The sequence below is a fragment of the Actinomycetota bacterium genome, from assembly GCA_030774015.1.
Classification (GTDB): Bacteria; Actinomycetota; UBA4738; order UBA4738; family JACQTL01; genus JALYLZ01.
This window is the reverse complement of sequence record JALYLZ010000052.1, coordinates 1-57671: the sequence shown is the minus strand read 5'-3', so window position 1 is coordinate 57671 and position 57671 is coordinate 1. Positions and strand designations below refer to the sequence as shown.

Genomic DNA, 57671 nt, shown 5'->3' with positions numbered 1-57671 from the left:
ACGGGAGCAGTTCGGCCGGCCGGTCATCGAGAACCAGGCCCTCCAGTTCATGCTGGCCGACATGGCAACGGGCATCGAGGCCTCGCGGCGGCTGTACCGGGAGGCGGCCCGGGTCCGCGACGCCGGCGGCGAGTACTCGGTGGGAGCGTCCATGGCCAAGCTCATGGCTTCGGACAACGCGATGCGGGTCACCACCGACGCGGTGCAGCTGCACGGCGGGTACGGCTACATGCAGGAATACCCGGTGGAGCGGTACATGCGAGAGGCCAAGGCCCTCCAGATCGTGGAGGGGACGAACCAGGTCCAGCGCATGATCATCGGCCGCCGGATCGCGCGAGGAGCCTGACCTCTCCCGGGCACACGCCGGCAGGCCCGAGCCGGCCGGGGATAATCGATCACATGCCTGCCCGACCCCTCCGCCACGTGACGTCGATCTTCGGCGTGCTCCGCGACCGCGAGCTGCGGGCGTTCTGGATGTCCGACTGGGTCTCCGACGCGGGGTCGTTCGTCACGTTCATCGCGCTGGCGGTCTACGTGAACAAGCTCACCGGCAGCCCGGCAGCGGTGGGCGTGGCCCTGGGGCTCCGGTCGGTTCCCTGGTTCACCATCGGCCCTCTGGCGGGCCTACTGGCCGACCGGCTGGACCGCCGTGCGGTGATGGTGGTGAGCAACCTGGCGCGGGCGGGGCTGGTGGCGGTGCTGCCGTTCACCACCACGCTGTGGCAGATCTACGTGATCGCGCTGGCCAGCGCGGCGTTCGGCCCGCTGTTCCGCTCGGCCCGGTCGGCGCTGCTGCCCCTGATCGCGCCGGAGGAGCGCCTGGTGCCCACGCTGGCCGTGGTGGAGACGACCCACCAGCTGCTGCACACGGTGGGGCCGGCGTTCGGCGGCCTGGTGGTCCTGCTGGTGGGAGCCCGAGCGGCCTTCTTCGTGGACTCGGCCTCGTTCGTGGTGGCGACGCTGTTCCTGCTGGGGCTCCGGCCTCGGGGGCGGCCCGCTCCCACCAGCGAACGGCCCTCCGCGCTCCGTGAGCTCCGTGACGGCGTCCGGGGGCTGGTGGCGGTGCCGGCGGTGCGCGCATACACGCTGCTGAACGCGGCCCTGTCGCTGGGGTGGGGCGGGATCGTGGCGCTGCTCGTCGTGTACGTACGGGACGACCTGGGCCGGCCGGGAGGGGAGTACGGGATCGTCCTGGCCTTCGCCGGACTGGGAACGGTGGTGTCGAGCCTGGTGATCGCGGCACGGGACCCGCGCCACAGCCGGGTGCCGTGGGCCGTGGCCTCCGTCCTGGGGCTCGGCGCGTTCCTCGCCATCCTGGGGACCCCCGGCCTGCTGGCCCTGCTCCCCATCGCGCTGGTGGCGGGGCTGGCCGACGCGGGGGTCGGCATCCCACTGTCGGCCACGCTCGCCGAGAGCCTGCCGGACGCCCTGCGGGGCCGCGCCTACAGCGTCGCGGCGGCGACCACCGAGCTCGCCTCCGCCGTGGGAAGCATCGGGCTGGCCTGGCTGGGCGACCCGTCCCGGCTCGGGGTCGTCCACGCGATGGCGTTGTCGTCGGGCGTGGGGTGCGCTCTTGCCGTGGCCGTGCTTGCGGCCGGAGGTGCGGCGGCCATCCGCCATAACGAGCACGCCCGCCTGGCCTCTCGCCGGTAGAGGGGCGGGCGCCGCTCGGGCGCGCCGCCCCGGGTCCTACGCCCGGATGGGGCGGCCCTGCCACCTACGCGCGGATGGGGCGGCCCTCGAAGGGGATGGACAGGACCACGGTGGTCCGGGTCTGCACGCCGGCCTTCTCCCGGAGCCGGCGCAGGAGGTCCTCGAGGTCGGCGGTGGTCCGGGTCCGGACCTTCAGGATGTAGTTCTCGTCGCCGGCCACGCTGAGGCAATCCTCGATCTCCGGCAGCTCTTCCACGCGCACGGGGAGGTCGTCCGGCTGCCTCGGGTCGAGGGGCATCACCGAGACCAGCGCCGTCACGTACAGCCCGACGGCCTCGGGGTCCACGATGGCCCGGTAGCCGCGGATGACGCCCGACTCCTCGAGCTTCCGGACGCGCTGGTGGACGGAGGAGGGTGACAGCCCCACCCGGCGGGCCACGTCGGCGTACGTGGCTCGGGCATCCTCCTGGAGGGCGGCCAGGATCTCGAGATCTCGGTGGTCGAGCACGCCACCATCATAGGTGCCCGCTCGGTCCGCTCGGTCCGCTCGGTCCGCTCGGTCCACCCGTGCCGTCCCCCGTCCGGTCTCGATGTCGGTCCTCCGGGGATGCGGGTGCGTCCGGGCGGCGGAGGAAATTCCACCCGATCTCGTCATTGCCGTGAGCCCGGCGCGGACGGTACAAAGGCGCCGCACGGCCCACCCTCTCCCGGGTCTGCGAAGGAGGAGGGATCACGGACCGGCACGGTGCCCTCACGATCGCGTGGGGCGAGCTCGCGCGTGGCCAGCGGCGGACGGGGCTTCCGGACGTCGCCGGCCTCGCCGACGCGCGGCGCGCCTTCGTTCGGGGAGTCCCGTTCCCGCTGCTCGGGACGTCGAGCTTTCCCGTTCCCAAGGCCAGCGGACACGGACTGCGGTGGCTGACGCTCCTGGATCCGGTGGAGGAGGCCGAGTACAGCGCCCTGGGAGCCCGCCTGGCCGCACGGATCGAGCGGTCCATGCATCCGGCGGTGAGGGCGAACCGGGCATCGGTGGATCAGGCCGCTGGGGGCCGGCTGCGCCTGGAGCCGTTCGGGACGGCACGGGTCCGGTGGCGCCGCCACGTGGAACGGTTGCGTTCGCAGTGGCCGGCAACCGTGGTCCTGGCGGACGTCCGCGACTTCTACGCAAGCGTGCGTCCCGGGGTCGTGATGGAGGCGCTGCGCCGAGCCGGGTGCGACGGGGAGGCCGTGGCGGCAGTGGGCCGCCTGCTGCACCGGTGGGAATCGGCCGGGAGACCGGGGCTACCGATCGGGCCGCTGCCCTCGGCGGTGCTGGCCAACGTGGTGCTGGCCCGGTTGGACGGTGAGATCGCCTCGGCGGGCTGGGGGCACGTGCGATGGGTGGACGACCTGGTCGTCACGGCGCGCGAGCGCTCGGCCGGGGAGGAGATCCTGGAGCGGCTCGGGGCTTGCCTGGCCGGCCTCGGCCTCCGGCTGGCCGAGGAGAAGTGCCGGATCGTGGACCGCGACGACCCATCGATGGGTGGCGCGGTGGCGGGCTCATGCGCCGGTCCGACTCGTGCTCGCCACCCGACCGCCACGGGAGCCCGGGGAGACGAGGCCCCCGACCGGGACCTCCTCCTCCTGGAGCGATCACCCGGGGGCCTGGACCAGCCCGTCCCCTCCGATGCGGAGGCGGACGCCGCCCGCCGTGAGGCGCCGCACGCCGGCAACGAGCGGGCTCTGGGCATCCTGGGGGCACTTCGACGACTGGCTCGCCTCCGGTTGGGCGCGCCGGAGGGCGCTCTCATCGGGTCGCTGGCAGACGACCCGGTTCAGCACGAGCTGATCCGGGCCTGGGCGTGGCGGGCGGTGGCGCGAACAGCTCCTCGCGCGGTCATGGAACGGGCGGCCGGCCTGGCGGATGAGCCCAGCCCGTTCGTTCGTCGAGCCGTGGCCGTGGCCGTCGCGGTGGCGGGCGGCCGGGCCGCCCGAACGTTCCTCCGCCACCACGGCCGGTCGCCCGACGGGAAGGCCACCGCCGGCTGGGGGCTGGGACGATGATGAACCTGGGCCTCGCAGTGTTCCTCGCACTCCGGCTGATGGGCCGCGCCCTGCTTTCGGGCCGTGCCGCGAGAACGGCTGCCTATAATCGGCGACTCCATGCGAACCCTCTACCTCGTGACCCGTGTGGCGACCCTCACGCACCCCGCGGTGGGGGAGTGGCTCCTCGTGGACGAGCGGCACGTGGAACGGGTGGGCACCGGCGAACCTCCCGCGGCGGACCGAGTCGTGGACCTCCCGGGGACGACCATCCTTCCTGGGTTCATCGACTCCCACGTCCACCTCACCGGGACCGGCATCGACCAGAGCGGGCCGGCACTCGACGAGGCTCGCTCGGCGGAGGCTCTCGTGGCCACGGTGGCCCGAGAGGCCGCCACCGGGCGCGAGGGGGCCCTACTCTGCCACGGCTTCGACGAGACGACCTGGGATCGTCCCCACCTGCCCTCGATCGGCGACCTCGACCGGGCCAGCGACGATCCGCTGATCGTGGTCCGGGCCGACGGGCACATCAGCCTGGCCAACTCGGCGGCCCTGCGGCAGTCGGGCGTTCTCGGCATGCGGGGGGTCGAGACCGACGACGCCGGCGAGCCGACCGGGGTGGTCCGCCAGGAGGCGAACTGGGCGCTCCAGCGATGGTTCCACGAGAGCCTGTCCGATCGGGAGGTGCAGGAGTACCAGCTGCGGGCGGCCGCGCTGGCCGCCTCGCGCGGGATCACGTCCGTCCACGAGATGGCGATCCCGAACTCGCGGGGCCCTCGCGACTTCGAGGTCCTGATGACCCACCGCGACCGGCTCCCCGTGGACACCATCCCGTACGTGGCCTCCATGGACATCCCGTTCGTCATGGATTTCGCGCTTCCTCGCATCGGCGGCGACCTGTCCCTGGACGGCTCGTTGGGCGCGCGAACGGCGTACCTGTCGCGGCCCTATGTGAACGGAGAAGGGCGGGGCGTCGGGTACATCGAGACCGACGAGCTCGTGGAGTTCTTCCACAATGCCCACCTGGCCGGGCTCCAGGTTGGCGTCCACGCCATCGGGGACGCCGCCATCGAGCAGTCAGTTTCCTCCTGGGAGCGGGTCTACTCGACGCTGGACTCCAGGTCGCGGCGGCACTTCCGGGCCCGGCGCCACCGGATCGAACACTTCGAGCTCCCGACACCTGACCACGTCGAACGGGCTGCCGCGCTGGGGCTGACCATATCCGTCCAACCGGCATTCGACGCCACATGGGGGCAGGCCGGCGGGATGTACGAGCAGCGTCTGGGGGAGGAACGGGCCGCCGGGATGAACCCGTTCCGGACCCTGATGCTCCGCGGCCTGGTGCTCGGTGCCGGCTCGGATTCGCCGGTCACGGCCCTCGATCCGATGGAGGGGATCGCCGCCCTGGAGAGCCACCACGACCCCCTGGAACGGCTGAGCCGGGAGGAGGCGCTTCGCCTGTTCACCCAGGGAAGCGCGGCCCTGGCGCACCTCGACGACAAGAAGGGGCGCCTCGAGCCGGGGTTCCATGCCGATTTCGCCGCCTACGAGGAGGACCCGACGGCGGCGGCCTCGGTGCGGGGCCTGCGGCCCGTGCTCACCGTCTCGATGGGGCGCGAGGTCTACGCGCGCTGACGGCCGGTGGGTCGAACTCCCTTGGGACCCAAAGGCGGCGGAGAGTGGGGGAGCGGGACGATCGCCGCGAAACCCTTGAGCTAACGTCGAGGGTTTGATGCCCGGGGCCGGCAAGGCTCGACCCATCCGCACCCGACCCTCAACAGGGGATTGACACCCTGCGCCCGGCAGCCCTAGCATACGCACGCCGCCGGGCGACCGGAGGTACGAGGACCCAGAGGCTGAGTAGAGAACGCAGCGCCCCGGCGCTGCGGCACCAAAGGTCTCTGGGTCCTTTGTTTTCCTGCGTGTTTTCCGCGGACACGCCGGACCCGTCACTGACCCCAAACCCGCCCGACGACGAGCTGTCCCGGGGGCGCCGAGGACATCTTTCCTCCACCCCGGAACAAACCTCCTCGCCGAACGGTTTGAACACCAGCGATTCGGGCACGACGCCCGAGCGCCGGGAGTACAATCCCCCGACTCATTTGCCACCGGATTCGAGGAAACAGATGGAAGAGATCGAAGAGAACGTCGACGAATCGCTCGAGGATGACGACCTCGACGGGCTCGAGGACGAAGCAGAAGAAGAGGCCCCCGCCCCCGCTGCCGCCGCCGCTCGGGAACCGGACGAGGGGGAGGTCGAGTCCAGCCTCGAGGAGCTGCTGGCCAAGCGTGAGGGAACGCCCGCCGAAGAGGAAGAGGACGACGACTCCATCCTGGCTCTGGGGCGCGAGGAGCGCCTGGAGCCGTTGGCGGTCAAGGTGGTCCCGCCCTCGGACAAAGAGTTCGTATGCAGGAACTGTCATCTGGTGAAGCACCGAGCGCAACTCGCGGACAGGGACCGCATGTTCTGTCGCGACTGCGCCTGAGCCTGAGCCAGCCGGCAGGGGAGGCGAAGGAGCCCCGCCTCCCGCTCCCGATCTCCCTCGTCCTGTCGGCCCTGTCCGGGTACCTGCTGTCGCTGACCCTGCCTCCGGCGGACCTGGGGCCCCTCGCCTTCGTCGCGATGATCCCGTTCCTGTGGGTGCTCTCGCGCTCGACGCCCTGGCGCGGGCTCCTGGCTGGGTTCGCGTTCGGGTTCGTGTTCTTCGCGTCGACCCTGTACTGGATCCGCCTGTTCGGCTGGCTGGCGTGGGGGGCGCTGTCGCTGGCCTCGGCCGCCTACCCGGGCCTGTTCGGCCTGCTCGCGCCGCTGGTGGCCCGACGGCGCCGGCCCGTCCGCTTCGCCCTGGGCCTGGCCGCCCTGTGGACGGGGATCGAATACCTCCGGGGCCTGTGGCCGCTCGGGGGGTTCACCTGGGGCGGGGTGGGATACAGCCAGGCCAACAACGGGTTCCTGCTGCCTCTGGCCTCCTGGACGGGGGTGTGGGGAATCTCCTTCGCGGTGGTGCTGGTGAACGCGCTGGTGCTGCTGGCCATGGAACGGCTGGGAAGGCGGCGGGCCGCCGCGGCGGGACTGGTGGCGGTGTCCTTCGCCGTGGTGCTGCTGCCGGGGCTGATCCGGATCCCGGCCCCGGACGGCCGGCGGCTCGACGTGGCCATCGTCCAGGGGAACGACCACGAGCAGGCCCTGCCGGACCCGTTCCAGGAGGACCTCTCCATCGCGCGGAACCACGCCGCCCTGGAGCGGCGGCTCGCTCCGGATCCGCCCGACCTCGCGGTGTGGCCGGAGGATGCCGTGGACGTCGACCCGCAACTCGATCCCACGTTCGGCCGGATCGTGACGTGGGCGGTGCGCGCTGCCGGCACCCCGACCCTCGTCGGCGCCATCACCGGCTCCCCGAACGGCCGCCAGTACAACCAGGCCCTGCTGTACGACCGCCGGGGACACATCGCGGCGAAGTACACGAAGGTCCACCTGGTCCCGTTCGGGGAGTACGTGCCGTGGCGGAAGTACCTGGACTGGATCTCGGCGCTCCAGCAGATCCCCCGGGACCTCACGCCGGGCCGACGTGCCCACCTGCTCAGGTTCGACGGGCTCCGCTTCGCCGACCTGATCTGCTTCGAGAACACGTTCCCCTCCCTCGATCGGCGGCTGGTCGATCGAGGAGCGGAGTTCCTGGTGGTGTCCACGAACAACGCCTCCTACGAACGGTCGGCGGCGTCCCGCCAGCACCTGTTGATGAGTCGGTTCCGGGCCGTGGAGAACGGCCGGTGGGTGGTGCACGCGGCGATCTCGGGGATCAGCGCGTTCATCGACCCGCACGGCGGGGTCCACGACCCGACCGGGCTGTTCGAGCTGGCGCTGGAGCGCCACACCATCCGGGCCTCCACGGCCCGGACCATCTACACGCGGTTCGGGGACTACCTCCCGTGGGCGTCGCTCGGACTGGCCGGGCTGATGATGGTGGCGCGGCCGCGGCGCCGGAAGGTCGCGCGGACCATCGCGCCGTTGCCGGCATCCGCGCGGATCCTGGTCATCGTGCCCACGTACGACGAGCGCGAGACGATCGAGACGGTCATCGGCCTCACGCTGGCGGCGGACCACCGCGTCGAGATGCTGGTGGTGGACGACGGCTCACCGGACGGGACGGGGGAGGTCGTGCGCCGCATCGCGACACGGGAGCCCCGGGTCCACTTGATGGAGCGACCCCGCAAGGGAGGGCTGGCGGGGGCCTACGTGGCCGGGTTCCGCCGGGCCGTGGAGGAGAGGCGCGACCTCGTCGTGGAGATGGACGCCGACCTGTCGCACCGGCCGGAGGAGCTCCCCGCGCTGCTGGCCGCCGCCGAGCGCCGCGACCTGGTGATCGGGAGCCGGTACGTGCCGGGCGGCTCCGTCGCGAACTGGGGGCTCCTGCGGCGGGCCCTGTCCCGGGGAGGGAATCTGTACACGCGAGCCGTGCTCGGCCTCCCCGTGGCAGACGCCACGTCCGGCTTCCGCGTGTACCGGCGCGACCTTCTGGCTTTCCTGCTGCAGGAGGGGATCCACTCGGAGGGCTACGGCTTCCAGATCGAGCTGGCGTACCGGGCATGGCTAGCCGGGTTCGCCGTCGGCGAGGTCCCCATCACCTTCCGGGAGCGCGAGCACGGCCACTCCAAGATCTCCCGCCGTATCGTCTTCGAGGCCCTCGGGCTGGTGGCTCTGTGGGGCCTGCGCGACCGCCTCGGCCTGGCCTCGCGCCGGCGCAGGCCCGCCGCGGCTCCGGGCCCCGACCCTTCGGCGATGCCATCCGCGATGCCCTCCGGTACCGCCGCTGAGATGCGCTCCCGGGATGCGGTCGAATCGCAACCGGCCCCCGGGCCGAACACGGAGCCGCCGGATCGACCCGAAACGCTCGAGCCGGAAGAGCCGCCCGTCGCGCCCACCACGACGTCCTGAGAGCGCCGGCTCGGCACTTCTGTCCTTCCGCGTTGTGCCTACTCAATCGCCCATAATGAACATTATGGAAACTAGCCAATGAGAGTGGGGACGCCGCGCGGACGGGCGGCGCGGCCCCTCCCCTGGCGGGTCTACCTGCGGGTTTCCGTGCGAGTCGCCGCGAACCTCGCTCCCGTTTCACGCCGGTAAGGCGAACAGCTCCAGCTGCCTCGGGGTTGACGGCGTGACGTCGCCGGCCACGGTGGACCCGCCCACCCAGCTCTGGAGGACGGCCAGGGCCCATCGCTCCGCCTCGACCTCGGAGCGGCGGGTGCCCTCCCGGAACTGGCGGACGTGGCAGGCCTCGTGGGCGGCCAGGGCCACCAGGCGCTCCCGCCACGTGGAGACCGTGATCCAGGGGGCCGTCTTCCTGCCCCGGTACCGGTGGGTCATCGGGTAGCCCCGGTTCCGAAGGGTCGCCGGGATCCGCAGGCGGACCACGAACCGGACGCCCGGCCACCGCCGCATGCTCCGCAAGGGCTGCCCGTAAGCCCGTCCGGTGAAGGAGTCCTGGCGCCCGCGGGCCCGTTCCACCAGGACCACCACGCCCGTCGCGTCCACGCCCTCGAACCCGGCCACCACGAACTGACGCAGCTCGCCGTGATCGGCGCGAATCGAGGGGTCGATTCTCAGCTGCACGGCGGCATCCTACCCGAGCCCACCGACGGAAATCACACCCGTGTGATTCGTGCCGCGCTCTCCCCGGGCGGGCAGGCCCCTTGTGGCTGCTCCCCCGCCGGGGGAGGGATCCTCCTCAGTCCCCCACTCCCCCTTCCCCTCCCCCGCCGGCCCGCCGGAGCAGATCGTCCAAGGGAAGATCGGCCAGGGACGGGACCAGCAGGTCGGCGTGTGCCAGGTCCATGCCCTCGGTCACCGGGTTCGGCACCGCGACGCAGAACAGTCCGGCCCGTTTCGCCGCGCGGACGCCGTTCGGCGAGTCCTCCAGCGCCACCGCTTCCGAGGCGTTCAGGCCGAGGGCGCCGAGCGCCTCCAGGTACAGCCAGGGCGCCGGCTTGGCCCTGTCCCGGTCGCCATCGGCACAGAAGATCCCGGCCCAGCCGTCGACGAGCCCGACCTTCCTCAGGTTCCCCTCGATCCACTCGCGACTGTCACTCGACACGATGGCCACCGCGAGTCCCCGGCGGCGTGCCCCGTCCAGGTAGTCCACGATCCCGGGCCGCACCGTCTCGGCGGCGACCAGCTCGGTCTTCCGGCTGAGCCGGCGAGCCCGGATCGCGTCGCGGTCCACCGGCCGACCGGTCAGCTCCTCCAGGTGAGCGACTGCGTCGAATCCGCCCAGGGTGCCCACGGCAGCCGCCCAGTCCGCCAGCGGGAGCTCGTGGCCGTGCTCGCCGAACACTTCCTGCCACGAGCGATAGGCCGGACTCTCCGTGTCCAGGATCAGCCCGTCGAAATCGAACAGCAGCGCGCGGATCACCGGGGGCGGCTCGCTACCAGCGGAGCTTGAGGTTCCTCGCGGCCCTGGCCTCGTCGAGCCGGCGCACCGGCGTCGTCACCGGCGCCTCGTGCAGGACGTCCGGGTCGGACTCGGCCTCCCGAGCCGCCTGGAGCAGCGCCTCGGCGAAGGCGTCCAGGGTCTCCTTCGACTCCGTCTCGGTGGGTTCGACCATCATGGCCTCCTCCACCACCAGCGGGAAGTAAACGGTCGAGGGGTGGAACCCCAGGTCGATCACCCGCTTGGCCACGTCCATGGCCCGGACGCCGTGCTTGCGAAGCGGCTTGGCCGTGGACACGAACTCGTGCATGGGCCGCCCGGGGAACGCCAGCGGGAACGAACCCCGGACCTTCTGGGCCAGGTAGTTGGCGTTCAGGACCGCCCGCTCCGCCACCGCCTTCAGTCCGTCGCCGCCGTGGAGGAAGACGTACGCGTACGCCCGCACCAGGACCCCGAAGTTCCCGTGGAACCCGTGGATCTGCCCGATCGAATCCGGGCGGTCATGGTCCAGGAAGAAGCGCCCGCCATCCCCGTCCCGGCGTTCCACGGTCGGCGCCGGCAGGAACGGGGCGAGGCGCGACGTCACCGCCACCGGACCGGCGCCCGGCCCACCCCCACCGTGCGGCGTGGCGAAGGTCTTGTGGGTGTTCATGTGGACGATGTCGAAGCCCATGTCCCCCGGCCGGACTCGCCCCATGATGGCGTTGAGGTTCGCGCCGTCGTAGTAGAGAAGCGCCCCCACCTCGTGCATGGCCCGGGCGATGCCCCGGATCTCCTCCTCGAACAGGCCGAGCGTGTTCGGGTTGGTCAGCATGAACCCGGCCACGTCCTCGTCCACCAGCTTCTCCAGGGCCGACAGGTCCACCAGGCCCCGGGCGTCGGAGGGAACCTGCACCACCTGGTAGCCGGCCTGGGTCACGCTGGCCGGGTTGGTGCCGTGGGCCGAGTCCGGGATGACGATGCGCCGGCGCGGGTTCCCGTTCTTGGTGTGGAACGCCCGCATGATGAGCAGGCCGGTCAGCTCGCCGGAGGCGCCGGCCGGGGGCTGGAACGTGACCCGGGCCATGCCGGTGAGCTCGCACAGGGCCCGCTCCAGGCGCCACAGCAGCTCGAGGGCTCCCTGCACCGTGTCCTCCGGCTGGTGCGGATGCAGCCGCTGGAACCCCGGGATGCCGGCGGCGGTCTCGGCGACCTTGGGGTTGTACTTCATCGAGCACGAGCCGAGCGGATAGAACCCCGTGTCGACGCCGTAGTTCATCTGGGACAGGCGGGTGAAGTGCTGGACCAGGTCGCGCTCCGCGATCTCCGGAAGACCGGCCGCCGTGCCCCGGGCGAACTCCTCCCCCACGGGGGCTTCGGGGACGTCGAGGTCCGGGAAGCTCCAGGCCCGCCGCCCCGGACGGGACGCGTCGGCCAGGGTCCCCTGCCCGGGCGGACCGTCGCGGCGCACCGGTGCGCCGGTCACGTCAGCGCCTTCCGGAGGGCGTCGGCCAGGCCGTCGATCTCGTCGCGGGTCCGGCGTTCGGTGACGGCGACGAGCAGGGAATGGCCATCCGCGTCCTCCAGCGGGACGCCGGCCAGGTAACCCTCTTCCACCAGTGCCTCCACGACCCCGGCCGCCGGTCGTGGCAGCCGGACCGCGAACTCCTTGAAGAAGGGCTGCCCGGGGTGGAGGAGCTCGACGCCGTCGATCTCGGTGAGCCGCTCCGCCGCGTAGGCCGCCTTCGAGGCGCACAGCCGCCCCAGCTCCCGCAGTCCCTCCGGCCCCAGCCAGGCCAGGTACACCGTGGCCGCCACCGCCATGAGGGTCTGGTTCGTGCAGATGTTCGACGTCGCCTTCTCCCGGCGGATGTGCTGCTCGCGGGCCTGGAGGGTCAGGACGTAGCCGGTGGTGCCGTCCACGTCGACGGTCTCGCCGACGATCCGGCCGGGCATCCTGCGGACGTCCTGCATCCGCGCGGCGATCACCCCGAGATACGGCCCGCCGTAGTTCAAGTTGTTCCCCAGTACCTGGCCCTCGGCCACGGCCACGTCGGCCCCCAGCTCGCCCGGCGGCGCCAGCACCCCGAGCGACAGCGGATCGAAGACCTGGATGGCCCGGGCTCCGGCTTCGCGGGCCGCCGCGAAGAGCTCGCGGGCCGGCTCCAGGATGCCGTAGTGGTTCGGGTGCTGGACGACCACCGCGGCGACGTCGTCCCCGAGCTCCGGGCGCCCGCCCCGGCCGCTCTCCACGGGGAACACCTCGGGCGAATACCCCGCTCCCCTGCCGTAGGTCTCGAGGACCCGGACGTACCGGGGGTCGACGGCGCCCGAGACCAGCACGCGCGGCCGCCCGGTGGCGGACCGGGCCATGTGCACGGCCTCCACCAGCGACGTGGGCCCGTCGTACAACGAGGCGTTGGACACCTCGAGCGCCGTGAGCTCGCAGATCATCGACTGGTACTCGAACAGGGCCTGGAGCACGCCCTGCGACAGCTCCGGCTGGTACGGCGTGTAGGAGGTGTACAGCTCCGATCGCCCGGCCAGGGACCACACCACCGAGGGCACATAGTGGTCGTAGGCGCCCGCGCCCGCGAAGCACACCAGCTGGTCGGCGTGGAGGTTCCGCGAGGCGAGCTTCCGCAGGTCCGCCAGGATCTCCATCTCGGAGACGCCGTCGGGGATGTCCAGCGTGCCGTCGAGGCGCACCGAGGCCGGGATCTGGTCGAACAGGCCGTCCAGCGATTCCAGCCCGCAGGCTTCGAGCATCTCCCGGATGTCACCGTCGGTGTGCGGCGCGAACCTCATCGGGCGGAAGTCTACGAGATGGCGTCCGAAATCCGGACCGTGCCCTCCCCCGCGGAGCAACTGCTGCGGGGCCCACCGCCCGACGGGCCTTCAGCCGGCCAGGTCCTCCAGCCCGTACTTGCGCACCAGCGACAGGTAGTCCCGCTGGTAGAAGATCTTGCAGCTCACCTCGGGATAGAGCTCGTGGAGGCGGCGGATCTTCCGGTTCTTCTTCGTCACCAGCTTCTGGTTCAGCGTGGTGATCTCGATGTACAGGTCGTACTGCGGGAGGTAGAAGTCCGGGGTGAACCGCTGGATGACGTTGCCGTCCGCGTCCCAATCCAGGTCGAAGGAGGTCGGCTCGTACTCCCACTCGATCCGGTAGAAGTCCAGCAGCTTGGCGAACTGGCGCTCGCTGGCGTGGGCGAAGCTGACCGTGTCACTCTTCAGGCCGGCCCCGCGGCCGGCCTTCGATTTCGCGGCTACGCTCCCGCTTCCGTCGCGCGAGCGACCCGCCGGATCGGCTTTCTGCTTCGTGCCAGTGACCCTTCCAGGTCCGTCTGGACCTTGTCCACGGCGATCGCGAACACCCCCTGCCCCTTGGACAGGAGGTCGATCACCGCTTCCGGTGACTCCGGTGTGTATATACGGTGCCCGTCGGACATCAGGGTGACGCCGTGGAGAGGTTGCTTGGCCTCGCGGAGGTACTCGATGGCCTTGCGGATCTGCTGGAGGGCGACCCCGGCGTCGAGGAGGTTCTTCACCACCTTGAGCTGGAGGAGGTCCTGGAACGAGTACAGACGCTGCGTCCCGGACCCGCCCGCGTCGCGGATGGTCGGGCGGACCAGACCCGTACGCGCCCAGTAGTCCAGCTGCCGGTAGCTGATCCCGGCGATCCGGCAGACCTCGGGGACGCGATATCCCTGCTCTTCGACCATCACAGCTCCGTAATTACGCGGGCGTAGGGAGCGTAGTTGCCCCTACCTGCGATGTCAACGATGTCCGGCCGCTTGCCTTGCGGATGCGCCCGCTCCCCCCGCCCTACGCGAAGTCCTCCGGGTTCACGTTCTCCAGGAACTCCCGGAACTTCTCGACCTCCTGGTCCTCGTCGTCTCGGATGACGATGGAAGCCTCGGTCAGGACCTCCTCGTTGGCGAAGATGGGCACGTTGACCCGGACGGCCAGGGCGATGGCGTCGGAGGGCCGGGAGGAGACCTCGAAGGCCTTCCCGTTCAGGTGCATGTTGATCACCGCGTAGAACGTCCCGTCCTTCAGCTCGGTGATGACGATCCGTTCCACGGCGACGGCGAGCTCCTCGAGGACGTTCTTCAGGAGGTCGTGGGTCATGGGCCGGGCGGTGACGATGCCCTGGAGCGCGAACGCGATGGCGGTGGCCTCCATCGCACCGATCCAGATGGGGAGGAACCGCTCGCCCTCCCTCTCCTTCAGGAGCACGATGGGCTGGTTGGTGGGGAGCTCGACCCGGACGCCAACCAGGTTCATCTCGATATCCATCGCCGTCGTCCCAATCTAGTGAGTCACCCCAGGTCCGGCAACCGAAGGTGCCGCCCCCCGCGCCGGGCCGGCCACCTCATCCGCCGACGCCGGCCATCCGGGGCGGCTCCGCGTCGAGGTACGGCACCAGCAGGTCGGGGTCGGCCCCCAGGGCCGCCATGTCATCGACCGCCAGGATGTCGGAGAGGTTCCGGTAGCGTTCCTGGAAGTCCAGCCCGTAGCCGACCACGAAGCGGTCCGGACAGTCGAACCCCACGTAGCGGAGGTCGAGCCGAGGGATCCGGCGGGCCGACCGGTCGAGCAGCGTGCAGACCTCGATGGAGCGGGGTGCCCGCTCCCGGAGCGCGCTCAGCAGGTAGGAGAGCGTGAGGCCCGTGTCGATGATGTCCTCCACCACCACGACGTCCTCTCCCCCGACGTCCTGGTCCAGGTCCTTGACGATCCGGACCACCCCGGAGGACTCGGACGCCCCGCCGTACGAGGACACCGACATGAAGTCGACGCGGACCGGCAGCGGGACCTCGCGGAACAGGTCCGCCAGGAAGACGGCGCCGCCCTTCAGCACCGAGATGAAGACCGGCGAGCGGCCCTCGTAGTCCCGGGTGAGCTCACGGCCGAGCTCCTGGACCCGGCGGCGGATCACAGACCCCGGGAACAGGACCGTCGCCACCTCAGACATTCGCCGGATTCTACCCGGCGCTCGCACGCATACGGTCCGAGCACGGCCAGCCGAGGGCGGCGGCGGGCTCAGCCGAACAGCGATGCCACCGCGTGGACGGTGAAGTGGCCGATGGACGCCAGCCCCCGGCGCCACCACGGGTCGGCGCTGGGGAGGCCCGCACCGGGCTGGGGCGATCCCGCCACCACCAGCGGGACGGTCCCCATCACGGTGCCGCCGGCGGAGAAGGTGACCGTCCCGATCCGGCTGCCCACGGCCACCGGCCCGGACAGGCCGGACGTCAGGGCGACCTCGCGGACGATCCGGTCGACCTGTTCCGTGCGGACCAGGCGCCGCAGCCCCGCGCCGGCCGCCACGGGGATCCGCTCGGTCCCCAGGGGTACGGGGCGAAGGCTCTTTCCCTCCTTCACCAGGGTCTTCTCGGTGAAGGCATGGAACCCGTAGTCGAGGAGGGCCGCTCCGTCGTCGAAGGAGTCGTACGTGCTGGGCTCCCCCAGCACCACCACGAGGACGCCCCGGCCGTGCCGCCTGGCCGCCGCCATCAGGCAGTACCCGGCCGCCGACGTGTACCCGGTCTTGCCGCCGATCGCTCCGGGATACAGCCACAGCAGGACGTTGCGGTTCTGGATGTGCCGGGTGGGACCCGAGGACGAGGGCACGTCGTGGAACTTCGACTTCGCGACCTTCGCGAACAGCGGGATCCCGAAGTCCAGCCGGCTGATCGCCGCGAGGTCGCGGGCCGTGGTGTATCCGCGGTCGTCCAGGCCGTTCGGGGACAGGAAGTGGGTCCGGTGCAGCCCCAGCCGGGCCGCTTCGGTGGCCATGTCGGCGACGAACGCGTCGACGGATCCGGAGACGTGATCGGCCAGCGCCACGGCCGCGTCGTTCGCCGACTGGAGCAGCAGCGCGTACAGCAGCTGCGCGACGGAGAGGCGCTCCCCCAGCTTCAGGCCCAGCTCGGAGACGCCCAGGATCTGCGCGCCCTGCGCCGCGGCTTCCGGACCCACGGTGACCACGTCGCTCGGCTGGACCCGGCGCAGCACCAGCAGCGCCGTCATCAGCTTGGTCAGGCTGGCCACCGGGCGGCGGTCGTCCGGTTGGAAGGAGAGGAGGACCTCGCCGGTGTCGAGGTCCTCCAGGATCGCGGCCCGGGCCTGGATCGCCGGCGGCTCCAGCGACGGCGTCGGGGTGACCAGCTCGGTGGGAAACGGTGACGGGGACGAGCAGATGCTGGTTGCCGGGGCGGGAGCGGGGGCGGTCGAGGGCGGCGGGGCCGGGCTGGTGGACGTCCCGGAGGGTGTACCGCTCGGCGTCCCGGATGGAGAAGCGGAGGGTGGGGGCGGGGACGGCGGGGCGCAGAGGACCGGGACCGGGGTGGGCGGGGGCGGCGTGATGGCCAGGGCCATGGTGGCGATCCCGGCCGGCACTAGTGGGATTAGCACCGAAGCGACGGAGACGAGGAACCTTCTGCTTCCCCTTCGCACCGGATCGCTGGAGGTGACGGCGCCCGGGGGTGGCTACGGCGCCTGGATGTACTGGCGGAGGTTGCTGCGGAGGAAGGCCTGCTTGAGCTTCCGCGACAGCCGGGCCAGCTCGGCCAGGGAATCGGTGGCGGCCCGGCGGGCGTCCGGGTTCCGCTGCCGGAGCATCGGCAGGACGATGGCCTCGAACAGGCTGGCCTCCCGCTCGGCGAAGTGCCGGTACATGGTGAGGTGGCGAGGTTCGACCCCGTACTTGAACAGGTCCTTCACGATCGACAGCACGATGTAGTCGTCACCGTCGTAGTAGCGGTTCCCGTCCAGGCCGTGGGTGCACAGGATCCCGAACTTCTCCAGCTCCTGGATGCGCTCCCGGTCCACGCCGGTGGCCGCGCTCATCTCGTCCTCCGACATCTGGAGGCCGGTGGGCGGCTCCACCAGCTCCTCGTCGGCGGCCGCCTGGTCCACGGGCTCCACCGGCTCCGATCCGTCCTCCTGCCGGGCCAGCCGCTCCTTGATCACCTTCAGCGGGAGGTACTCGTCCCGCTGAAGCTTCAGGATCTGCCGGAGCCGGTCCACATCCCCGTCGTAGAACTTGCGGTACCCGGACGCGGTCCGCTCCGGCTCGATCAGGCCCTCCCCCTCCAGGAACCTGATCTTGGAGATCGTGATGTCGGGGAACTCCGTCTTCAGCGAGATCAGGACCTCACCGATCGACAGGTAGCTGCGCACGGCCATTGCCATCACTCCCCCGCGAAGAACACGAGCTTGAACTTCCCGATCTGCAACTCGTCGCCCGATGCGAGCTCGGTCTCGTCCACCCGCTCCCGGTTGACGTACGTCCCGTTCAGGCTGCCGAGGTCCCGGACGAAGAAGCGGTCGCCCCGGCGGCGGATCTCCGCGTGGCGGCGGGACACCGTCACGTCGTCCAGGAAGATGTCGCTCTCGGGATGCCTCCCGGCTGTGGTGACGTCCTTGTCGATGAGGAAGTTCGACCCGGCGTTGGGGCCACGCTTCACCACGAGGAGGGCCTGCTCCTTGGTGAGCTCATCCAGAGGGAGAACCACGTCCTCGCCGGTCTCCTCCTCCACCTCGATGGGGCTGAACGTGACCGTGGTCTCCTCCTGAAGTGCACGCCCGCACTGAGCGCAGAATCGCGCGTCGTCCGGGTTTCGATGTCCACAGTTCGTGCAGTACAACCTCATCCTCCTCCGGCATGGAGGCTTCCTCGAAGGTTGAGGCTTGCGAGGGAGGCGTAACTCTATACCGAGAGTGCAGGCTTGGTCAATGCTCCAGGCAGGATCGACCCTCAGCTCCAGTGGAAGCGCGCGCCACTGTCGAGTAGCGGGACAGCTGGAGCGAACGTGAGGTCGAGGGCTCTAGCCGCCCGCCTGGACCTCGTCGACGTAGGAGCGGTAGGCGGCGGCGTCCATGAGGGCGTCCAGCGCCGACGGATCGGCCGCCTCGATCGCGATCATCCAGCCGTCGCCGTAGGGGTCCTGGTTCACCAGCTCGGGCCGGTCCTCGAGCGCGCCGTTGGCTTCGATGACCGTGCCGGTCAGCGGGCTGTACACGTCGGAGACCGATTTCGTGGACTCCACCTCTCCGAACGGAGCCCCGCCCTGGACCTCCGTGCCCGGCTCGGGGATGTCGACGTACACCACGTCGCCCAGGGCGTCCTGGGCGTAGTCGGTGATGCCGACCCGGATGCGCCCGTCGCCCTCCGCCCGGGCCCATTCGTGCTCCTTCGTGTATCTCAGGTCCTCTGGAAACTCCACATCGACCTCCCGGGCTCAGCCCTTCAGCTCTTCCACCAGCGTCGCGTATTCCTGGGCCAGGGCCTCGGCTTCCTCCCTCGAGTCCGCCTCGGCCCACACCCGGACCACGGGTTCCTCGGGGTGGGGGGCCACGGCGACCCAGTCCCTCCCCCGGTACGTCTTCAGCCCGTCGATCGTCACGTCGTCGGGCCCGGCCCGCTCCAGCAGCCGGCGCATGACCGTTCCCTTGGCCTCCCAGGGGATGTCGACCTCCCGCCGGACCACGTGCGTCTGGGGGAGGCGGTCCACCACCGCCGAGAGGGACCACTGGGTCCGGGCCAGCAGCTCCAGCAGCTTGGCCAGGCTGAACACGCCGTCGTACGCGGCCAGGAAGTCGGGGAAGATATAGCCGCCCCCGTCGGCGCCGGCGAACATGACGTCGCGCTCCTCCGCCGCCGCCATCAGGGCGGACGCGGAGATCGGAGTCCACACGACTCCCCCGCCGCTCTCCCGCACGATGTCCTCGACGGCGCGGGACGTCACGACGGGGACCGCGATGCGGGGGAACGCCGTGGTCTGTGCCACCAGCCACACGAAGGCGAGCAGCGCCTCTCCCTGGGAAAGGAGACGGCCCGTCTCGTCGATCAGGCGGACCCGCTCGCCGGCGGAGTCGAACAGGGCTCCCAGGTCCGCGCCGCTGGAGGTGACCAGGCGCTGGAGCTGCTGGAGGTGGCCTTCGACCTGCTCCTCCGTGGGAATGGCGCGCTCCTCGTCCAGGACGGCGTTCGCCGCCAGGACCTCCGCGCCGAGCTCCCCCAGGACCGTCGGGCCGGTGAACGTGGTCGCTCCGAAGCCGTAGTCGACCACGAGCTTGGGGCGCCGGGAGCGCACCACCTTCATGTCCACCGAGTTCAGCATCTCCCGCAGGTAGTACTCGCGGCCCCGGGCGGGGAAGGCGAGCTCACCGATCTCGTGGTGGAACACCCGCCGGAGGTCGTCCCGGTAGAAGATCCGCTCGACCTTGCGTTCGACGGAAGCGTCCACGTTCACTCCACGTCCGTCGAAGAACTGGATCTGGACCGAAGCCGGGTCCCCTTCCGCCGTACGGACGGAGACCCCGGCGTTGGCGCGGGCCGACCGGGCGTAGAACCGCGCGACCGGGGTCGGGACGAGCTCGAGGTCGTGCACGTGGACGCCCGCCGCGTTCGCGCCGGCCACCATGACCCGCTTGATGATCCGCGCGGTCCGGGTGACGTCCCGGGACGCCACGATGACGCTTCGCTTGGGCAGCGAGCTGGCGAACGCCATCGCCAGCCGGACGGCCATCTCCGGGGTGATGTCGATGTTGACCAGGCCCGCGACGCCTCGGTCCCCGAACAGGCCCCGGCTGACCCTCGACTCCCAGATGACGCTCTGGGAGACCAGCACGCCGGGGTCCACCGTCTTGAAGGGGTAGACCTTCACTCGAGGGTTGAGGACGGCCCCCTCCCCGATCCGGCACTCGTCCGCCACCACGGCCCCCTCGTCCACCCTGGCCCCGTGGGCCACGTCGGTGTTCTTGCCGATCACGCATCCCCGGAGGGTGACCGACGGTCCGACGTAGGCGTTGTCGTGGACCACCGCGCGATGCAGAAACGCCCCCGCCTTCACCACCACGTTGGCGCCCAGCACCGTGTATTCGCGCAGCTCGGCGCCCGCTTCCACCCTGGAGTTCGGCCCGATGTAGACCGGACCGGCCACCTTCGCCCCAGGCTCGATCTCGGCGTCGGTCCCCAGCCACACTCCACCCTCCATGCCGAACGCCCTCAAGTCGAGGTCGATCTTGCCGTCCAGGATGTCTCGCTGAACGCTCATGTACGTCTCGAGGGTTCCCACGTCGGTCCACTCGCCGTCCGCGACGTGCCCGTACATGGGGAGGCCCTTCTCCAGCAGGAGGGGGAACAGGTCGTGGGCGAAGTCGAACTCCTCCCCCGACGGGATGTAGCCGAGCACCTCCGGTTCGATCACGTAGATGCCGGTGTTGATCTGGTCGCTGAAGACCTCACCCCAGCCCGGCTTCTCCAGGAACCGCTCGATGCGGCCCTCGTCGTCGGTGATCACGATGCCGAACTCGAGCGGGTTGGCCACCCGCTTCAGGGTGACGGTGACGGCGGCGCCCTTCTCCTTGTGGAACCGCACGGCCTCTTGCAGGTCGATGTCGGTGACGGCGTCGCCCGAGATCACCAGGAAGGTCTCCTCGGAGAGCTCGGACTCCGCGTTCTTCACGCTCCCGGCGGTGCCGAGGGGCTCCTCCTCGGTGGCGTAGGAGAGCGAGAGGTCGAGGTCGGAGCCGTCGCCGAAGAAGTTCCGGATGACGCTGGCTAGGAACTGCACCGTCACCACGACGTCCGTGAAACCATGGCGCCGGAGGAGCCGGAGGATGTGCTGCATCATCGGCTCGCCCAGGATGGGCAGCATGGGCTTGGGCTGGTTGCTGGTCAGGGGTCGCAGGCGGGTGCCCTGGCCCCCGGCCATGACCACGGCCTTCATCGGCGTTCATCATAGCGGGGGGCTGGTTCCGGCCCGCTGGCTGGCTCGCTCGCTGCTTGTTCTGTGGACGGCCCCCGAAGGGCATCCCGCAGGTCGAACGCGTACATCCCGGCCGCCACGTAGTACTCCACGATCCCCACGGAGTACGCGATCCAGCCCAGCGCGCGCGCCGCGTGGCCGAGGGCCAGCCCGAAGTTCCCCCACGCCACCAGCGGCACCCCGAACATCAGCGAGAACGTGGCCACCTTCCCCAGGAACCGCACGTCGATCCGGCCGCCCCGGGACAGCAGGAACAGCCCGGCCACCAGGATCAGGAAGTCGCGGACCAGGATCAGCAGGGCCGCCCACAGCGGGAAGGCGTCGCGGACCACCAGGGTGATCAGGGCCGCCGCGATGGCCAGGCGGTCCGCGATGGGGTCGAGGAGCTTGCCGAGCTCCGAGACCTGGCCGGTCCGGCGGGCGATGACCCCGTCCACCCAGTCCGTCGACACCACCCCGCCCAGCAGCAGCAACCCGGCCGTCTCGGTGCCGTGATGCAGCAACAGCGCCACGAACACCGGGATCAGCAGGATGCGCGCGAACGAGATGCCGTTCGGGATGGTCAGGACTCGACGGGAGGTCTCCGTCGCCACGGCGCGCACCGTATCACCGGCCGTGGTCCCCGGACGCGGTCCCCGGACGCGGTTCGATGGACCGGGAGCGGGCCCGGACGGCGCGTCGCGCCCGGGCCCGCCCTCACTCTGCGTGGTGCCGAGCGGTCAGGCCTTGCAGCTCGGCGGGGTCGTGGTGGTGTCGGGCTTGGTGCAGAGCGGCCCCAGCCCGGTGGTGGCGTCCGGCCGGCTGATGAAGGCGACCGGGCCGGCGTCGTGCGATCCGTTGAACGGTGTGGGCGGCCCCGTGAACCCGCACGGCGCGGCCTCCGCGGGGTCGTCGAACCAGATCCCGACGTGGAAGGTGTTGGTGGGCGCGAGGTTCGCGTCCGGATCGAACCCGAAGACCTCGTCCAACAGGATCGTCCGGACCTTGACCGTGGCCGCGTGCTTGCTGCTGATGTCGATGTCGGCCTGATACCAGGCCAGGCCGAAGTTCTTGAAGTTCGGGTCCGGGGTGCCGTCGGCGAGCTGCGGGCTGTTCTGGACGGTGAACAGGTCGAATCCCTGGTCCTCCTGGAAGCCCTTCAGGTGCAGCGTGAGGCGGGCGGTCTGCTTGCCGCGGATCACCGTCACCGTCGCGCTGGCCGTCTGCTTCTCCTCCTGCGCGCAACCCAGGAACTGCGGGTTGGCGAAGAGGTGGAAGGTGATCTTGTGCGGGGGCGTCCCCTGTGCCCCGGTCCTCCCCAGTGCGTTCGGGACGATCAGAAACGCAACCAGGCCCACGGCCAGCGCCAGTGGTACCACCAGGCGCAGCCCGCGCCAACGGGCAGTGTGCGACGAATCCATACGGCCCCTCCTTCCCTGGACGACGGATCGGCTCATCTATCCGAGCCGGCCCGACCGTAGGCCTACCGCCCCATGCAGTCAACCTGAGGTTTAGTGTTGATGGTCCGGATCGGGTGGCGGTCGCGGGTTTCGCGGCTTCACCGATTCGCTGTCTCGTGGGAGGTGAGCATGGCTGAGGCCGCCGCCAACGTGCGGTACATGGTCCACGACGTCGAGGAGTCGGTCGCCTTCTACACCACGCACTTCGGGTTCACGCTGCAATCGAGTGCCGCGCCCGCCTTCGCCGACGTGGTTCGGGGACCGCTGCGGCTGTTGCTGAGCGGAAGGACCAGCTCGGCGGGCCGTCCCATGCCCGACGGCCGGGAGCCCGAGCCGGGGGGATGGAACCGCATCCTGCTCGTCGTGGACGACCTGGCGGCGGAGGTGGAACGGCTCCGCGCGGCGGGGCTCCGGTTCCGAAACGACATCGTCAAAGGCCCGGGCGGATCTCAGATCCTGGTGGAGGATCCCTCCGGGAACGCCATCGAGCTGTTCCAGCCCCGCTGACGCGACGCCCATCCGCTTCTTCGAGGCGGCGTGAACGCGCCATGAGCCGGCGTGGAACCGTATCTGTCGGGCCGGGGAGATTTGAACTCCCGACCTCTTGACCCCCAGTCAAGCGCGCTAACCAAGCTGCGCCACGGCCCGGCACCCCTGATTGTATCGGCGACCGGCACGCATGCCCCCGACACGTCCGCCCCCGCCACACCGGCCCCCGGGCGGGCGGCGGCAAGGTCGAGGTCAGCGACCGCGCGTCTTCCGCTTGGCCCGGAACTTCAGCCGGATGGGGATCCCGTCCAGCTCGAAGACCCGGCGGAAGCGGTTCTCCAGGAACCGGCGGTAGCTCGGCTCGGGAGCCCGCGCGCCGAACAACACGAACGTGGGCGGGCTCGCCGAGGTCTGCGTCCCGTAGCGGAACCGGGGGGTGCCCCGGGGCGGCGGCCGCTCGCCCTGCGCTTCCTGGAGCACCCGGTTCACCTCCGCCGTCGGCACGCGGCGGGACCACCGTGCGTGCTGCTCCAGCAGCACCGCCGGCAGTCGCCGGACGCCCAGGCCGGAGAGCGCGGACGTGCGGACGAGTGGCGGGCGATGGAACGGTGCCAGCTCCTCCGCCAGGTCCTCGAGCAGCGCCGAACGTTCTCCCGATGGGACCAGGTCCCACTTGTTCGCGGCGACCACCAACCCTCGCCCCGACTCGCTGACCCGGGCTGCGACGTGCTTGTCGTCGCCGGTCAGCCCCTCCGAGGCGTCGAGCACCAGCAGGGCGACGTGCGACCGGTCGATGGCCTGGGCCGCCCGGACCAGGCCGTAGTACTCCACGCCCTGCATCCGGCCGGCCCTTCGGAGCCCGGCGGTGTCGACGAACCGCACTGCTCCGGACGGCCACGTCACCACGGCGTCGACGGCGTCGCGGGTGGTCCCCGCCTCCTCGTAGACGACTGACCGGTCCTCCTCCACCAGCCGGTTGAAGAGTGACGACTTGCCGACGTTCGGCCTCCCCACCAGGGCGAACCTCGGCTCAGTCTCGACTTCAGGTTGAGACTCGACGTTGGGGAGGAGGCTGAGCAGGGTGTCGAGGAGCTCACCGGAACCTCTCCCGTGCAGCGCCGACACCGCGATCGGCTCGCCCAGCCCCAGCCCGTGGAACGCGGCGGCGTCCGGTTCCTGGAGATCGGTGTCCACCTTGTTCACCACGGCCAGCACGGGGACCCGGGACCGTCGCAGCCGCCGAGCCAGGGCCGCGTCCTCTTCCTGGATCCCAGTCTGAGCGTCCGTCACCAGCAGGACCAGGTCGGCGGTCTCGGCGGCCCGAGCGGCCTGGGCCGAGGCCAGGGCTTCGACGCCGCCCGCCCGGCTGACGTGGCCGCCGGTGTCGACCACCAGGAAGGTCCGCCCGCGCCACTCCACCGGGATCTCCACCCGGTCGCGGGTCACACCCGGCTGCTCGTGGGCGATGACCTGCCGGCGGCCGAACAGGCGGTTCACGAGCGTGGACTTCCCCACGTTCTGGCGGCCCACGACGGCGACTCGAGGCAGGCTGCCCGGCCGGACGTCGCCGGCGGCGCTCGGGGGGGTCATGGCTCGCCCCCGAGGCGGCGCCGCACCAGGGCCATCGCCTCACGGAAGACCTCGTCGGGCTGGCGGTCGGTGGTGTCGATGTGCACGGCGTCGGGGGCCGGAACGAGCGGGTTCACCTTGGAATCGAGGGCGTCCCGGCGGGCCATCCCGGCCGCGATGCCGGCCTCGCCGCCCCGCTCGATGGTCCGGCGGCCGGCCCGTTCTGTTTCCGAGGCGTCGAGGAAGATCTTCACGGGGGCATCATGGAACACCACCGTGCCGATGTCCCGACCCTCCACCACAGCTCCAGGGGCTCCCAGGCGCCGCTGCTCGACCACCATGATCCGCCGGACCTCGGGGTGACGGGAGACCGAGGAAACCGTCTTATCCACATCGAGGTCCGTAAGCTCGTGCCCGGGGACCTGGCCGTCGATGCGCAGCTGGGGTGGCATGAGGCTCGAGTCGAGGTCGAACCTCATCGTCGCCGCGAGCGCCGCCAGGGCCCGGGCGTCGGTGGGATCGACTCCCCGGTCCAGGGCTCGGCGGGTGAGGGCACGGTACATCGAACCCGTGTTGAGATAGGGCAGTCGGAGGGCGGTGGCCAGTCGGCGGGCCAGCGTGCTCTTCCCGGCGCCGGCGGGACCGTCGATGGCGATGACCAGCCCCGCGGCGCAGGCGTCGCCCGTGGGGGTCGCTTCGCTCGCGGAGTTCGTCTGGTCGTCGGGCTCGGTCACGAGGCAATCTCCAGGTCCGCCCCCAGCCCCACGAGCGCCTCGACGAACCCCGGGAACGACACCTCTGCCCACTCCATGCCGGTGACGGTGCAGGGAGCGCGGGCGGCCAGTGCTCCCACCGCGAATGCCATGGCCAGGCGATGGTCCTGGCGGGCGTCCGTCGTCCCCCCCGCCAGGCCGCCTCCGGCTACCACAAGGGCGTCGCCCTGGACCTCGGCCTCCCCGCCCAGCTCCCGGATGCCCTCGGCGACGCCGTGGAGGCGGTCGCTCTCCTTCACCCGGAGCTCCGCCGCCCCTTCGAACCGGGACTCGCCCTCGGCGTGGACAGCCAGCAATGAGATCAACGGGACCTCGTCGATGACGCCCGCGAGTTCCGCGGCCTCGACCACCACGCCGCGCAGGCCGCCCTCCCCCGCAACGTCGATCTCCCCCACGGGCTCCCCGACCTCGGTCCCTGCGATGCGATCGTCCACATGAGCGCCCATCCGGCGAAGGACGTCCAGGAAGCCGGTCCGGGTGGGGTTGAGGCCCACGCCGTCCACGACGAACCGTCCTCCGGTGAGCACCGCGGCGCCCGCCAGGAACGCGGCCGCGCTGAGGTCCCCCGGCACCGTGCTGGCGAACGCCTCGTGCTGGAACGCCCGGACCGTGACCCCGCCGGCATCATCTCGGGTGACCGGTGCCCCCAGGAACTCCAGCGCCCGTTCGGTGTGGTCGCGGGTCTGGGCGGTCTCCAGCACGGTGGTCTCCCCCTCAGCGGCCAGCCCGGCCAGCAGGATCGCACCCTTGACCTGGGCGCTCGGGACGGGCAGAGCGTACCGGACCCCGGTCAGGCTTCCCCCGAGCACGGTCACCGGCGGCCGGCCCCTGGTCGTTAGCACCTGTGCACCCATCCGCCGAAGCGGCTCCGCCACGCGTTCCATGGGCCGTGCCGAGAGGCCGGCGTCCCCCGTCAGGACGGACCGAAATGGGCACGCCGCGGCGATTCCGGCCACCAAGCGCATCGAGGTACCGGAGTTCCCGCAGTCGATCTCGTCCTGAGGTTGCCTCAGGCCGACCCGCCCCTCGCCGTCGATGCCGACCGCGAGTCCAACGCTCGACTGGAGCGAACCCTCGACCTCCCCTGAACTGGACAAATGTTTCATGTGAATCCAACGCTGAAGCTCTACCTGAGACCTTTGGGAGAGGGTCAGCACCGCTTTCCCGGTCGATCGGACGTCCAGAGACGGGGGAAGGCCGCGCAGTGCGCTGCGGCCCGTGGCGGTCGCTGCGAGCAACAGCCATCGGTGGGCGATGGACTTGTCGCCCGGAACCCGAGTCGAGCCCGAAACCCTGCGACCGGGCCGGATGACCGCCCGCGCCGCCCTCATGCCAGCCGTACCGGCTCGAAGCCTTCGGAGGAGAGCGCTTCGGCCGCCTGCTCGGCCCGCTCCGCCGCGACGGTGAGGTGCGCCGTCCCCCGGCCGCCCTCGACCGAGTGCACGATCTGGAGGTCCTCGATGTTGACGTCGCCACGGGCCAGGGCTCCCGTCAGGGTGGCCAGTGCTCCGGGCCGGTCGGGGATGGCCACCTGGAGGACCGCCACCCCGGCCCAAACCTGGGGCTTCGCGCTGAGGGACTGTCTGGCCCGCCGTCCCTCGGACAGGACAGCTTCCACCGACTCGGCATCGTCGGCCTCCAACGCCGTGCGGACCTCGTCGACGGCTTCGACGAACCTGGTCAGGGCCGGGACCACGGCTTGCCGGTTGGCGCGGAGGATGTCGGTCCACAATCCGGGGCTCGAGGAGGCCAGCCGAGTGAGGTCGCGGAACCCGCCGGCCGACAGGTCGAGCAGGTCGGGATCGAGGGCGTGCTCCCGGGCCGCCAGCGCCATGAGGGCCGACGAGACCACCTGGGGGAGATGGCTCACCACCGCCACCAGGCGGTCGTGGCGGTCCGCGTCCATGATCATGGGTCGGGCACCGGTGGCCCGAATCCACTCGGACAGCCGGAGGACGTGCGAGCTGCGGGCGTCGCGAGGGGTCAGGATCCAGGTGGCGCCGTCGAAGATGGCCGCGGAAGCGTGCTCAGGGCCGGACCGTTCCGACCCCGCCATGGGGTGTCCGGCCACGAAGCGAGCCGCCATCTCCCCTCCGGCTCGAGCCTCAACGTCGACTACCACTTGAGACTTCACGCTCCCGGCGTCTGTGACCAGGGCTCGAGCGTTGGCGGAAAGACACTCGACCACGACCTGAGGGATCGAGGGAACCGGCGTGCACACGAAGACGATCGACGCGTCCCGTGCGCACGCTTCGGCACTCGACGCCGGCTGGAGGCCCGCCCGGGCCGCCGCCTTGTCCAGCACTGCGGCGTCCACGTCGTACCCCAGAACCGGGTGGCCCAGCCGAATGGCGGCCAGGGCGATCGAGGTGCCGATGAGGCCGGTCCCGACCACGCCGATCGGCCCTTCCAACGCCGGCGCTGTCCCGTGGCCTCCGAGGTCGGGCGAACCGTTTCCGGGAGGTTCAGCCGAGGTCATCGCGGAGCGACCGGGCGCCCTCCAGGTAGACGTGCGCGACGTCCTCGGGCGCTCGGTCCGTGTGGAAGTGCATGAGGACCCGGATACAGCCGGGGAGGGAGCCGTCGACGGCCAGCTCCCGGGCGCACAGCAGCGGGACGGAGCGCAACCCCATCCGCCGGGCCGCCTCCGCCGGGAACGTCGAGCGGACGTCGTCGGTCGCCGTGAAGACGATGCTGATGATGTCGGCGGCGCCGAGCCCGTTCCGCTCCAGCATCTCCGCGAGGAGTCGCTCGGTGGCCGACAGCACCGCCTCCCGGCCGTCCTGGTCGACCGTGATGGCCCCCCGCGCCGCGCGAACCGTCATCGCGTCGACTCCGGCCTCCACCTGGGGACCCTCTTCGGAACGGAACTCGTCCAGCTCATGGCGGTTCAGGCTACCGCGTCGTTCGCTTTCCCCACCGCCGCACCAGCCGCCGCCCGAGCTCAGATGCTGTCCGAGCTCAAAGCCCCGCGGCCCGAAACAGCTCCCCGACTTCCTCCGATTCGAGCTCCCGGACCTGGCCCGGCGGCAGCCGATCCAGCCGGATCGGGCCCACCCGCATCCGAACCAGCCGGCGGACCGGCAGGCCGACCGCGGCGAGCAGCCGGCGGACCTCGCGCTTGCGCCCCTCCCCCATCACCACGCGTACGGCGCCGCGACCCGCGGCCCGCCCGGGAATCCGCGCCGAGAGCGCTCGAGCCGGCCCGTCGTCCAGCTCCACCCCTCGCATCAAGCGGGCCACGTGGCGCTGCGTCGGCGACCCCTCCACCTCCGCCAGGTACTCCTTCTCCACCCCGTAGCGTGGGTGCATGAGGCGGTTGGCGAGCTCACCGTCGTTCGTCAGCAGCAGGAGGCCCTCGGTCTCGCGGTCGAGGCGCCCGACCGGGACCACGCCAGGCTGGTCGGAAGGAAGGAACGCCGAGAGGTCGGGCCGGCCTCGCGGATCACGGACCGTGCTGACGACGCCGGCCGGCTTGTGCAGGGCGTAGTACCGCAGGGCCGGGTCGAGCGGCACCCGTCCCCCGTCGACCTCCACCCGATCGGCCGTGGGATCGACGCGATCGCCGAGCGTGGCCACGCGCCCGTTCACCGTGACCCGGCCGTCGCGGATGAGCTCCTCCGAGGCCCGCCGGGAAGCGACGCCGGCCCGGGCCAGGGCCCGCTGGAGCCGCTCGACCCGAGAGCCCGACTCGCCACCATCTCCGGGGGCGTCAACTCCTGACTTCGCCGGTCGCCCAGACCCCCGCCCGCCCCCGGATTCCCGGTCCTCGATCGACACCGGATCCCTGCCGGAATCGCTCAGGAGGCCGCCTGGTCTTCGTCCCGATCGGCGTCGCCGGCGGCCGAGGCCGACAGCAGCGGGGCCAGCGACGGCAGCGCCGACAGCGAGGGCAGGCCCAGCCGTTCCAGGAACTCGGGCGTCGTGCCGTACAGGACCGGACGGCCCGGGCCGTCCTCACGCCCGACCTCGGCCAGCAAGCCCCGCTCCACGAGGGCCCGCAGCACCCCGTCGGTGTTGACGCCCCGGATGGCCGCGACCTGGTGACGGGTGACCGGCTGCTTGTACGCGACGATGGCCAGGGTCTCGAGCGACGCCTTGGTCAGACGGGCGTGCCGGCCCGACAGCACGAACTGCTCGACGTGGGGAGCGGTGTCGGGATGGGTGGCCATCTGCCATCCTCCGGCCACCCGCCGCACCACCAGGCCCGCCCCGCGATCCTCGTAGGACCGGGCCAGCTCCTCCAGCGCTTGCTCCACGACCCGGCGGTCCTCCTCCACGGCCTGAGACAGCGTCCCGGCCGGCAGCGGTTCGTCGGCCACGAACAGCAACGCCTCCAGCGCCCTCGCCATCTCGGTTCGGTCAGTCACCGGCTTCTCCCCTCCTGCCTCGAAACCTTTGCGCTGCAACGCTCTCGCGCAGCCGTCCTGCCCTCACGCGCCGCCGCCGTCGGACCATCGCACCTCGATCTCCCCGAACGTCTCCGCCTGCGACAGGTCGACCCTTCCATCCCGGTACAGCTCGAGCAGCGCCAGGAACCGCACCACGACGTGGATGCGCTCCTCGCAGTCCGCCACCAGCTCCCGGAACCGGGTGGCGCCGAGCGCCGCCAGTCGTTCCTCCACCGCCCGGATGGCGTCCGCCATCGTGACGCGGATGGGAGCGACGTGCGACAGGTCCACCATCGGAGGGGGCCGAAACAACGCGGCCGCGGTCCGGGCCAGCGCCTCCGGCGTCACCTTGTCCAGCACGTCCGGATACAGGTGCGCGAACTCCGCGGGAGGCCCGGCCTGCCGCGCGAAGTACCGCGAGCCCTCCTCCAGCCGGAGGGCCAGGTCCGCGGCGGCGCGCCGGAACGCCGCGAGCTCGATGCTGCGCGCGTAGGCCAGGTCCGGCGAGCCGCCCAGGAGGTCCTCCTCCGTCGGCTCCTCCGGGCGGGGCATGAGCCGCCCCACCTTCAGCTCCAACAGCGCCGCGGCCAGGGCCAGGAACCACGTGGCCTCCTCCAGGCTCCACGCGCCCGCTTCGGCCGCGTGGGCCAGGAACCCGTTGGTCACGCGGGCCACGGGCACGTCGCACACGTCGACCCGGTGCGACAGCAGCAGCTCGGCCAGCACCCGGAACGGCCCGGTGAACACCGGGAGCTCCACGGCGAACTCGCCCACACCGGCCCGGGGTTCGTCGGTCATGATGGCCGGATCATAGCCCCGAGCACCGCCAGTTCCCCGGAAGCGGGCCGCCAGCCGGTAGTGCCGCTAGACGCCGACGGCCTCCACCTCGCTGGTGCACGCCGCGCACCGCGTCGCCGCCACCGGGATGCTCGTCTTGCAGAAGGGGCACTCCCGCATGGCGGGAGGCTCCTGCACCACGCCGCGCGGGGCAGTCATCCGGTTGAACGCCCGCACCAGCAGGAACAGCACCATCGCCACCAGCACGAAGTTGACGACCGCGGTGATGAGCCTCCCGTAGAGGATCTCGCCCTTCCCAACGCTGAACGACAGCGAGTTGAACGTGGGCTTCCCGACCGCGGCCGCGATGAAGTTGAGGATGACGTCGCTCACCAGCGAGGTGACCACCGCGGCGAAGAACAGAGCCAGGATGAAGGCGACCGCGAACTCGACCAGGCTCCCCTTCAAAGCGAACGCCTTGAACTCCTTGATGAACCCACGCACGGAATCCCCCCTTCGCCGCGGGCGCCGAGCTGCGCCACTCCGGGGCGGAGCCTAGCGTGCCCCGAACGGACGGACCTACAGACAGGTGATGTCAGCGAGGGGCCGGCACAGCGCGTTCCCGAGGGCGTTGACGAAGGTCAGGACCGGGGCCCCCAGGAGGAAGAAGATCACCAGCATGAACAGGGGGAGGTACTGGTCCATGTTCGTGTAGACCTCCCGGGCCCGCCCGCTGAGGAACCGCGCCAGGATCCGGGCCCCGTCAAGCCCTGGAATGGGCATCAGGTTGAACACGAACAGCACGACGTTGATGCGAAGCGCCGCCACCAGGAACAGGCCGAGGTCGCCGGTCGAGACCACCCGGAACGCGAGGGAAGTGGCGACGGCGAGCAGCAGGTTCACCAGGGGCCCGGCCAGGGAGATCAACACCGTGTCTCGCGGGGGGTTCCGCAGGTTCCCGGGGTTGAGAGGCATCGGCTTGGCGTAGGCGAACACCGGCAGCTGCACCTTCGCGGCCAGCAGGATCAGGAGGAGGCCGGGCAGGATCCCTGAGCCGAACGGGTCGAAGTGTGGCCTCGGATTGAGGGTCCGCCGGCCGAAGCGCCTCGGCGTCGGGTCACCCAGGCGCTCGGCGGCGGCGGCCCGGGCGAACTCCCGAAGCGCGAGGCTCGGAACGAGGGCAACGAGTGAGAAGAGGGCCAGTTTGACCCACACGTTCACCGGGCGGCCTCTCGATCAGCTCGACGAATCCCGTTCACTCCCCACCCTCCCCGTACCACCGGTACACCAGCGGCGGAGGCTCCACCGGCTCGTCCTGGATTCGCACGGCGGCCAGGACCCCACGCACGGCCGCGTCCGCCTGGTGCTCGCCGCGGGCGTGGACCGTGCCCAGCTCTGACCCGACCTCCACCTGGTCGCCGATCTTGGCCCGGAACACGATACCGGTGGCGGGATCGATCGGGTCGCCTTTGCGATGCCGGCCAGCCCCCAGGTCCACCCCGGCCCGGCCGATCTCCTCGGCGTCCATCGACGCCACGAAGCCGCCCCGAGGAGCCGTGATCGGTCGCATCAGGGGGGCTCGAGGAAGCACCGACCACGGATCGTCGGCCACCCGTGCGTCTCCTCCCTGCGCTTCCACCATCAGCGCGAACCTGCGGAGGGCGTCCCCGCCGTCGAGGGCTCGCTCGGCCCTTGCCGCCGCCTCGGCTCGCGGCATGCCCTCGAGCAGGGAGAGCGCCTCGGCGGCGAAGGTGACGGCGAGGTCCCGGAGCCTGCCCCGGAACGAGCCACGGAGCACCTCCACCGCCTCCGCCACGTCCAGCGCGTTCCCCACCGCCTCACCGAGGGGCTGCGACATGTCGGTCACCGCGGCTCGGGCCCGACGATCCCAGCCCTGGGCCAGCGCGATGCACGCCTCCGCCAACGCTCCCGCTTCCTCGGGCGTCTTCATGAACGCTCCGCTCCCGGCCTTGACGTCGAGCACGACGAGGTCGGTCATGACCGCCAGCTTCTTCGACATCACGCTCGCCGCGATGAGTGGGAGCGAGCTGACCGTGGCGGTGGCGTCGCGCAGCGCGTACAGCGCCCCGTCCGCCGGCACCAGGTCCGGCGTCTGGGCGGCGATGGCGCACCCCACCCGCTCCACCTGCGCCTCGATCTCGTCCGGCGTGAGGTTGGTCCGCAGGTCCGGGATCGCCTCCAGCTTGTCCAGCGTCCCGCCGGTGTGCCCCAGGCCCCGCCCGGACAGCTTGGCCACGGCCATCCCGAGCGAGGCCGCCAGCGGGGCGAACACCAGCGTCACCCCGTCGGCGACGCCGCCGGTGGAGTGCTTGTCCACCTTGGGCCGAGAGATCCCGGCCAGCGGGAGCGTCCGGCCCGAGTCCACCATGGCCCTGGTCAGCGCCAGGGTCTCCTCCGTGTCCAGGCCCCGGATGTATGCCGCCATAAGGAACGCCGCGGCCACCTCGTCCCCGATCTCGCCCCGACCGTAACCCTGAACGAACGCTCGAAGCTCAGCCTCAGGGACGACCCGGCCGTCGCGCTTCAGCGCCACCACGTCGCGCGGATCGATGGGGTTCACGCGGACCTTTCCCCATCGATCCACAGCTTGTCCACATCGACCTCCAGTCGAGAGTCAGTGTTCGGGGTTCCCTCGGAACCCAAGGTCGCCGGCGAAGCTCTCTCCAGCTAGCCCCGAGGTATCGACCGCCAGCAGCTCGCCGATGGTCGCGCCGAGGTCCGAGAACCCCGGCCTCACCCCAAGGTCATGTGGACCTCGAGGCACTCCGGCGGCCAGCACCGGGGTGTTTTCCCGGGAATGGTCCGTGGGCGGTGTGGTGGGGTCGCACCCGTGGTCGCCCGTGAGGAACAGCACCCCTCGGCCCAGGGCCCCGGCCAGCTCCGGGAGGCGCCGGTCGAACGCCTCCACGCAGCGGGCATAGCCCTCGGGGTCGTTGCGGTGGCCGTACTTGGAGTCGAAGTCGACAAGGTTCGTGAACACCAGTGCCGGCCCGGGGCGCCGGAGGTACTCGAGGGTCAGGTCGATCCCATGCTCGTTCGAGTCCGAGTACCGGGCCTCCGTCATCCCCTTCCCGGCGAAGATGTCCTGGATCTTCCCGACGCCGTACACGGAGACGCCGGCGTCGACGCAGCGGTCGAGCAGCGTGGGGCCGGGCGGCGGGACGGAGTAGTCCCGGCGCTCCGGCGTGCGGACGAACGCGCCGGGCTCGCCGGCGAACGGCCGGGCGATGACCCGCCCCACCCGGTGCTCCCCCACCAGCAGGCTCCGGGCGATCCGGCACCACTCGTACAGCCGTTCCAGCGGCACGACGTCCTTGTGGCAGGCGATCTGGAACACGGAGTCGCCGCTCGTGTACACGATGGGACGGCCCGTCCGCATGTGCTCCTCGCCCAGCTCCGCGATGATCTCGGTCCCCGATGCCGGCCGGTTCCCCAGGACCCTGGCCCCGATCCGCTCCTCGAACGCCCGGATGATCTCCTCCGGGAAACCGTTGGGGTACAACGGAAACGGGCGCTCCAGCACGATCCCACAGATCTCCCAGTGACCGGTGGTGGTGTCCTTGCCCGCCGAGCGCTCGGTCAACCGTCCGTGGGCCGTCCCGGGCTCGGCCCGCGGCGCAACTCCCTCGATCTCGGTGAGGAACCCGAGCCCCAGCGCCTCCAGGTTCGGCGCGTGGAATCCGCCCACCGCCCGCGAGCAGTTCCCCAGCGTGTCGGACCCCTCGTCGCCGAACTCGGCCGCGTCGGGCGCGTGCCCCACCCCGAAGGAGTCGCACACCACCAGCAGGACCCGCGGAACCAGCGGCTCGCTCAAGCCGGCGTCCCCGAGGTCACGACGACGTCTGCTCGCACGTGATGCACATGCGGGCCCAGGGGGTGGCGTCGAGCGGGCTCATGGCGCCGCGCTCCGCACGGGCGACCGCCGGGCCCGCGGATGGGCCGTGAAGTACACGTCGCGAAGATGCTGTTGCGTTACCAGGGTGTAGATCTGCGTGGTGGCCACGCTGGCGTGGCCCAGCAGCTCTTGCACCACTCGAACGTCGGCTCCTCCCTCCAGCAGATGGGTGGCGAAGGAATGCCGCAGCGAATGCGGGCTGACGCGGCGGTCGATGCCCGCGCGCCGGACGTGGGACCGGAGGATCTTGGCGCAGCCCTGGCGGGTCAGCCGCCCGCCCCGCACGTTCAGGAACAGCGCGCCTCGCGACGATCGAGACGCCAGCGCCGGCCGCCCCCCGGTCAGGTACGCCTCCAGCGACTCCCGCGCGTACCGCCCCAGCGGGACCAGCCGTTCCTTGTCGCCCTTCCCCACCACCCGGACGCTGCCCTCCTCCAGGTCCAGGTCGTCCACGTCCAGGCCCACCAGCTCGGAGATCCTCAGGCCCGCCCCGTACAGCGTCTCCAGGAGGGCCCGGTCCCGCAGGACGGTCTCTGTCTCCCCCGCCGGCGACGCCAGGATGCGTTCGACCTCCTGCACGGACAGGGCCCGGGGAAGCGCGCGCGGCACCCTGGGGCGCACCACCGCCGCCGCGGGGTCCTGCGTGGCCTCGTTCTCCTGGACCAGGAACTTGTGGAAGGAGCGCACGGCCGCGAGGGTCCGGGCCACCGACGAGGCCCGGTACGGGGACCCGGGGTCCGGTCCGTGCCGCGAGGCGGAGAGGTCGGCCACGAACGCGGCGATCTCGTCTCGATCCACCTCCGCGGCGTCGGTCACGTCGCGGCTCCTGAGGAACGTCGCGTACCGGGCCAGATCGCGCCGGTACGCGCTCACCGTGTTCGGCGAGAGTCCCCGCTCCGCCACGACGTAGTCGATGAATCGCTCCACCTGCGAGCCGACGCGGTCATTCACGGCAGCCGCCCGCCGCTCTTCCCTACGCCGAGACGCCGTCGATGAGCGACGAGATGGGGACCGCTTCCAGCCCGTGCGCCTCCGCGACCCCCGAGTTCGAAACGGAGCCCGCGTACACGTTGACGCCGCGGGCCAGGACGGGGTCACGGCGCGCAGCGTCCTCCAGTCCCCGGCTCGCGATGTCGAGGGCGTACGGCAGCGTCACGTTGGTGAGGGCATAGGTGGAGGTGTTCGGGACGGCCCCCGGCATGTTCCCCACCGCGTAGTGCACGACGCCGTGGACGACGTACGTGGGATCGGAGTGTGTGGTCATGTGCGACGTCTCCACGGATCCGCCCTGGTCGATCGAGATGTCGATGATCACGGAACCCGGCCGCATGGACTCGACCATCTCCTCGGTGACCAGCCGCGGCGCCTTCGCCCCCGGGACGAGGACCGTCCCGATCAGGATGTCGGCCTCCCGCACCCGCTGCTCCAGGGTGAGGCGGTCGGACATCAGCGTCATCACGCGTCCCCGCATGACCTGGTCGATGAACCGGAGCTTGTCCAGGTTCCTGTCCACCACGATGACCTCGGCCTCCATGCCGGCCGCGATCCACGCCGCGTTGGTGCCCGCCATGCCGGCTCCGATCACCAGCACCTTGGCCGGTCGCACGCCGGAGACGCCGCCCATCAGGATGCCGCGGCCGCCGTACTCCTTCTCCTGCAGCCGCGCGCCGACGTGCGGCGCCATGCGCCCGGCCACCTCGCTCATGGGCGCGAGCAGCGGGAGCCGCCCGTCGTCGAGCTGGACCGTCTCGTAGGCGACCGCGGCGACCTTGCGCCGCATCAGCGCCTCGGTCAGCTCCCTGCTGGCGGCCAGGTGGAGGTACGTGAACAGGATCTGGCCCTCCTGCATCAGGTCGTACTCCGATGCGATGGGTTCCTTGACCTTCATGATCATGTCGGAGGCGCGCCAGACCTCTTCCGCCGTCGGCACGAACTCGGCGCCGGCCCGGACGTAGCGGTCCTCGTACAGCGACGAACCGGCGCCGGCATCGTTCTCCACCAGGACCTGGTGCCCGGCGTGGGTCAGCTCGCGGGCGCCCTCGGGTGTGAGCGCCACGCGGTACTCGTTGTCCTTGACCTCGCGCGGGACGCCGACGATCACGGCGGTCCTCCTGCTGGAACCCTCACCTCGCTGAGAGCGTACCCGACGGGGTCGGTCGGAGACAGCTTCTGCCACGAGGGCCATGACATCGAGGTCTCGTGAGGACGCGCTACCTCGGCGGCCGACGCGCGCCCTGGCGCCCGGGTTGCTCACTGGCCTCGGCGCTCAGCGGTCAGGAGCAGCGCCACCGCCGTCTTGGCGTCGGTGATGCGTCCGTCGCGAACGGCGCCCACCGCCTCGCCCAGCGGCATCGGAACCACCTCGATGCCGTGCTCCGGGGTGCGACCTGCCGCGGGCGAGGCCCGAGCGGTGAACAGATGGATGACCTCGTCGGTGAAGCCGGGCGAGGTGTGGATCATTGCGAGCGGCCGGACGTCGGAGGCGGCGTACCCGGTCTCCTCCTCCAGCTCGCGGGCCGCGCACGCGGCCGCCTGCTCCCCGGGAACGTCCAGGACCCCGGCGGGGATCTCCAGGATGTCGGCCCGGATGGCCTCACGGGTCTGGCGGACCAGCAGGACCTCGCCGTCGGCAGTCATCGCCACGATGCCGCACGCGCCGGGGTGCCGGACGACCTCCCGCTCCCCTGCCGGCCAGGACTCCACCTCGACCCGGATCAACGTGCCGCGGAAGACCTCTCGGGACTCCGCCGGCTCCACCTCGGTTCGTCTAGTCTGAGCCGGACTAGCCGCGGACCGCTGCCGGCACGCGCGGCTCGCTCCGATGGGCCAGCGCCGCGCCGACGAACTCGCGGAACAGCGGATGTGGACGCGTGGGCCGGGAGCGGAGCTCCGGATGGAACTGGCCCGCCACGAAGTACGGATGGTCGCGCAGCTCGATGATCTCGACCAGCCGCCGGTCCGGCGACCATCCCGAGAACACCAGCCCATGGTCCTCCAGGATTCGGTGGTACGCGGGGTTGACCTCGTAGCGGTGGCGGTGGCGTTCGTCGACGACCTCCGCGCCGTACGCGGCCTGCGCCCGCGTCCCCGGGACCAGGTGGCACGGCTGCGCGCCGAGGCGCATGGACCCGCCGAGGTCGGTCACGCCGGCCTGCTCCGGCAGCAGGTCGATCACGGGATGCGGCGTGTTCGGGTCGAACTCGGAGGAGTTCGCGTTCTCCAGCCCGCACACGTCCCGGGCGAACTCGATGACGGCGGTCTGGAGCCCCAGGCACAGGCCGAGGTACGGGACGCCGCGCTCGCGCGCGTAGCGGATGGCTTCGAGCTTCCCCTCCACGCCGCGCCACCCGAACCCGCCGGGGACCAGGATGCCGTCCACGCCTTCCAGGACCTCGTCGGCCCCGGTGACCAGGTTGTCGGAGGCCACCCACCGGATGTCCACGTGCACACCGTGCGCGAAGCCTCCGTGGCCGAGGGCCTCGATCACCGAGAGGTAGGCGTCGCGGAGGTTCACGTACTTCCCCACGATGGCCACGGTCACCGGCGTGGTGGCGCGGTCGATGCGATCGACCAGGCCCTGCCATTCCGTGAGGTCCGGCCGGGCGTCGATGCGAAGGTGGTGGGCCAGGTAGCCGTCCAGCCCCTCGGCGTGCAGCACCAGCGGGACCTGGTAGATGGACTCGGCGTCGACGGCGGCCACCACCGCGTCGATGGGGACGTCGCACAGCAGCGAGATCTTCTCCTTGAGGTTCCGGGACAGCGGCCGGTCCGAGCGGCACACGATGACGTCGGGTTGCAGACCGAGCGACCGCAGCTCCTTCACGGAGTGCTGGGTGGGCTTCGTCTTCAGCTCGCCGGTGGGGCCGATGAAGGGCACCAGCGAGACGTGGACGAACGCGCAGTGGTCCCGCCCGACCTCGTTCCGGAGCTGACGGATGGCTTCCAGGAACGGCAGCGACTCGATGTCGCCGACCGTCCCGCCGACCTCCACGATCACGACATCGGCGTCCTCAGCTTCCGCCAGGGAACGGATGCGGTGCTTGATCTCGTTCGTGATGTGGGGGATGACCTGGACGGTCTTGCCCAGGAACTCCCCGCGGCGCTCCTTGGCGATCACCGACTGGTACACGGCGCCGGTGGTGACGTTGGAGCCGCGGTGGAGGTTCTCGTCGGTGAACCGCTCGTAGTGCCCGAGGTCGAGGTCGGTCTCGGCGCCGTCGTCCAGCACGAACACCTCGCCGTGCTCGAACGGGTTCATGGTGCCCGGGTCGACGTTGATGTAGGGGTCGAGCTTCTGGAGGGTGACCCGGAGGCCCCGAGACTTGAACAGGCGGCCCAGGGATGCGGTGGTGATTCCCTTCCCGAGGCCGGACGCCACGCCACCGGTGACGAAGATGAACTTCCTGTGCTCAGGCACCTCGGGACTTCATGCTAGCAGAGGGCCGGGGCCGAGTCTCCGGTTCGAAGTGCAAAGCTCGCCGTTTGGCGAGAAATTCAGGGACGAGAGGGCTCGCGGGCCTCGCTGGCCTCGCGGGCCTGGCGGCGGCCCAGGCGGTCCACCCACCGAAGGGGCGGCGTGGCTTCGATGAGCCGGGACAGCGTGACCGTCTCGGCCAGCGCGTTGAGAGCGACGATCGCCCCGGCGGCGACGGCCAGCTGCCAGGTGGGCAGGCGCAACGCCAGCCCCAGCCCGACGGCGAACCCCAGGAGGTTCGAGCCGGAGTCCCCCAGCATCGCGCGCTCCCGGAGATCGACGCGGAGCGCGACCACCGCGGCCCCGACCAGCAGGGCGAACGGCAGGGTGGGCAGATACAGCATGAGCACGGCCATCACGGGCAGGAACGCCTTCCCGGCTCGGCCCGGGGCGACGTCGAGGCCGTTCCAGAGGTTGGCCGAGCCGGCGGCGACGACCACGCCGAGGGCGAGCTGCACCCCGTCGGGCCGGAAGCCGTACAGGCCCACCACGGAGGCAGCGAGGATGGCCACGAGCTTGACGATGCCCGTGGTCGGGGGCGCGGTGGCGAGGGCCCGCAGGTGGGCCCGGATCCCCCGGGGACCATGAGGCGAGAGGTCGTCCAGGAGCCCGGCCACCGCCACCACGGCCAGGGCTGCCACCACCCGCCAGGGGATCTGGGCGAAGGGACGGCCCCACAGGGCGTGCCCGGCGTTCGACAGGCCCGGGACCAGGACCGCCAGCGCCGCGAGGGCCACGCCCAGGATTGCGGGCACGGATGCGCCGCGGTAGTTCCGTTCGGCGAGCCGGCGGGCGAGCGAATCCGGCATCAGGGCCAGCGCGACCACCATGAGTCCGGCCCCGGCCAGGATCCCCTCGACGAACCTCATGGCACCGGCCCGCGACCGCTCAGTCGACCACAGCGACGGCCTCGACCTCGATCAGGAACTCGGGCCGGGCCAAGGCCTGCACGCCCACCAGCGTGCTCGCCGGCATGTGGTCGCCGAACACCGCCCTCCGGGCCTCCCCGATCGGTCCGAGCAGCTCGGGCCGGTGGCCCACGACGAACGTGGTGACCTTGGCCACGCTCTCGATGGGCGCATCGACCGACGCGAGCGCCGCAGCCACGTTCCGGTACGCCTGGACGGCCTGTTGGGCCACGTCTCCGTCCCCGACCAGCGTGCCGCGGGGATCCAGGGCCACCTGACCAGCGACGAACACCATCCTGTTCCCCGTTCCGACCGCCACGTGGCTGTACGTGGTCGGCTCGTGGAGGGCTTCTGGATTCGAGGTCTGCACCGGCATCGTCCACTCCTCTCGATCGAGCGGTTGGCGCGTGGTCGACGGAAGCGCTCACCGTATCCCCAGCAGCCTCGGCACGGCAGCGGCGGCGATGTCCACGCCCTGGCCGGCCCGGTGGCGGAACCCGGCCACGGTCCGTCCGGTGCCATGGTGCTCGACATCGACGGGGACCTCCATCACCCGGAACCCCATCCTGGCGGCGTCCGCGAGCATGGCCGTCTCGATCCCGAATCCCCGAGCCAGCGGCCGGCACGCCCCCAGGCACTCCCGAGTGACGGCCCGCTGGCCCGACAGGGGCGCCTGGGCAGAGAACCCGGAAACCCGCCGCACTACGCTCGCCGCCACCCGCTTCACCACCCCGAACCCGCCGTCCACCGGCGCGGGCAGGACAGCGACGGCCAGGTCGGCGGTCCCGGACACCACGGCGTCCAGGACGGGCTCGATGCCGGCGGCGGTCGCCCCGATGTCGCCGTCCACGAACAGGTAGACGTCCGCGCGGGGCAGGCGGTCCAGCGCCCCTTCGAGCGCGCCGCCCTTTCCGAGTGCCCAAGGCGTCCGCAGGACCCGGGCCCCGGCGGACCTCCCGGCCTCCGCGGTGCGGTCGAGGGACCCGTCGTCCACCACGGCCACCTCGGCGACCCCAGCGAGGCCACGGAGGGCCCGCACGGTGGCGGCCACGGAAGCCGCCTCGTCTCTGGCCGCCACGATGGCCAGCACCTTCGGAGCCCGCTTCACCGGGTTCGCCCACTCGCGCTTCGCCCACTCGCGCTTGATTGGTTCGCGCTTCGCCAGTTCGCGCTTCGCGGCAGCGGACATCTAGGCCGTCCTAGGCCGCCTTCGGCAGGATGCCGTCGTTCCCGTCCTTGAGGCCGTAGTTCCCGCCCTGCCCGGTGAGCAGCAGGTTCCGCAGCCCCAGGACCAGCGCGACGCCTCCGGCGTGGTCGGGGTCCAGGTCGTCCACGGTGACCATCGGGTCCGAGTCCAGCTGGCTGTCGCCACGGAGCAGTGAGACGAACGGGAAGGTGGTGGTCGCGGTGCTCTCCCCCGCCGCGACCGGAACGCCCGTGTGCTGGCCGAGCTGCGCGACGAGCGGGACCAGGAACGACTGGAGGGGGACGGCGGGGTTCGAGTTGCCTCCGCCCACCACCACGAAGGTCTGGTCCGGCCCCCCGATCTGGGGGACCTGGGCCGGCGTGAGGGAGGACGCCTTCAGGAAGCCCTTCGACAGCAGGCCCTCCAGCAGGTCGTGGGGGGCGTTCGGCTGCGGTAGGTCGGTGGCGGGCGGCCCCCCCGCCAGGCGGTCGCCCAGGCTCCGGGCGGCGGTGGCCTGGAGGGTCTGGGGCGAGGTGTCGGCGGGAAGGCCGAGGAGCGCGGCCAGGTCCCTCTGGCTGGCCGGGTCCGCCAGGGCCATCCGACCGGTCAGGTCCAGCGAGGTGACCCTGGCGCCCGCGTCCAGCAGCGCGCTCTTGGCCTCGGCCACCGCGGCCGGGTCCGATCCGTCCTGGGTCAGGAGCACCACCTGCTCGCCCTGGAGCTTCCCGTCGATCAGGAACGGCCGGGCGTCCTGGATGAAGGTCTGGAGCTCGCTGACCTGCCCCTGGACGTCCAGCACCTGCTGGCGGTACCTCGCGACGTCCTGCTCCGCGGCTTTGGTGCGATTCTTCAGGTTCTTGACCAGGTGCTGGTTGAGGACGGTGGTCCCCGTCAGGATCCCCAGGCCGAGGGCCAGGAATACCGCCACGATCGAGACGAGGTGGTACCGGAACGAGATCAAAACAGCCCCTGGAGCTGGTCGAGGATCTGGTGCAGGAACAGCCGGAACGGCTGTGACACCAGGGCCACGACGAGCATAGCGAACAGCGCCGAGCCCACCAGGAGCACGATGTCCCGCCCCCGGACCCTGCCGCTGTACAGCCGCGACACGCCCTTGGCGTCCATGAGGATCTCGCCCACCCGGAGCCGGACCAGGAACGTGCTGGCCATGCCCATGCGCCCCTTGTCCAGGAACTCGCGAAGGTTCCCGTGGGTGCCGACCGCGACGATCAGCTCCGCGCCCTTTCCGTGGGCGAGCAGGAACGCCGCGTCCTCGCTGGTTCCCGTGCTCTCCATGACCCTGTACGGGACCCCCAGCGCTTCCAGTCGGGCGCGACCGGGCGCACGGCCGCCGGGGTAGGCGTGCACGACCACCTCGACGGGAGGGCGGCGGCGCCACGTGGTCTCCCGGCGGGCCAGCAGCAGGGCCCGCTCGGACACGCTGTCCATGTCGCCGATGATCAGATCGGGCCGGTACCCCGCGTCGAGCAGCGCGTCGGCGCCGCCGTCCACGCCGATGAGGACCGGGCCGACGTCGCGGATGTACGGACGCAGGACCGAGAGGTCCTCCCGGTAGTGGTAGCCCCGCACGACCACCAGCACGGCCCGCCCCCCGATGTGATGGACCAGCTCCGGGAGTCCGGTCCCTCCGAACAGCAGGTCGCGTTCCCGCTGGATGAAGTCCACGGTGTTGCGGGCGAAGCTCTCGAACTGCTCCGCGAGCGCCACCCGAGCGGCCTCCATCGCCGTGACGACGGACTCCTCGGTCTGGCGGATCCCGACCGCCACGAGCACGTCGCCGGCGTAGATGCGATCGCCCTCCAGGCGAACCGGCTGGCCCTCCGCCACCTTGTCCACGATCAGGCGGCCGACCCCGTCGACCAGGGGGATGCCGGCCTGGACCAGGATCAGCGGGCCCAGGTTCGGGTACCGCCCGCTGATGGACTTCGCCGCGTTCACCACTCCCGCCACGCCGGCGTCCACCAGTCCCTCGGCGGCCACGCGGTCGAGGTCCTCGTGGTCGATGATCGCGATCTCGCCGGGGTGGATGCGGCGCAGGAGGTTCTTGGTGCGGCGGTCCACGCGCGCGGTGCCCTCGGCCCGCCGGACGCGCCGGAACGGCAGCCTCGGCAGGAGGCTTCTGGGCTTCGATATGGCCGTGGGGATCCTCCCAGCGCGCGATCCGCGGTCTGCGACCGGGACGGGACCTTCGGGGACGGCACCGTCCAGGGAAAGGGTAGCGAACCAGCGGGCGCCCTGGCGGCTCAGCGCCTCCCGGCCGGCGGTGACCTGGCCCCCACATCGCGTTCCCGTTCCGCCTCGGCCAGCAGCTCCTCCGCGTGCGAGACCGCGGCATCGCTCTCCGGGAGGCCGGACAGCATGCGGGAGATCTCGGCCACCCGCTCGGTCTGATCCAGAACAGAGACCGTGGCCGTGCCCTCGCGCTTTCGGACCCGGACGTGGCGGTCGGCGAAACAGGCGATCTGCGGCAGGTGCGTGACCACCAGGACCTGCCTGGTCCTGGCCAGGCGAGCCAGGCGCCTCCCCACGGCCAGGCCTGCCCGGCCCCCGATCCCGGCGTCGACCTCGTCGAACACCAGGGTCGGCACGGCGTCCAGATCGGCCATGACGCTGCGGCACGCCAGCATGGTCCGGGAGAGCTCGCCGCCGGACGCCACCTTCGACAGCGGCAGCGGTGCCTGCCCGGGGCCGCCCGAGAACAGCAGCTGGGCCCGCTCCCGCCCCGACGGCCCGAGCTCCTCCTGCTGCGACTCGAGGGTCACCCGGACGGACGCGCCTTGCATGCCGAGCTCGTGCAGCTCGGCTTCCAGGGCCTCCGCCAGGCGAGGCGCGGCATCCGCCCGGCCGGCCGAGAGCCGGTCGGCCAGGCCCCGGGCCGTCCGGTCGATGTCCGTGGCTTCCGCCTCCAGACCGGCCCGCTCGTCGTCGGCCCCGGCCAGACTGGAGAGTCGGGCCTGCGACTGCTCCAGGTACGCCAGGATGCCGTCCTCGCCCTCGCCGTACTTGCGCTCCAGCGAGCGGAGGGCATGGAGCCGTTCCTGGAGCTCCTCCAGCCGGGCGGGATCGGCCCGGAGCTCCTCCCGGTAGTCCCGCACGTCGCGGGCCAGGTCCGATGCCTCCTGGGCCAGCTGGGTCGCTCGCTCGGCCGCACCGGCCGCGCCGGGGTCGACCGCAGCGGCGTCCCTGAGCGCGGACGCGGCCTCGTGGAGCCGGTCGGCGGCCGAGCCGTCCGATCCGAGCGCGTCCTCGGCCGTCCGGGCCCGTTCCAGCAGGCGCTCCGAATGGGCGAGCCGGGCGGTCTCGGACTCGATGCCCGCGAGCTCTCCGGGGTGGACCCCGGCCGACTCGATCTCCCGGACCTGATAGGCCAACAGGTCCTTCTCTCGCTCCCGGTCTCGAGCCTCCCGGTCCAGCTCGTCCAGGCGAAGCCGGACCCGGCGGAGCCGCTCGTAGGCCTGGCGGTACTCCTCCGCCACGGCCACGTGTTCGGGTCCGGCGAACCGGTCCAGGAACCCGGTCTGGGCCCCCGGTTCCAGCAGCCGCTGGACCTGGTTCTGGCCATGCAGCTCGACCAGCTCGGGGGCGATGGAGGCCAGCGCCGAGACCGGCACGATCTGGCCGCCGATGCGGGCGGCGCTCTTTCCTTCCTCGGACACCGTGCGGGCCAGCACGACCTCGCCGTCCTCGGCCCACTCCCCCACCCCGGGCGATGGCGGGGCGAAGAACCTGGCCTCCACCCGGGCCCGCTTCGAGCCGCGCCGGACCAGGACGGCCGAGGCGCGCCCGCCCAGGGCCAGCGTGAGCCCCACCGTGACCATGGTCTTCCCGGCGCCGGTCTCGCCGGTCAGCACGTTCAGCCCCTGATGGAACTCGAGGTCGAGGTCCTCGATGACCCCGATCCCGGCGATGTGTAGTTCGAGGAGCACGACGCGGCGATCCTACAGCGGGGGTGTGACAGAGAATCCGGTCAGTCCCGCCCGAGGTCGCGCTCGTCGGGAAGGTGGAAGCGGTCCCGGACCTTTCCGTAGAACGTCCCGGCGGCTTCCTTCCGCACCATGCGGAGCCGCTGGTCCGCCGCCCGCACCCTGACCCGGGAGCCCACCGGCAGGGGCATGCTCGCCCGGCCGTCCGCCGAGAGCAGGCCCTGCTCCTCTCCCAGGACCTCGATGGTGACGTGCTCGCCCGCCCCCAGGACGAATGACCGGTCGAACACCATGTGCGCGGCGATCGGCGTCACCACCAGACATTCCACCGACGGGTTGACGATCGGCCCCCGGGCAGAGAACGAGTACGCCGTGGAGCCCGTGGGCGTGGCCACGATCACCCCGTCGCCGGAGAACGTCGTCACGTAGTCGCCGTCGAAGAACACGGCCAGGCGGACCACGCGGTGCCGGGCTCCCTTCTCCACCATGACCTCGTTCAGGCCCCACTGCGGCTCGGACCAGTCGGTCCCTCGCTCGGGCTCCGCCACCACGGCCAGCCGGTCGTCGACCCGGGCGACGCCGGCGATGGCGCGTTCCAGGAGGGGGATGGCCTCGGGCGGGTCGACTTCCGTCAGGAATCCCATCCGGCCCACGTTCACTCCAAGCACCGGGCAGCCGGCCCTGAGCGCCTGGTACGCGGCCCGCAGGAAGGTGCCGTCGCCGCCCACCGAGACGACCAAGCCCAGCCCGGCGGGAAAGCCCTCCAGGCCGGTGACCTCGTCCGCGTCCAGGCGGTCCTCGATGAGGCTGCGCGAGGCGACCCCTTGGTGCGACAGCCAGGCCACCAGGTCGCGAGCCGCCTCGACGGCGGCGGGCCGGCCTCCGTGGATGACGAACCCGACCGTGGTCACGACGCGGCTCCGGTCATGTCGCCGTCCGTCGCCACGGGCACTCCCCGGTCACGAGGCCGCCCGGAGCTCGAGACCCTCCCGGACCGCCGCCTTCAGGGTCCGGGCGTCGACCGAGTCGGGGAGGCCCTCGGCGGCGTGCAGGAAGAACTCCACGTTGCCGGCCGGCCCCAGCAGGGGCGACGCCATGGCGGCCCCCGGGTGCAGGCCGACCTCACGGAACGACTGGGCGACGCCCTGGAGCGCCCGTTCCCACACCGCTGGGTCCCGCACCACCCCTCCGGAAGCGACGTCGGCCGGGCCGGCTTCGAACTGCGGCTTCACCAGCACGACGAACTCCGCCCCCGGCGCCGCCACCCGGCGAAGGACCGGAAGGACCAGGTGGAGCGAGATGAAGGACAGGTCGGCGGTGACCATGTCGGGCGGAAAGGGCAACGTCTCCGGTTCAAGCTCGCGGACGTTGGTCCGTTCCAGGACGACGACCCGCGGATCCTGCCGGATCGACCAGGCCAGCTGGCCGTACCCCACGTCCACCGCGACGACCCGAGCCGCGCCGCGCCGGAGCAGGCAGTCGGTGAAGCCACCGGTGGAGGCGCCGGCGTCGAGGCAGTCACGCCCGGCCGGATCGACGCCGAACCGGTCGAGCGCCGCCGCGAGCTTGTCGCCGCCCCGCGACACGAAGGTGCGCGGCGGCCGGGCCAACCCGATGGGCTCCTCCGGAGCGACCAGGGTGGCGGGCTTCGCCGCGGGCCGGCCGGCCACCGTGACCAGGCCGGAGCGAACAGCGTCGGCGGCCTCGGTCCGTGAGCCCGCCAGGCCGCGGCGAACCAGCTCGCTGTCGAGCCGCCGGCGCACCGTCAGGACGACGAACCGGGGCCCGACGAAGAGCCGGCGCCCGACGGGGAGCCGGAGCCGGACGAGGAACCGCCTCCGGACGAGGAACCGGCGCCGGCTCGCTTCGCCATTGACTTCCTGGAAGTCGACTTCTTCGCGGCCGACTTCCTCGCCGTGGTCTTCTTGGCTGCGGACTTCCTGGGGCTGGACTTCCTGGCGGGGCTGCGCGCGGTACTCGAGGACCGGGCCGAGGCCTGTGCCGGGGCGGGCGCCTTCTCCAGGTCGCGGACGCGCTTGCGCAACGCGTCGAGGTCGTCCCGGGTGGCCACGCCCACCGCGCGCAGCTGCCGCTTGACCTCGGACTGCACCAGCTCGGTGACGCGTTCCCGGCTCCGCCGGGACCATTCCATGAGGGTCCCGGCAACCCGGTTGACCTGGTCCGAGCCCTGGCCCTGGAGCAGCGAGCGCGCCATGTCCCGGGCCCGGGCCGGCGTGAGCGAGCCCAGCCCCGCCTCGACGTACTTGCGGACGTCCTCGATCATCCCGTCCTCCTCCCTAGGTGGCCGGTCCGAACGGCATCGCCGCTCCATCCGGCCCTCGGCCGAAGGATACCCCGCGTGTTCCTGCCCATGGACCGGGAGCCCCGCAGGCGGGAGCCCCGCAGGCGGGAGGCCCGCAGGCGGGAGCCCAGCAGGCGGGAGCCCAGCAGGCGGGTCCATTGAGGCGGGCCCCTTCGCTATAATGCGCGGCGCTCTTACCACGCGGTTTCCTTCCCCACGAGGCCCGACCAGGGAGTAGCGTGGCCACGGCCAGAACGGTCGAAAAGAAGCTGAACGAGCTGATCCGTCGATTGGACGACGCTCCGGAGGCGGCACAGGCCAATCTGACGCGCGCCCTGTCCAGCCCGCGGGTCGTCGAGGTCAACGTCTCGGACCTGGACACCCGGTACTGGACGGAGCTGGCCGACGGGCGGTTCGACGAGCTGCACGCCGGGCCCGCCCCCGACGCGCACATCCGCGTCAGCGCCACCAGCGACGACCTGGTGGACATGATCGACGGCAACAAGAGCCTGTTCTCCTCCTACCTGGCCGGCCACATCAAGATCCAGGCGAGCCTGTCGGACCTGCTGTCGCTGAGGAAGCTCCTCTGAGCTCCGCTCGCGTACGCGAGGAAGGACGATCCGGACCGGACGCGGTGAACGGCTGATGGGCTCCATCCGCCGGGTCGTGCTGGGGTCGGCAGGCGCGCTCGCCGCGTTCGCGGTAGGGAGGCTGGCGGCCGGGCCCAGGTACCCGTTCGCGGAAGCCAACGGAAACGAGCTCCTCGGTTCGGCCCGGGGACGTCCCCACGTGATTCGGGGCCCCCGGCGTCGCGGATCTACACGGAGCGGATCGGCCCCCAGCACGGAGCGCCGGGCGTGCTCGTGTTCACGCACGGCTGGTGCGTGACGGAGGCGATCTGGCACCACCAGAAGCTTTCCCTGGCGTCCGGCCGTCTGGCCGCCGTGACATGGGACCTCCCCGGCAACGGGCACTCCACGGCAGTGGCGCGCTCGCACCTGACGCTCGACCTGGCCGTGGAGGCGCTGGCCCGGGTGGTGGACGACGCCCCCGGCGACGGGCTCGTGCTGGCGGGGCACAGCCTGGGGGGCGTGCTGACGCTCGGGTATCTGCTCCGGCATCCGGAGACTGCGCGGCGCCGAGTCCGGGGTGTGGTGCTCGTCGCCACGCCGGGCATGCACACCGCCGCCGGCGACCGCCGGTGGCCGGGCTCGTCGATCCCCTCCCGCATGCTGACCCTCGCGATGCAGCTGGCCGTGGAGAACAGCGTCGTCGACCGGTGGTTCGCCCGAGAAGCCGGAACGGTCGACGCGCGGGCCGCGAGCTACCGGCTCATCCGAACCGGGTTCGGCGACGGCGCCCGACCCGAGCACGTCCGCTTCGTGCGGGACCTGGCGGCGTCCGTCCCGCCGCCGGTGCGCGCGGACACGTTCCGGGCCATGACCGGGTTCGACTTCCGGGACCGTCTCGGCGAGATCGGCACGCCGACCCTGGTGCTCTACGGCGGGCGGGACCGGCTGGTCCAGCCGGCCGACTCGCGGGCGCTGGCCGCGAAGCTCCGACGGGGCAGGATCCACGAGTTCCCGAAGGCCGGCCACGCAGTGTTCCTGGAGCACCACGCGGAGTTCGACGCGATCGTCACGCGGTTCGCCACGAGCCGGCTGAACCCGGCCCGGAAGAGGTCCGCGAACGGCGCGCCGAACGGGGCTGGGGCCGGTGGCCGAGCCCCCCAACGCGCCGGCCTGAGCACGACCGGCCAGAACGCCTGACTCGGCGTAGGCCTGAACACGACCGGCCGGAATCGCCTCTCGGCGTAGGCTACCGGCGGTGCTGATCCCGATCCGCGACGAGAACCCCACCAGCCGCACGGCATGGGTGACCCTCGCCATCATCGCCCTCAACGTGCTCGCGTTCATGGCGTGGGAGCCCACGTTCAACCCGGGTCAGAACGGAGTGAACCAGCAGCTGTTCTTCTTCTGCCATGCCGAGATCCCGTGGGAGGTCACCCACCACACCAGCCTGGCCCAGGGTGGAGCGCCCGCGCGAGCCGCCATCGACCAGGAGATCCCCGGTGAGGGCGCCGCCCTTCAGCAGGTCCTCCAGCGCCGGTGCCCGACCAAGAGCTGGTGGCAGTCGGTGTTCGTGGCGATGTTCCTGCACGAGAGCTGGCTGCACATCGGGGGCAACATGCTGTTCCTGTGGGTCTTCGGGAACAACGTGGAGGACAAGATCGGGCCGCTCGCCTACATCGTGTTCTACTTCGCATCGGGGATCATCGCGTCCGCGACGCAGATCCTCACCGGCGTGAACTCGATCATCCCGAGCCTCGGCGCGTCGGGGGCGATCGCGGGAGTCCTGGGCGCCTACCTGGTGATGTTCCCCCGGCGGCGGGTCCTGTCCCTCGTCCCCGTCTTCCTGATCTTCTCCCTGATCTCGCTCCCGGCGGTGGTCGTGCTGGGGTTCTGGTTCGTGCTCCAGTTCTTCTCCGGGGCGACGTCGCTCGCCCAGCACGTCAACGGAGGAGTGGCCTACTTCGCGCACATCGGGGGCTTCGTCACCGGCGTGATCGCGGCGCTGCTGTTCTTCCCGAAGGAGCCGTGGCGGCGCCCCACCGCCCCGCCTCCGATCTGGTAGCTCGACGGGGAGCTCGAAACGGCCGGGTCTGCCGCGGGCTACCGCGTCGGCTCGGTCGCGGCCCCGTCCGGTCGCGCCCCCGTCCCGGCAGCACCTTCGAGGTCGAGGCGCAACACCACCGCCCCCGCCGCGCATTGGTCCCGGATGAGCGGGGTTGCGGCGATGGGCTCGGGAACCGACTCGCGGGTTCCCGACCGATCGAACCCCAGGTCCTCGAAGAAACCGGCCGCCGTCTCGGTCACCGCATAGATCTTCCGGGCTCCTCGGGTGCGCGCTTCGCGCACCGCGTGCGCGCACAGGAGGGTCCCCACGTACGCTCCCCGCGCGTGTGGGTCGACGGCGAGCGAGCGGAGATGCGCGACGGGCCCGAAGTGTTCGAGGGCCACCGTCCCGACGATGCTGTCGGCCTCCGTAACCGCAATGAGCGTGTCGGCGAGGCGCCCTCCGACGCCCTCCGCGTCCAGCCCTGAGTTCCGGAGGAGGCGCTCGACGGCCCCGGCGTAACCTCCCGTTGCGGGGTGGACGGAGGGGGGCGTCTCGCGCGTGAGGGCCGAGAGGTCGTTCGCCGCAGAGGTGGGGAGGTGATCCGCCCGCACGAGGTCGGTCGGCGTGGCGACGCGGGTGAAAACGAGCAGGCTGTCCCAGCCCATCTCGGCCGCCCCGGCGATGTCCGTGTCGATGCGGTCGCCAACCACCAGGGGCCGGCCGCCGCCGGCCCGTTCCAGCGCGGCCTCGAACAGCGGGCGGTGGGGCTTGCCCACCCTCGGCGTCGGCGGGCCTGCCGACGGTGGTGGTGATGGCGGCGAGGATGGCACCCGCGCCGGGCCAGTTCCCCTCGGGAGCCGGATAGGAGGCATCGCCGTTCGTGGCCACCAGCTTCGCGCCGCGTTGCACGAGCAGGGCGGCCCGGCGGAGGCGGTCGTAGATCACCCCGCGGTCCCAACCCACGATCACGGCATCGGCGCGGTCCGCGTCGCCGTCCTGCACCTCGATCCCCGCATCCTCCCGGGCCGTGCGGAGCCCGGTCTCACCGATCACGTAGGCGGATCGGACCCTGGACCGGCCGCCAGGACGGCGGTCGCCAGCGCCGAGGTCACCACCTCGTCGGGCGAGGCCTCGACCCCCATCCGGTCGAGCTTCTCGGCCACCTGGTGCGGGGTCTTGCTGGAATTGTTGGTGACGAACGCCAGACCCTTGCCCCGTTCCCGGAGCCATCGCGTCACGTCGCCCGCGCCGGGGATCGGTTCGTCGGCTCGATACAGGACCCCGTCCAGATCGAGCAGGAAGCAGTCGTACCGGTCGGCCAGCGCGGCTCGGCCGATCACCCGGCCAACCGAGCCAGCGCCCGCTCGTAGTCGTGCATCCCCGGCCGCATGGCGATGGCCAGCTTGAGATGCGCGATGGCGCGGGCCCGCTGGCCGGTCCGCTCGCAGGCCAGTGCCAGCCCGAAGTGGGCGTAGTCGTTCACCGGGTCGATCTGGACCGCCTTCGCGAACTCGCGGCGAGCCCAGGCGACCCGGCCCGACATGAACAGGGCCCGGGCCAGCGTCTCGCGGATGGAGGCTTTCTCGGGCTCCATGAGCCGGGCCCGGGAGAGGAACATGGCCGCCTGGTGCGGATGCCCGTCCTGAAGGAACTGCTGTCCCTTGCAGTACAGGGCATATGCGGACTGGTCCTCCGGAGGAGTGCTATACAGGCGAGGTGCCTCGCGGTTCACCCTTCACCGGCCTCCTGTTCGACCTGTCGCGGGTGGGATCCCTGGACGGGGTCGTCGCGCCTCCTTATGACACTATCAGCCCCCAACAGCAGCACCGCCTGTACCAGGCCAGCCCCTACAACGTGGTGCGGCTGATCTTGGCCCGAGAGGACACCGGCACCCCCGACTCCTCCACCCGGTACGCGGCGGCGGCTCGGGATCTCCGCCGGTGGGAGGACGAGGGCGTCCTCGTCCAGACCGGACGTCCGGCCTGGTTCCCGTACGAGATGCGCTTCAGCTACCAGGGCCGGCCGCGGCGCGTCCGCGGAGTGATCTGCCAGGTCGAGCTGGAGCCGTGGGGAGGCTCGATCATCCCCCACGAAGCCACCATGGCGGACTCGGTCGCCGACCGCCTCAGCCTGCTCCGCCACGTGCAGGCGAACCTGTCGCCCGTCTATTCGCTGGCCCGCGGCCCATCCCGTCCCATGGCCGAGCTGCTCGACCACGTCATGGCGTCCGAGCCCGACCGCATGACGACGGACGAAGAGGGCGTCCAGCACCGCCTGTGGATCGTGGAAGACGCCCCGGAGATCGCGGCCTGGCTGAGCGCCGAGCAGCTCCTGATCGCGGACGGCCACCACCGGTACTCGGTGGCGCTCGCGTACCGGGAGGAGATGCGAGCCCAGCACGGACCCGGCCCCTGGGACCACATGATGATGCTGGTGGTGGACGCGGGGTCCGAGGACCCGCCCGTCCTGCCGATCCACCGCGTACTGGTCGAGGGGCACGCTGCGCCGGAAGGCTCCCCGGTCCACGACCTCGCCGAGATCCTGGCGCTGATCCGGGACGACGACCTCACCTTCGGCACCGCGTCCCGGGAAAATGGAGGCGTGGTGCATCGTGTGGGCTCGCTTCAGGGCCCTCCACCGACCGTCTACGCGTTGCACGACCAGGTGCTGGGCGGCTCGAAGGTCAGGTTCCTGCCCGACGCCGCCGCTGCGGAGGCGGCGGTCCTCCGCGGCGAAGCGCCGGCAGCGTTCTTCCTGCCTCCCACCCGGGTAGAGCGGATCCGCTCCGTGATCGAGCGCGGCGAGCGACTCCCCCAGAAGTCGACCTACTTCTGGCCGAAGCCGCGGACCGGGATGGTGTTTCGCCCTCTCCGGTAGCCGAGGTCCCTCTCGGTAGCCGAGGTCCCTCTCCGGTAGCCGGGTAGCCGGGTCCCCACGATCGCACCCGCTGGTCGAGAGTCCCGCGCCTGCACTCGAGGGCGGAGGTCCGCCCCAGCACGCGAGAGTCGAGAGGCCCCCCAGCCTGCGAAGCGCGCGCTATTCGGTTTCTGTTTTCTGGAGCTTCTTGATCCCTGTCGCCACCACCTCCATCACAGCTCGACCCGAGTCTCCGTTCCGGTAGAACCGCCGGGCAAGCAGGCCGTGCACCAGGACCTCGTCGCCCTTGCCGACGCCCTTCAGGGCGGTCCTGGCCAGGGTCCGGTCCCAGACGGCGATCGGGAGGGGGAGGAGGCGCTTGCCGGCCTCCGGAACGGAAAGTCGGAGCTCCGTCAGCTTGTCCCCGGACGGCATGGTCTTCTCGACCGGTTCCGCCGCGACGGTGCCCGCCAGCACGACCACGTTGACCGTGACCATGGCTCCTCCTTTCTTCGCCAGCGACCGTAGCGCCCCCCAGTGACAATTCGGCCTCCCACCCCTTTGACCTGCGGTTTCGAGGAGCGGAAGGCCCGATGGCTACACTGGCCGCCGTGGAGTCGACCTTCGAGGCCGCCCCGGGCGTCACGGGGATCGACACCCGGATGACCGGGCGTGCCATGGTGACCTCGGCCTACCTCGTCTCTGCGAGCGAGCCGGCCCTGATCGAGACGGGCCCCACCACCTCCGTCGACGCCGTCACACTGGGCCTGCGTACGCTGGGGGTAGAGGAGCGAGACCTCGCCCACATCGTGGTGACCCACATCCACCTGGACCATGCCGGCGGGGTGGGGACGCTCGCCGCCCGGTTCCCCAATGCCACCGTGTGGGTCCACGAGCGCGGAGCTCCTCACCTGGAGGACCCCACCAGGCTCCTGGCCAGCGCGTCGAGGTTGTACGGGGAACAGCGCCTCCGCGGACTGTTCGGCGCCATGGACCCGGTGCCGGCCGACCGGATGCGCTCGGTGTCGGACGGCGACAAGATCCCGCTCGGCGATCGGGACCTCGAGGTCCTCTACACGCCCGGTCACGCGTCGCACCACATCAGCCTCATCGAGTCCGCCAGCGGGGCCCTGTGGACCGGCGACGCCCTGGGCATCCACCTGCCCGACGTCGGGGTGCTCCGGCCGGCCACGCCGCCGCCCGACATCGATCTCGAAGTGGCGACCGCCAGCATCGAACGCATCCGCGAACGAGCCGAGACGGTGCTCATGTTCAGCCACTACGGGCCCGTTCTCGAGGTGGACGAGGTCTGCGAGCTGGCCACGTCGAGGTGGCGCAAATGGGCCGGGATCGTGCGTGAGGCCCTCGATCAGACCGACGAGCTGGACCGCGTCGCCGAGATCCTCCGCCAGCGAACGGCTGCGGAGTTCGCCGATGCCGGAGAGCCGGCAGCGGCCATGGAACGCTACGAGGTCCTTTCGAGCATGCAGATGAACGCGGCCGGGCTCGTCCGGTACTGGAAGAAGCGCGGGGAGCGCGAAGGGCGGGACTGACGCCGGCGCCCAGTGCCGGACCGGTCCCCGATGGCTCAGGCCAGCTCCGCCAGCCTCTCGGCGGCGTCGAACGCCGTCTGGTCGTGGCGGAGGATCCGGCGGAACTCCTGTGCCGCCTCCTCCCGGCGCCCCGCTCGGGCCAGGATCGAGCCGGTCACGTACCACACCCGGAGGTCGTGTGGGCGCCCCACCTCGGGACTGGTCGGGATTCGGTGCAGGACGGCCAGCCCCTCCTCGAACCGCCCCATGTCGGCGAGCGCCGAGGCGGCGACGATGGCTGCCTCCGCCTTCGACTCCTCAGGGATCCGGGCGCGCAAGGCCTCCTCCACCAGAGGGATGGCCTTCTCGGGGCTGCCGAGGGCCCGGTAGGAATCGGCGATCAGATGGTTCTGGTCCGCCCGCCCGGTCATCCGCCGGTACGCCTGGAGCTCCCGGAGGGCCTCCTGCCAGCGCTCCGCCCCGTAGTAGGCGAGACCCAGGACCTCCCGGACGGCTCCCGACCTCGGTGCCATCGTCTTGGCGCGTTCGGCCTCGATTCCCCCCTGGCGGGTGTCCCCGCGCCCCAGCAACTCCACCGCGCGCCCCAGGTGCCGCAAGGCGTCGTCCCCCTGGCCGGGCCGGGCCGCCCTTCTCACCTCCTCCACCACGTCGCGAGGAAGCGACACCTCCCTACGGGGGGAACGGCGTCCGGACTTGCCGGGTCGGGGCTCAAGCGCGCGAGGCATCTCCAGCTAGCCTAGCGCCGGCGTTCGAATGCGCGGCGTCGTCGACCGAGTCCGGTCACGCTTCTTCCATCGGCGGCTCGAGACCGGGTTAGACCGCAGCGCGGAAGGCGGCGTCCTTGAACGCGTTCGAGGTGAGGTCCCCCAGCAGCTTGTGCCAGGGGTGGCGTTCGTTCTTCTCCACGGCGGTCACGATCTCGCGCATCCGGGAGATCACCGCGGGCTGTTCCTCGTCGTAGACGTCGCCCTGCAGGAGCTTCAGCATGTCGAGCCGGTACTTCGGATCGTTCACGAACGCGGTGAACAGCACGTTGAGCCGGTAGTAGATGGTGATGAACTCGTACCAGTTCTTCATGCCGCGGCCCATGTTCGCGGAGAAGCTCTGGTAGGACGACCGCGAGAAGTCCCCTTTCTCCATGGCGCGGACGACGTCCTGGCTCGCGAACAACGCGGAGTGAAAGGCGATGCTCACGCCGGTCGCGAAGATGGGGTCCACGAAGCGGCCCGCGTCACCCAGCAGCACCAGCCGGTCCGCCGCCAGGTGCTCCATGGCGTAGCTGTAGTCGCCCTCTTCCTTCAACGGACGGACCTGCGTCGCGGCGCGCAACGCCTCGCACAGCTCCGGCCGGGTCCCCACGCAGTCCCAGAAGAACTGCTCCCGAGACGCCTTGCTCCCCGAGGCGAAGTGCTTCTTCTGGGTCACCACGCCGATGCTGGTGAGCGTATCGGTGATGGGGATCTGCCACACCCAGGTGTTGGTGAGCGGCAGGAAATGGACGAAGAGGTAGTCGCGGAAGCCCTTGTCCTGCGTGAAGGCCAGACGGTCGTAGCCCTCGAACCACGTGTGGAGGGCGTACTGGTCGAACACGGGGTCCTTGATTCTCCAGCGCAGCTGGTTTCCGATGAGGGTGCGCCGGCCGCTGGCGTCGGCCAGGACCCGCACGGTCGTCGAGAGGTCCTTGTTCCCGAACCCGTACCGCACCCGAACGTGGTCCGGCTCGGAGAAGTCGGCCCCCTTCACGGACACGCCCTCGTAGACGTGCGCGCCCAGCTTGTGCGCGTGATGGAGCAGCAGGTTGTCGAACACGCCGCGGTCCACGTGGTAGGTGTGCCGCTGCGTCACCCCCGACAGGGGACGGTCGCCGAACGTGACGTTCGCCTCCGTGACCGGCGCGAGCCCTTCCCAGTCGTGCGAGTAGACCTTGGGTGTGGCCGCCGACGTCCACACGGCGCCGAACTTGTGAGGGAACTTGAACTGCTCCATCGCTGGGAGCAGCTCGAGGTCCTGGAGAAGCCGGTTCACCGAGGGGACAAGCGACTCGCCCACGTGGGGCCGGGGGAACAGCTCCCGCTCGAAGATCACGCAGTTGACGCCGGCACGGCCGAGGTACGCGCCCATGGCCGCCCCGGCGGGCCCGCCGCCGATGATCCCCACGTCGAAGTCGGGTTGAAATCCCAAAGGTCCCTCCCAGGACAGGCACCGGGCCGAGCCGGCCACGCCGGACGTCGCGTCGCTCCCTCCGGCGCCAAGACAGGGAGCTTACCCGGCCTGCGGCCAACCGTCGAGGGTTCTGGCGAAGCGCAATGGTCCCCGCCAGGCCCCACAACGAAGAGAGCCGCCCGAAGGCGGCTCTCGTTCGAAGATGTCTCGGCGGCGACCTACTCTCCCACCCCGTCTCCAGGGCAGTACCATCGGCGCTGGAAGGCTTAACTTCCGGGTTCGGAATGGGACCGGGTGTCTCCCCTCCGCTATAGCCACCGAAACGGCGCTTCCGCCGCTGGCGACCACCGAAGGGCCGCCGAGAGCGGAATCCGCTGAAGGCGCGAGTCCCACAGGAGCACCTGTGAACTCGATAGCGAGCGCGAGCATCAAAGCCAAGTCCTCGGCCTATTAGTACCGGTCGGCTCAACACGTCACCGTGCTTACACCTCCGGCCTATCAACCTCGTAGTCTGCGAGGGGCCTTACCGGGTCAACCCCGTGGGAGATCTCATCTTGGGGCGAGCTTCGCACTTAGATGCTTTCAGCGCTTATCCCTGCCGAACGTGGCTAACCAGCCGTGCCGCTGGCGCGACAACTGGCACACCAGAGGTCCGTCCGCCCCGGTCCTCTCGTACTGGGGGCAGCTCCCCTCAAATCTCCTACGCCCACGACGGATAGGGACCGAACTGTCTCACGACGTTCTAAACCCAGCTCGCGTACCGCTTTAACGGGCGAACAGCCCGACCCTTGGGACCTGCTCCAGCCCCAGGATGCGACGAGCCGACATCGAGGTGCCAAACCGCGCCGTCGATATGGACTCTTGGGCGCGATCAGCCTGTTATCCCCGGAGTACCTTTTAGCCGTTGAGCGACGACCCTACCACTAGGAGTCGTCGGATCACTAGGCCCTGCTTTCGCACCTGCTCGACCCGTCGGTCTCGCAGTCAAGCTCCCTTGTGCCCTTGCACTCGACAGCCGATTGCCAACCGGCTTGAGGGAACCTTTGGGCGCCTCCGTTACCTTTTAGGAGGCAACCGCCCCAGTTAAACTGCCCACCAGGCGCTGTCCCCGATCCGGATCACGGACCAGGGTTAGAGTCCCAACACACGAAGAGCGGTATTTCAAGGTTGACTCCACCCGAACCGGAGTCCGAGCTTCACAGTCTCCCGCCTATCCTACGCAACGCATGCCGAGACCCAACACCAAGCTGCAGTAAAGGTTCCGGGGTCTTTCCGTCCTGTCGCGGGTAACGAGCATCTTTACTCGTTCTGCAATTTCGCCGAGTCCCTGGTTGAGACAGCGCCCAAGTCGTTACGCCATTCGTGCAGGTCGGAACTTACCCGACAAGGAATTTCGCTACCTTAGGACCGTTATAGTTACGGCCGCCGTTTACCGGCGCTTAG

Annotated in this window: 58 protein-coding genes, 1 tRNA gene and 2 rRNA genes (1 of these 61 running past the window's edge); 12 read left to right on the top strand and 49 right to left on the bottom strand. The window is 71.1% G+C overall.

The window, feature by feature from the left end; all coding sequences use genetic code 11:
* Together M3Q23_05410 and M3Q23_05405 are read left to right on the top strand one after the other, a co-directional pair.
* Window positions 1–346 carry the final stretch of an acyl-CoA dehydrogenase family protein gene (locus tag M3Q23_05410; protein MDP9341540.1) on the top strand. It extends 800 nt beyond the left edge of the window, so only the last 346 of its 1146 coding nucleotides appear in the window; its start codon lies beyond the left edge, outside the window; its stop codon occupies window positions 344–346.
* A 53-nt stretch (window positions 347–399) separates the two neighbouring features.
* Entirely contained in the window at window positions 400–1653 is a 1254-nt protein-coding gene (locus M3Q23_05405) for an MFS transporter (GenBank protein MDP9341539.1), read from the top strand.
* Between the two features lie 64 nt (window positions 1654–1717).
* On the opposite strand, the gene M3Q23_05400 is transcribed toward M3Q23_05405, so the two are convergent.
* Entirely contained in the window at window positions 1718–2161 is a 444-nt protein-coding gene (locus M3Q23_05400; GenBank protein MDP9341538.1) for an Lrp/AsnC family transcriptional regulator, read from the bottom strand.
* 428 nt (window positions 2162–2589) lie between these two features.
* Here M3Q23_05400 and M3Q23_05395 point away from each other — a divergent pair, with 428 nt between their 5' ends.
* The 4 genes from M3Q23_05395 (at window position 2590) to lnt (ending at window position 8611) form a co-directional block, all read left to right on the top strand.
* Window positions 2590–3696, top strand: coding sequence for an RNA-directed DNA polymerase (locus tag M3Q23_05395; protein ID MDP9341537.1), 1107 nt, complete (start codon window positions 2590–2592; stop codon window positions 3694–3696).
* Between the two features lie 99 nt (window positions 3697–3795).
* The gene (locus M3Q23_05390; protein MDP9341536.1) at window positions 3796–5310 is read left to right on the top strand and encodes an amidohydrolase family protein; all 1515 of its coding nucleotides are present in this window, start codon (window positions 3796–3798) and stop codon (window positions 5308–5310) included.
* Window positions 5311–5801: 491 nt separating this feature from the next.
* Window positions 5802–6161, top strand: a complete 360-nt coding sequence (locus M3Q23_05385; protein ID MDP9341535.1) for a DUF4193 family protein — start codon at window positions 5802–5804, stop codon at window positions 6159–6161.
* Window positions 6083–8611: an apolipoprotein N-acyltransferase gene (gene lnt, locus M3Q23_05380; GenBank protein ID MDP9341534.1), complete on the top strand. Its 2529-nt coding sequence runs from the start codon at window positions 6083–6085 to the stop codon at window positions 8609–8611. The genes M3Q23_05385 and lnt overlap by 79 nt, the downstream gene beginning before the upstream one ends.
* 177 nt (window positions 8612–8788) lie before the next feature.
* Here the strand turns inward: lnt and M3Q23_05375 are convergent, their stop codons facing one another.
* From M3Q23_05375 to M3Q23_05310, 14 genes are all read right to left on the bottom strand, one after another.
* The gene (locus tag M3Q23_05375; GenBank protein ID MDP9341533.1) at window positions 8789–9289 is read right to left on the bottom strand and encodes a hypothetical protein; all 501 of its coding nucleotides are present in this window, start codon (window positions 9287–9289) and stop codon (window positions 8789–8791) included.
* Window positions 9290–9404: 115 nt separating this feature from the next.
* Window positions 9405–10088 (bottom strand): HAD-IA family hydrolase, encoded by a 684-nt coding sequence (locus tag M3Q23_05370; GenBank protein ID MDP9341532.1) that lies wholly within the window; start codon window positions 10086–10088, stop codon window positions 9405–9407.
* Between the two features lie 13 nt (window positions 10089–10101).
* Window positions 10102–11571 (bottom strand): aminomethyl-transferring glycine dehydrogenase subunit GcvPB, encoded by a 1470-nt coding sequence (gene gcvPB / locus M3Q23_05365; protein ID MDP9341531.1) that lies wholly within the window; start codon window positions 11569–11571, stop codon window positions 10102–10104.
* Entirely contained in the window at window positions 11568–12893 is a 1326-nt protein-coding gene (gene gcvPA / locus M3Q23_05360; GenBank protein MDP9341530.1) for an aminomethyl-transferring glycine dehydrogenase subunit GcvPA, read from the bottom strand. Before gcvPA ends, gcvPB begins: the two co-directional genes overlap by 4 nt.
* Before the next feature lie 461 nt (window positions 12894–13354).
* Window positions 13355–13810 carry a MerR family transcriptional regulator gene (locus M3Q23_05355; protein MDP9341529.1) on the bottom strand — a complete coding sequence of 152 codons (456 nt, stop codon included), beginning with the start codon at window positions 13808–13810 and terminating at the stop codon, window positions 13355–13357.
* Window positions 13811–13913: 103 nt separating this feature from the next.
* The gene (locus M3Q23_05350) at window positions 13914–14387 is read right to left on the bottom strand and encodes a bifunctional nuclease family protein (protein MDP9341528.1); all 474 of its coding nucleotides are present in this window, start codon (window positions 14385–14387) and stop codon (window positions 13914–13916) included.
* A 76-nt stretch (window positions 14388–14463) separates the two neighbouring features.
* Window positions 14464–15066, bottom strand: a complete 603-nt coding sequence (gene hpt, locus M3Q23_05345) for a hypoxanthine phosphoribosyltransferase (GenBank protein ID MDP9341527.1) — start codon at window positions 15064–15066, stop codon at window positions 14464–14466.
* 68 nt (window positions 15067–15134) lie between these two features.
* Window positions 15135–16493, bottom strand: a complete 1359-nt coding sequence (locus M3Q23_05340; GenBank protein MDP9341526.1) for a D-alanyl-D-alanine carboxypeptidase — start codon at window positions 16491–16493, stop codon at window positions 15135–15137.
* A 90-nt stretch (window positions 16494–16583) separates the two neighbouring features.
* Window positions 16584–17282: a MerR family transcriptional regulator gene (locus tag M3Q23_05335; protein MDP9341525.1), complete on the bottom strand. Its 699-nt coding sequence runs from the start codon at window positions 17280–17282 to the stop codon at window positions 16584–16586.
* A gap of 5 nt (window positions 17283–17287) precedes the next feature.
* Complete coding sequence (locus M3Q23_05330) at window positions 17288–17743, bottom strand: zinc-ribbon and FHA domain-containing protein (protein MDP9341524.1); 456 nt, start codon at window positions 17741–17743, stop codon at window positions 17288–17290.
* 180 nt (window positions 17744–17923) lie between these two features.
* Window positions 17924–18322 (bottom strand): glycine cleavage system protein GcvH, encoded by a 399-nt coding sequence (gene gcvH, locus M3Q23_05325; GenBank protein MDP9341523.1) that lies wholly within the window; start codon window positions 18320–18322, stop codon window positions 17924–17926.
* 15 nt (window positions 18323–18337) lie between these two features.
* Entirely contained in the window at window positions 18338–20830 is a 2493-nt protein-coding gene (locus M3Q23_05320) for a sugar phosphate nucleotidyltransferase (GenBank protein MDP9341522.1), read from the bottom strand.
* The gene (locus M3Q23_05315; protein ID MDP9341521.1) at window positions 20827–21462 is read right to left on the bottom strand and encodes a CDP-alcohol phosphatidyltransferase family protein; all 636 of its coding nucleotides are present in this window, start codon (window positions 21460–21462) and stop codon (window positions 20827–20829) included. The genes M3Q23_05320 and M3Q23_05315 overlap by 4 nt, the downstream gene beginning before the upstream one ends.
* A gap of 126 nt (window positions 21463–21588) precedes the next feature.
* Window positions 21589–22227 carry a hypothetical protein gene (locus M3Q23_05310; protein MDP9341520.1) on the bottom strand — a complete coding sequence of 213 codons (639 nt, stop codon included), beginning with the start codon at window positions 22225–22227 and terminating at the stop codon, window positions 21589–21591.
* 210 nt (window positions 22228–22437) lie between these two features.
* Here M3Q23_05310 and M3Q23_05305 point away from each other — a divergent pair, with 210 nt between their 5' ends.
* On the top strand, window positions 22438–22815 hold the full coding sequence (locus M3Q23_05305) for a VOC family protein (protein MDP9341519.1): 378 nt from the start codon (window positions 22438–22440) through the stop codon (window positions 22813–22815).
* A 66-nt stretch (window positions 22816–22881) separates the two neighbouring features.
* On the opposite strand, the gene M3Q23_05300 is transcribed toward M3Q23_05305, so the two are convergent.
* The 26 genes from M3Q23_05300 to M3Q23_05175 all read right to left on the bottom strand — a co-directional run bounded on the left by M3Q23_05300 (window position 22882) and on the right by M3Q23_05175 (window position 47019).
* Window positions 22882–22956 (bottom strand) — tRNA-Pro (locus tag M3Q23_05300).
* A gap of 93 nt (window positions 22957–23049) precedes the next feature.
* The gene (gene der / locus M3Q23_05295; GenBank protein MDP9341518.1) at window positions 23050–24387 is read right to left on the bottom strand and encodes a ribosome biogenesis GTPase Der; all 1338 of its coding nucleotides are present in this window, start codon (window positions 24385–24387) and stop codon (window positions 23050–23052) included.
* Window positions 24384–25100 (bottom strand): (d)CMP kinase, encoded by a 717-nt coding sequence (gene cmk, locus M3Q23_05290; GenBank protein ID MDP9341517.1) that lies wholly within the window; start codon window positions 25098–25100, stop codon window positions 24384–24386. Before cmk ends, der begins: the two co-directional genes overlap by 4 nt.
* Window positions 25097–26470: a 3-phosphoshikimate 1-carboxyvinyltransferase gene (gene aroA, locus M3Q23_05285; protein ID MDP9341516.1), complete on the bottom strand. Its 1374-nt coding sequence runs from the start codon at window positions 26468–26470 to the stop codon at window positions 25097–25099. Before aroA ends, cmk begins: the two co-directional genes overlap by 4 nt.
* On the bottom strand, window positions 26467–27552 hold the full coding sequence (locus tag M3Q23_05280) for a prephenate dehydrogenase (protein MDP9341515.1): 1086 nt from the start codon (window positions 27550–27552) through the stop codon (window positions 26467–26469). The genes aroA and M3Q23_05280 overlap by 4 nt, the downstream gene beginning before the upstream one ends.
* A gap of 52 nt (window positions 27553–27604) precedes the next feature.
* On the bottom strand, window positions 27605–27964 hold the full coding sequence (gene aroH / locus M3Q23_05275; GenBank protein ID MDP9341514.1) for a chorismate mutase: 360 nt from the start codon (window positions 27962–27964) through the stop codon (window positions 27605–27607).
* 136 nt (window positions 27965–28100) lie between these two features.
* The gene (locus M3Q23_05270) at window positions 28101–28919 is read right to left on the bottom strand and encodes an rRNA pseudouridine synthase (protein MDP9341513.1); all 819 of its coding nucleotides are present in this window, start codon (window positions 28917–28919) and stop codon (window positions 28101–28103) included.
* A 20-nt stretch (window positions 28920–28939) separates the two neighbouring features.
* Window positions 28940–29509, bottom strand: a complete 570-nt coding sequence (gene scpB / locus M3Q23_05265; GenBank protein ID MDP9341512.1) for an SMC-Scp complex subunit ScpB — start codon at window positions 29507–29509, stop codon at window positions 28940–28942.
* Window positions 29510–29572: 63 nt separating this feature from the next.
* On the bottom strand, window positions 29573–30328 hold the full coding sequence (locus tag M3Q23_05260) for a segregation/condensation protein A (GenBank protein ID MDP9341511.1): 756 nt from the start codon (window positions 30326–30328) through the stop codon (window positions 29573–29575).
* A gap of 66 nt (window positions 30329–30394) precedes the next feature.
* Window positions 30395–30811 (bottom strand): large conductance mechanosensitive channel protein MscL, encoded by a 417-nt coding sequence (gene mscL, locus M3Q23_05255; protein MDP9341510.1) that lies wholly within the window; start codon window positions 30809–30811, stop codon window positions 30395–30397.
* A 75-nt stretch (window positions 30812–30886) separates the two neighbouring features.
* Window positions 30887–31528, bottom strand: coding sequence for a site-2 protease family protein (locus M3Q23_05250; protein MDP9341509.1), 642 nt, complete (start codon window positions 31526–31528; stop codon window positions 30887–30889).
* A 34-nt stretch (window positions 31529–31562) separates the two neighbouring features.
* On the bottom strand, window positions 31563–32888 hold the full coding sequence (locus tag M3Q23_05245; GenBank protein MDP9341508.1) for a thymidine phosphorylase: 1326 nt from the start codon (window positions 32886–32888) through the stop codon (window positions 31563–31565).
* Between the two features lie 54 nt (window positions 32889–32942).
* A complete protein-coding gene (locus tag M3Q23_05240) occupies window positions 32943–34142 on the bottom strand; it encodes a phosphopentomutase (GenBank protein ID MDP9341507.1) in 1200 nt (399 codons plus the stop codon).
* Between the two features lie 78 nt (window positions 34143–34220).
* Entirely contained in the window at window positions 34221–35174 is a 954-nt protein-coding gene (gene xerD / locus M3Q23_05235) for a site-specific tyrosine recombinase XerD (GenBank protein ID MDP9341506.1), read from the bottom strand.
* 22 nt (window positions 35175–35196) lie between these two features.
* Window positions 35197–36324, bottom strand: a complete 1128-nt coding sequence (ald, locus tag M3Q23_05230; GenBank protein ID MDP9341505.1) for an alanine dehydrogenase — start codon at window positions 36322–36324, stop codon at window positions 35197–35199.
* A gap of 149 nt (window positions 36325–36473) precedes the next feature.
* The gene (locus M3Q23_05225; protein ID MDP9341504.1) at window positions 36474–36980 is read right to left on the bottom strand and encodes an NUDIX hydrolase; all 507 of its coding nucleotides are present in this window, start codon (window positions 36978–36980) and stop codon (window positions 36474–36476) included.
* A 25-nt stretch (window positions 36981–37005) separates the two neighbouring features.
* Window positions 37006–38640, bottom strand: coding sequence for a CTP synthase (locus tag M3Q23_05220; GenBank protein ID MDP9341503.1), 1635 nt, complete (start codon window positions 38638–38640; stop codon window positions 37006–37008).
* A 77-nt stretch (window positions 38641–38717) separates the two neighbouring features.
* Entirely contained in the window at window positions 38718–39566 is an 849-nt protein-coding gene (locus M3Q23_05215) for a hypothetical protein (protein ID MDP9341502.1), read from the bottom strand.
* 19 nt (window positions 39567–39585) lie between these two features.
* Window positions 39586–39981: a Rid family hydrolase gene (locus tag M3Q23_05210; protein MDP9341501.1), complete on the bottom strand. Its 396-nt coding sequence runs from the start codon at window positions 39979–39981 to the stop codon at window positions 39586–39588.
* Between the two features lie 48 nt (window positions 39982–40029).
* Complete coding sequence (locus M3Q23_05205; GenBank protein ID MDP9341500.1) at window positions 40030–40794, bottom strand: glycosyltransferase; 765 nt, start codon at window positions 40792–40794, stop codon at window positions 40030–40032.
* Between the two features lie 10 nt (window positions 40795–40804).
* Window positions 40805–41752, bottom strand: a complete 948-nt coding sequence (locus M3Q23_05200) for a copper transporter (GenBank protein ID MDP9341499.1) — start codon at window positions 41750–41752, stop codon at window positions 40805–40807.
* Window positions 41749–42873: a putative cytokinetic ring protein SteA gene (steA, locus tag M3Q23_05195; protein MDP9341498.1), complete on the bottom strand. Its 1125-nt coding sequence runs from the start codon at window positions 42871–42873 to the stop codon at window positions 41749–41751. Before steA ends, M3Q23_05200 begins: the two co-directional genes overlap by 4 nt.
* A gap of 182 nt (window positions 42874–43055) precedes the next feature.
* Window positions 43056–44738 carry a DNA repair protein RecN gene (gene recN / locus M3Q23_05190; protein ID MDP9341497.1) on the bottom strand — a complete coding sequence of 561 codons (1683 nt, stop codon included), beginning with the start codon at window positions 44736–44738 and terminating at the stop codon, window positions 43056–43058.
* Window positions 44739–44779: 41 nt separating this feature from the next.
* Window positions 44780–45646: an NAD(+)/NADH kinase gene (locus M3Q23_05185; protein ID MDP9341496.1), complete on the bottom strand. Its 867-nt coding sequence runs from the start codon at window positions 45644–45646 to the stop codon at window positions 44780–44782.
* 48 nt (window positions 45647–45694) lie between these two features.
* On the bottom strand, window positions 45695–46504 hold the full coding sequence (locus tag M3Q23_05180; protein ID MDP9341495.1) for a TlyA family RNA methyltransferase: 810 nt from the start codon (window positions 46502–46504) through the stop codon (window positions 45695–45697).
* Window positions 46501–47019 carry a hypothetical protein gene (locus M3Q23_05175; protein ID MDP9341494.1) on the bottom strand — a complete coding sequence of 173 codons (519 nt, stop codon included), beginning with the start codon at window positions 47017–47019 and terminating at the stop codon, window positions 46501–46503. The genes M3Q23_05180 and M3Q23_05175 overlap by 4 nt, the downstream gene beginning before the upstream one ends.
* Before the next feature lie 257 nt (window positions 47020–47276).
* Here M3Q23_05175 and M3Q23_05170 point away from each other — a divergent pair, with 257 nt between their 5' ends.
* The 3 genes from M3Q23_05170 (at window position 47277) to M3Q23_05160 (ending at window position 49671) form a co-directional block, all read left to right on the top strand.
* Window positions 47277–47627 (top strand): SCP2 sterol-binding domain-containing protein, encoded by a 351-nt coding sequence (locus tag M3Q23_05170; GenBank protein MDP9341493.1) that lies wholly within the window; start codon window positions 47277–47279, stop codon window positions 47625–47627.
* Between the two features lie 267 nt (window positions 47628–47894).
* Window positions 47895–48806, top strand: coding sequence for an alpha/beta hydrolase (locus M3Q23_05165; protein MDP9341492.1), 912 nt, complete (start codon window positions 47895–47897; stop codon window positions 48804–48806).
* A gap of 61 nt (window positions 48807–48867) precedes the next feature.
* The gene (locus tag M3Q23_05160) at window positions 48868–49671 is read left to right on the top strand and encodes a rhomboid family intramembrane serine protease (GenBank protein MDP9341491.1); all 804 of its coding nucleotides are present in this window, start codon (window positions 48868–48870) and stop codon (window positions 49669–49671) included.
* Window positions 49672–49709: 38 nt separating this feature from the next.
* Here the strand turns inward: M3Q23_05160 and M3Q23_05155 are convergent, their stop codons facing one another.
* The 3 genes from M3Q23_05155 to M3Q23_05145 form a co-directional block, all read right to left on the bottom strand.
* Window positions 49710–50432, bottom strand: coding sequence for a GNAT family N-acetyltransferase (locus M3Q23_05155; protein ID MDP9341490.1), 723 nt, complete (start codon window positions 50430–50432; stop codon window positions 49710–49712).
* A 273-nt stretch (window positions 50433–50705) separates the two neighbouring features.
* Entirely contained in the window at window positions 50706–50996 is a 291-nt protein-coding gene (locus M3Q23_05150) for a hypothetical protein (protein MDP9341489.1), read from the bottom strand.
* Window positions 50993–51388, bottom strand: coding sequence for a hypothetical protein (locus M3Q23_05145; protein MDP9341488.1), 396 nt, complete (start codon window positions 51386–51388; stop codon window positions 50993–50995). Before M3Q23_05145 ends, M3Q23_05150 begins: the two co-directional genes overlap by 4 nt.
* Between M3Q23_05145 and M3Q23_05140 the strand changes: the two genes are divergently transcribed.
* A complete protein-coding gene (locus M3Q23_05140; GenBank protein ID MDP9341487.1) occupies window positions 51373–52533 on the top strand; it encodes a DUF1015 domain-containing protein in 1161 nt (386 codons plus the stop codon). The genes M3Q23_05145 and M3Q23_05140 overlap by 16 nt on opposite strands.
* 159 nt (window positions 52534–52692) lie before the next feature.
* Here the strand turns inward: M3Q23_05140 and M3Q23_05135 are convergent, their stop codons facing one another.
* Complete coding sequence (locus M3Q23_05135) at window positions 52693–53010, bottom strand: single-stranded DNA-binding protein (GenBank protein MDP9341486.1); 318 nt, start codon at window positions 53008–53010, stop codon at window positions 52693–52695.
* A 95-nt stretch (window positions 53011–53105) separates the two neighbouring features.
* Between M3Q23_05135 and M3Q23_05130 the strand changes: the two genes are divergently transcribed.
* Window positions 53106–54065 carry an MBL fold metallo-hydrolase gene (locus M3Q23_05130; protein MDP9341485.1) on the top strand — a complete coding sequence of 320 codons (960 nt, stop codon included), beginning with the start codon at window positions 53106–53108 and terminating at the stop codon, window positions 54063–54065.
* Between the two features lie 35 nt (window positions 54066–54100).
* Here the strand turns inward: M3Q23_05130 and M3Q23_05125 are convergent, their stop codons facing one another.
* The 4 genes from M3Q23_05125 to M3Q23_05110 form a co-directional block, all read right to left on the bottom strand.
* Entirely contained in the window at window positions 54101–54730 is a 630-nt protein-coding gene (locus M3Q23_05125) for a tetratricopeptide repeat protein (GenBank protein MDP9341484.1), read from the bottom strand.
* A gap of 148 nt (window positions 54731–54878) precedes the next feature.
* Window positions 54879–56186: a tryptophan 7-halogenase gene (locus M3Q23_05120; GenBank protein ID MDP9341483.1), complete on the bottom strand. Its 1308-nt coding sequence runs from the start codon at window positions 56184–56186 to the stop codon at window positions 54879–54881.
* Window positions 56187–56433: 247 nt separating this feature from the next.
* Window positions 56434–56550, bottom strand: a 5S ribosomal RNA gene (gene rrf, locus M3Q23_05115).
* A 108-nt stretch (window positions 56551–56658) separates the two neighbouring features.
* A 23S ribosomal RNA gene (locus tag M3Q23_05110) occupies window positions 56659–57671 on the bottom strand; the annotation flags it as partial.

Bases quoted from the DNA above. Each gene is read 5' to 3' on its own strand.
- M3Q23_05355 (MDP9341529.1), bottom strand. From the start codon at position 13,810: ATGGTCGAAGAGCAGGGATATCGCGTCCCCGAGGTCTGCCGGATCGCC.
- M3Q23_05260 (MDP9341511.1), bottom strand. From the start codon at position 30,328: ATGACCGACGAACCCCGGGCCGGTGTGGGCGAGTTCGCCGTGGAGCTC.
- M3Q23_05350 (MDP9341528.1), bottom strand. From the start codon at position 14,387: ATGGATATCGAGATGAACCTGGTTGGCGTCCGGGTCGAGCTCCCCACC.
- M3Q23_05405 (MDP9341539.1), top strand. From the start codon at position 400: ATGCCTGCCCGACCCCTCCGCCACGTGACGTCGATCTTCGGCGTGCTC.
- M3Q23_05215 (MDP9341502.1), bottom strand. From the start codon at position 39,566: ATGAGGTTCGTCGAGGGGATCCTGGCCGGGGCCGGACTCATGGTGGTC.
- aroA (MDP9341516.1), bottom strand. From the start codon at position 26,470: ATGAGGGCGGCGCGGGCGGTCATCCGGCCCGGTCGCAGGGTTTCGGGC.
- M3Q23_05305 (MDP9341519.1), top strand. From the start codon at position 22,438: ATGGCTGAGGCCGCCGCCAACGTGCGGTACATGGTCCACGACGTCGAG.
- der (MDP9341518.1), bottom strand. From the start codon at position 24,387: ATGACCCCCCCGAGCGCCGCCGGCGACGTCCGGCCGGGCAGCCTGCCT.
- M3Q23_05210 (MDP9341501.1), bottom strand. From the start codon at position 39,981: ATGCCGGTGCAGACCTCGAATCCAGAAGCCCTCCACGAGCCGACCACG.
- lnt (MDP9341534.1), top strand. From the start codon at position 6,083: ATGCAGGAACTGTCATCTGGTGAAGCACCGAGCGCAACTCGCGGACAG.
- M3Q23_05385 (MDP9341535.1), top strand. From the start codon at position 5,802: ATGGAAGAGATCGAAGAGAACGTCGACGAATCGCTCGAGGATGACGAC.
- M3Q23_05130 (MDP9341485.1), top strand. From the start codon at position 53,106: ATGGCTACACTGGCCGCCGTGGAGTCGACCTTCGAGGCCGCCCCGGGC.
- hpt (MDP9341527.1), bottom strand. From the start codon at position 15,066: ATGTCTGAGGTGGCGACGGTCCTGTTCCCGGGGTCTGTGATCCGCCGC.
- aroH (MDP9341514.1), bottom strand. From the start codon at position 27,964: ATGACGGTTCGCGCGGCGCGGGGGGCCATCACGGTCGACCAGGACGGC.
- M3Q23_05335 (MDP9341525.1), bottom strand. From the start codon at position 17,282: ATGGCCGTGCGCAGCTACCTGTCGATCGGTGAGGTCCTGATCTCGCTG.
- M3Q23_05120 (MDP9341483.1), bottom strand. From the start codon at position 56,186: ATGGGCGCGTACCTCGGCCGTGCCGGCGTCAACTGCGTGATCTTCGAG.
- gcvPA (MDP9341530.1), bottom strand. From the start codon at position 12,893: ATGAGGTTCGCGCCGCACACCGACGGTGACATCCGGGAGATGCTCGAA.
- M3Q23_05320 (MDP9341522.1), bottom strand. From the start codon at position 20,830: ATGAAGGCCGTGGTCATGGCCGGGGGCCAGGGCACCCGCCTGCGACCC.
- M3Q23_05135 (MDP9341486.1), bottom strand. From the start codon at position 53,010: ATGGTCACGGTCAACGTGGTCGTGCTGGCGGGCACCGTCGCGGCGGAA.
- M3Q23_05175 (MDP9341494.1), bottom strand. From the start codon at position 47,019: ATGATCGAGGACGTCCGCAAGTACGTCGAGGCGGGGCTGGGCTCGCTC.
- M3Q23_05390 (MDP9341536.1), top strand. From the start codon at position 3,796: ATGCGAACCCTCTACCTCGTGACCCGTGTGGCGACCCTCACGCACCCC.
- M3Q23_05205 (MDP9341500.1), bottom strand. From the start codon at position 40,794: ATGTCCGCTGCCGCGAAGCGCGAACTGGCGAAGCGCGAACCAATCAAG.